Raw genomic sequence first — 57,671 nt, forward strand, 5'->3', positions numbered from 1 at the left:
TCCCATTCCGAACCCGGTAGTTAAGCCCTTCTGCGCCGATGGTACTGCACTGGTTACGGTGTGGGAGAGTAGGTCGCCGCCGAACTTTACTTCCCTGAAGGGGCTTGTGATCGCGGGGCACAATTACAGTGCTTCGCTCACAAGCCCCTTTCAGCGTGTCCACAGTAGGAGGATTTGGTGTCCAGGTTCGGGGATCGTCCCGGCGACCGTCAGCGTGGCCAGGGAGACCGACCGCGCCATTCCGACGGTGGCCGTCCATCAGGCGATCGCAAGTTCAGCAACAACCGTGACGACCGCGGCGGCTATCAGCGTGGTGAGGGCTCCGGCGACCGCAACCGCAGCGGCGACCGTCGAGACGACCGAGCCGGCAACCGTTCCAGCGACCGCGGCAACTACCGCGGCCAGGGTTCGAGCTCCGGCGACCGCCGCGACGACCGCGGCGGCTACCAGCGCCGCGAGGGCTCGAGCGACCGCGGCGGTTACCGCAAGAGCGACTCCGGCGACCGTGCCGGCTACCGGTCCGACCGCAGCGGCGACCGCCCCGGCTACCGCAAGGACGACTCGAACGACCGCGGCGGCTACCGCTCAGGCGACCGCAACCAGGGTTCCAGCGGGCGCTCGGGCGACCGCAGCAGCTTCCGCAAGGACGACTCGGGCGATCGCGGTGGCTACCGTGGCGACCGCTCGAGCGACCGTGGCGGTTACCGCAAGGACGACTCCGGCGACCGTGGCGGTTTCCGTGGTGAGCGCTCGGGCGACCGCGGCGGCTACCGCTCCGGCAGCGACCGCAGCAGCTTCCGCAAGGACGACTCGGGCGACCGTGGTGGCTACCGCGGCGACCGCTCCAGCGACCGTGGTGGTTACCGCAAGAGCGACTCGGGTGACCGTGGCGGTTTCCGCAGTGAGCGCTCGGGTGACCGTGGTGGCTTCCGCAAGGACGACTCGGGTGAGCGCGGTGGGTACCGCGGCGACCGCGGTGGTTTCCGCAAGGACGATTCCGGTGACCGTGGTGGCTTCCGCTCCGGCGGCGACCGTGGCGGCTACCGCAAGGACGACTCCGGCGACCGTGGCGGCTACCGCAAGGACGACTCCGGCGACCGCGGTGGGTACCGCTCCGGCGGCGACCGTGGCGGCTACCGCAAGAGCGACTCGGGTGACCGCGGTGGTAACCGGGGCGAGGGTTCTGGCGAGCGCGGTGGCTACCGCGGCCAGGGTTCCAGTGACCGTGGTGGGTTCCGCAGCGAGCGTTCGGGTGACCGTGGCGGTTACCGCAAGGACGACTCGGGCGATCGCGGCGGCTACCGTGGCGACCGCTCCAGCGACCGTGGCGGCTACCGCAAGAGCGACTCCGGGGACCGTGGCGGTTACCGGGGCGAGGGTTCTGGCGAGCGCGGCGGCTACCGCGGCCAGGGCTCGGGTGATCGCGGCGGCTACCGCAAGAGCGACTCCGGGGACCGTGGCGGCTACCGCGGCGAGCGTTCTGGCGACCGGGGTGGTTACCGTCGCGACGACCGCGACAACTCCCGCACCGACGAGCGTTCCGGTGCGCCGCGCGACGACCGTCGTGACGAGCGCAGCCGTGAGCGTGCGGCGCGCTTCCAGGAGCGCATCGCCGAGCAGGAGACCTCCGACCAGACCGGCACCTCTGAGGTGACCTCGGGCTCCGCCGAACGTCCCGGCTACAGGCTGGGCGACGGCGCCGCGGCCACCCGTGCCGCTGCGAGCCGCGAGGCCGGCGACGCCGAGTCCGCGGATGCCGCTGACGGCGACTCGGGCGACGCCCAGGCCGCCGACGAGCGCGACGATGTCGAGAGCAACGCAGACCGCGCGGCCGCAGTCGACGCCGAAGCCGGCGACGAGAGCGTCGCGCGCGCCGACGACGCCGACAGCAACGACGAACGCGCCTCCGCTGACGACTCTGCCGACGATCGCGAGGGCAGCGACGACGCTGACCGCGACAGCGATGAGGCTCGGGCTGCCAGCGACGACAGCGCAGACCGTGGTGACCGCGACTCGCGTGACGACCGCGACGACCGGGACGCGCGTGACGACCGTGGCGATCGGGATGACCGCGACGACGCCCCCGCGCCCCGCGGCGGCCGGCCCGAGCTGCCGGAGGAGGCCGACCTCTCCCTGCTCGACCCGGAGATCAAGGCCGAGCTCCGCAGCCTGCCCAAGGGCCTCGCGGAGATCGTCGGCCGGCACCTGGCCGCGGCCGGGCTGCTGATCGACGAGGAGCCCGAGCTGGCCCTGGAGCACGCCCGGTACGCGCGCAGCAAGGCGGCGCGGGTCGGCGTGGTGCGGGAAGCGGCTGGGCTGACCGCCTACTTCGCGGACGAGTGGGCCGAGGCTCTCAGCGAGCTGCGGGCCGCGCGCCGGATGATGCCCGGACCGGGCCACCTGGCGATCATGGCCGACTGCGAGCGGGCCCTCGGCCGGCCGGAGCGGGCCATCGACCTGGCCAAGGACCCGGCGGCGAAGGACCTGTCCCAGGAGGACGAGATCGAGCTGCGGATCGTCGCGGCCGGTGCTCGCCGGGACATGGGGCAGCTGGACGCGGCCGTCGTCGCGTTGCAGGGGCCGGACCTCGATCCGGGGCAGCGCAATCCCTACTCGGCGCGGCTCTTCTACGCTTACGCCGACAACCTGGCCGCGGCCGGTCGCATCGAGGAAGCCGTCAAGTGGTTCCTCAACGCCGCCGAGGCTGACGACGAAGGGGAGACGGACGCCGCCGAGCGCGCGTTCGAGCTGACCCAGGAGGAGACCGCGCAGCAGTGAGCGAGACGTTGGTCGACCGGTACGACGCGTTGCTGATCGATCTCGACGGCACCGTCTACCGCGGATCTCAAGCCGTGCCGGGTGCTGCCGAGGCGATCGCCGAGGCAAGAGCAAAAGGCGCCGGGATCCGGTATGTCACCAACAACGCCTCTCGCTCACCGCAGGCGGTTGCGGATCACCTCGTCGAGCTCGGGTTCGAGACGAGCGTCGACGAGGTGAGCACCTCCGCTCAGGCAGGTGCGGCCATGCTCGCCGAGCGGCTGCCCAAGCGCTCCACCGTGCTCGTGCTCGGCACCAAGGCCCTCGAGGCCGAGGTGTTCAAGCGCGGCTTGATCCCGACCGACACCGCCGACGGCGCGGTGGCGGTGCTGCAGGGCCTCAGCATGGACCTCGGCTGGCGCGAGCTGGCCGAGGCCGCCGTGGCCATTCGCAACGGCGCGCTGTGGGTGGCGTGCAACGTCGACGCCACCCTGCCCACCGAACGCGGCCTGCTGCCCGGCAACGGCAGTCTCGTCGCGGCGCTCAGGACCGCAACGGGGCAGGAGCCGCTCGTCGCCGGCAAGCCCGCCACGCCGTTGCTCGAACAGGCGGCCAAGGAACTCGGAGCGAACCGTCCGCTGGTGATCGGCGACCGGCTCGACACGGACATTCTGGGCGCCGTGAACGCCGGCATGGACTCGCTGCTCGTGCTCACGGGTGTATCCACGGAAGCCGAGGCCCAAGCGCTTCCGGAAGAGCAAAGGCCCACGTATGTCGGCGCGGACCTGTCGGTACTCCATCGGCTACCGTAAGAGCCGTGAGCTACCCCCTGCCCGGACCGCCGCCCAACCCGGCTGACGCCATCGACGGCGCGCTGGCGAGGCTCGACGGGCTCGAGAACGTTCCCCTCGCCGAGCACGTGGCGCGGTTCGACGCCGTGCACGCGACGCTCACCGACGCACTGTCGAGCATCGACAAGGTGTGATGCACAGTGCCTCGCAGGGTGCGGCTCGACGCCGAACTCGTGCGCAGGGGGCTCGCCAAGTCCCGTGAGCACGCCAGCCAACTCGTCGCGGACGGCCGCGTCACGGTGCGCGGCACCGTCGCGACGAAGCCCGCGACCGCGGTGGAGACCTCCGACGCGGTCGTCGTCAAGGACCTCGACAACGACCCGAACTGGGCCAGCAGGGGCGCGCACAAGCTGATCGGCGCGCTCGAGGGCTTCAAGATCGACCCAACCGGCAGGCGGTGCCTCGACGCCGGCGCATCCACTGGCGGTTTCACCGACGTCCTGCTCAGAAACGGCGCGAAGCAGGTGGTCGCGGCCGACGTCGGCAGAGGGTTGCTCGACTGGAAGCTGCAGACCGACGACCGGGTCGTGGTGAAGGACAAGACCAACGTCCGCACCCTCACTCCGGAGGACATCGGCGGGAAAGTTGAACTCGTCGTAGCGGATCTTTCGTTTATCTCGTTGAGGCTTGTGCTTCCCGCACTGGCCGCGTGCCTCGACGAGGAGGGCGACCTGCTGCCGATGGTCAAGCCGCAGTTCGAGGTCGGCAAGGAACGGCTCGGCTCCGGTGGCGTCGTGCGCGACCCGGAACTGCGCGTTGCCGCCGTGCTCGAAGTGACCGAAGCAGCAGCGGAACTGGGTCTGGCTGTGCACGGGGTCGTCGCGAGCCCGTTGCCAGGACCGTCCGGCAACGTCGAGTACTTCCTCTGGCTCCGCAAGGGCGAGTTCGTGCCCGCGGAGGAGATGGTGCGCACCGCCGTCGAAGAAGGGCCCCAATGAGGGAAGTCCTGCTGGTCGTCCACACCGGCCACCAGAGCAACATCGATCTCGCCCGTCAGGTCGCCGGACGTCTCGCGGTCGGTGGCGTCACGACAAGGGTGCTCGACGACGAGGCGCGTGACCTCGGGCCGTCGTGCTGCACCAAGGTCGTGCCCGCCGACGACCACGCGGCCGAGGGCACCGAGCTGGTGCTCGTCCTCGGCGGTGACGGCACGTTGCTGCGCGGCGCCGAGCTCGCCCGGCCGGCGCGCGTTCCGGTGCTGGGCGTCAACCTCGGGCGCGTCGGGTTCCTCGCGGAGGCCGACTCGGACGCGTTGCACGAGGCGGTCGGTCACGTGCTGGAGCGCGACTACTTCGTGGAAGAGCGCATGACGCTCGACCTGGTCGCGAAGGTCAACGGCGACGTCGTCGTGAAGACGTGGGCGCTCAACGAGATCAGCGTCGAGAAGCTGATCCGCGAACGCATTCTCGAAGTGGTCATCGAGGTCGACGGACGGCCCGTGTCGGCGTTCGGCTGCGACGGCGTGCTGTGTGCGACGCCGACGGGCTCGACGGCGTACGCGTTCTCCGCCGGCGGCCCCGTCGTGTGGCCGGACGTGCAGGCGATCCTGGTGGTGCCGAGCAACGCGCACGCGCTGTTCGCCCGCCCGCTGGTCGTGTCGCCGAAGTCGCACGTGGCGTTCGAGATCGAGTCGACCGGGCATCCGGCGGCGCTGTCCGCGGACGGGCGGCGCACGTTCGAGCTGCCGGCGGGCGCGCGGATCGAGATCGTGGAGGGTGCGGTGCCGCTCAAGGTCGTGCGGCTGCGCCAGGCTCCGTTCACGGACCGGCTGGTCGAGAAGTTCGATCTGCCGGTGAAGGGATGGCGGGGACCATCGGCAGGCTGACCGCGCCGCTCGGTGCGTCGGCACTCGCTCGTTACGGTGCCCGCGAAGAAATGTCGGACTCGACAAGTAAGGTTCGCCCTGTGCTGGCCGAGATGCGCATCAATGGCCTTGGCGTGATCGACGAGGCCACCCTTGAACTGGACCCCGGATTCACCGTCGTCACCGGTGAGACGGGCGCGGGCAAGACCATGGTCGTGACCGGGTTGCACCTGCTCGGCGGTGGCCGTGCGGAGGCGTCCCGCGTGCGCACCGGAGCCGACAAAGCGGTGGTTGAAGGCCGCTTCCAGGCTCCGGCGGGCAGCCCTGCCGCGAAGGTGGCGGAGGAGGTCGGCGGCGAGGCGGACGAGGACGGTTCACTGATCGCGATCCGCACCGTCGGCGCCGACGGCCGCTCCCGCGCGCACGTCGGTGGCCGCTCCGTGCCCGTCGGCGTGCTGTCCGAACTGGCGGAGCAGCTGATCGCCGTCCACGGCCAGAACGACCAGCTGCGCCTCATGCGTCCCACGGAGCAGCGCGGCGTGCTGGACCGCTTCGCCGGCGACGACGTGGGCGAGCCGCTGCGCGCGTACCAGGCCGTCCGCGAGGAGTGGCTGCGCGTGTCGGCGGAGCTTCGCGAGCGCACCGAACGCTCGCGCGAGCTGGCGCGGGAAGCCGACCTGCTGCGGCACGGCCTGACCGAGATCGACGCCGTCGACCCCAAGCCGGGCGAGGAAGGCGAGCTGCACGACGAGGCCCGCCGGCTCGCCGACGCGGACCAGCTCCGCGAGGCGGCCCAGGGCGCGCAGTTCGCGGTCAGCGGTTCGCTGGAGGGCGACCCGGACAACCCCGGCGCGCTGGGCCTGATCTCCGAAGCCGCGCGCCGCCTGTCCGCGTCCGAGGACCCGAAGCTGCGCGAGATGGAACCGCGGCTCGTCGAGGCGGCAACGCTGCTGGCCGACGTCGGCGCCGAGATCTCCGGCTACCTCGACCACCTCGAGGCCGACCCCGGCCGGCTGGAGCAGGTGCTGCAGCGCCAGGCCGAGCTGAAGGCGCTGACCCGCAAGTACGCCGCGGACGTCGACGGCGTGATCGCGTGGGCAGCCGACGCACGCGCTCGCCTGGACGGCCTCGACACCTCAGAAGAGGCGCTCACCGGCCTGGCCACGCGCCGCGACGAGCTGGCCGCGGAGCTGGCCTCGTTGGCCGAGCAGGTCACCGCGGCGCGCGTCGAGGCTGCCCTGGAACTCGGCAAGGCCGTCACCGAGGAGCTCGACGGCCTGGCGATGCCGCACGCGTCGGTCGAGCTGGCGGTTCGCCCCCGGCACGCGGAGTCCGGCGACGCGCAGGCGCTCAACGTCGGACGTTCGGTGCTGCACGCGGGCTCGTCAGGCGTGGACGACGTGGAGCTGCGCCTCATCTCGCACCCCGGCGCCCCGGCCCTGCCGGTGCACAAGGGCGCGTCCGGCGGCGAGCTGTCCCGCGTGATGCTCGCGCTGGAAGTCGTCCTGTCGCACTCCGACCCGGTGCCGACCCTCGTGTTCGACGAGGTGGACGCCGGCGTCGGCGGCCGCGCGGCCGTGGAGGTGGGCCGCCGTCTCGCCCGCCTCGCCCGCTCGCACCAGGTCATCGTCGTGACGCACCTGCCGCAGGTGGCGGCGTTCGCCGACCGGCACCTGGTGGTCGACAAGTCCGCCGACGGCACGTTCACGCGCTCCGCCGTGCGTCGGCTGGACGAGACGCAGCGCGTGGTCGAGCTGGCTCGGATGCTCGCGGGCATGGACTCGACCGACACGGGGCGGGCGCACGCCGAGGAGTTGCTCGCGGCGGCCAAGGCGGACAAGTCGTCGGCTCCGGTGGTGCGGCGCCGCAAGAAGAAGGCCTGAGAGGGACTCACTCGCTTTGGGCGAGGTGTGCCCGCGGAAAGCGCTGGCCCACGTCGTTCGTCGTCTCTTCTGGGGAGCGACCCCCAGACCCCCCGCGGGTTCGGGCGCTGGGCGCCCGAACGGGTTCTGGCCGCGCCACGCCTTAGGGATCTTCGGGCGGGTTCGGGGCGCGAGGGTGCCTGAGCGGGTTTGTGGTCGCGGGTGCCTTCGGGACCCTCGCCGGGGTCGCGGACGTGGTGTGGCTGGTGGCTTCTGATCGCGCCGTGTCTTCGGATCTTCGGTGGGATCGGGGCGGCGACGGTGCCTGAACAGGTTGTGGTCGCGTGTGCCTTGACTTCGGCGGGTCGGGGACGTGGTGTTCCTGGGGGTCCTGGTTGCGCCATGCCTTTGGATCTTCGATGGGACCGGGGCGCGACGGTGTCCGAACGGTTTGCGGTCGCGGGTGCCTTCGGCATCCTCGCCGGGGTCGCGGACGTGGTGTGGCTGGCTGGGAGGTGTTGCGTCTTGGCGAGAGCCTGATCTGGAGCCGGCTGGTGGCGGAAGTCGGTGCGCTTCTCCCCGACGTGGTGCAGGCAGTCGGCGCCGAGGTGATCAGGTGCCTTCCCCGCTCCGCCGTCACCCCCGAGGTTCGGCATGATGGGAACGTGACCGAGCCCCGGTCAGCGGACGCACACGGTGGTGCGGTGGAAGGTGGACCGGATCTGTGACCACGCGCCGGGTGTTCGGGGCGGTGCTGGTGCTCGTCGCGGCCGGGCTGGCGGTGGCGGCGACGTTCTTGTCCGCCTATGCCGTCCAGGTTCGGGTGCAGGGGCGGACGTTGCGGTACGAGGCCACGTCGTGGGTCACCGAGCGGGATGATTTCCGGGGTGCGCTCATGCTCGGGCCGATCGAGTTCGGCGAGCCGGCGGTGGGGGCCGCGCTGGTGATGGCGTTGGCGACGGTGCTGGCGTTTCGGATGCCGGCGGCTCGGGTCGGGTCGTTGCTCGGGGCCGGGCTGTTGACCGGGGTGGCCTGGTCGGCGGTTGCGAGTGTGCAGGGGACGGTCCAGAAGGTGCGTGAGCTCGAGTCGCCGGTGCCGTTCGACGTCGAGCAGGGCGACGGGGTGACCTTGCTGATCGTCGCGGCCGGGGTCGGGGTGGTGGCGGCGGTGTTGCACCAGGAGTTGCCGCGCAGAACCGCTGAGGTGCCCGCGGACGGGGTCGTGATCCACCAGATCGAGGGTGACGAGAGCGAGACGCCGCCGTACGGGTTCCCGGTGATCGTGGAGCCGCAGGAACCGAAGAAGGAACCACACGAGGAAAGCGACCCGCAGGAGCAGAAGAGTGATTGATCGGGGGAGGATCGCCGCGCTCTTGCTGATGCTGGGGGCAGGGCTGGCGGTCGTCGGGAGCTTCGAGGAGACCTACCGGACGATCTACCGCGGAATCGGGCCCGAGCGGACGTACACCACGAACATGTGGATCGTCGTCTCGTCGCCGCCGTCGCTCCTGCCGGAGAACGACGCCTACTACGCCGTCGGATGGCCCGTGATCGCGATGGCGGTGTTGATGGTGATGGCGGCAGTGCTCCTGCTGCTGCGCCGGAGCGGCACCGTCGCGAAGACGGTCGCGCTGGCGGCGGCGGGGGCGCTGGCCGGAGTCGTGCTCACGTACTGGGTGCAGGTGCGGCACGAGGAAGAGATGATGACTGACTGGCCGGCGCAGGGCGGGCCGACGGTGCAGTTGGACCTTCTCGTGGGCATGTACCTGTTGCTCGCGGGAGCGGTCATCGGACTGGTAGGTGCCGTACTCGCTCAACGGAAGCAGGAAGAGCAGCCGCAGGAACAAGAAGAAGACGTGGTCGTGCACCAGCTCGACGCAGACGACGACACGCCGCCGTTCGGGATCGCCATCCAGGAGCAGGACCAGGAGGCACGGTGATCGGAAGACCGACGGCGGTCGCGTTGATCGCGGCCGGGGTGGTGCTGACCGCGACGGCGCTGATCCTCCCGTGGTACTCGACCGCGTACGCGCCGAACGTCGAGGTGATCGTCCGGGCGTGGGGCACCGAGGTCGTCAACAAGCCAGGCGACTGGCCCGCCGGTGAGCTCTCGCCCTGGTACGGCCTGCCCATCGCGGCAACGGCCGCACTGCTCGTCGCCGGAATCTGGGTCAGCCGAGCCGCACTGGCCGGCGCCGCGGCACAACTGGGAGCCGTCGGCATCACCACTGCGCTCACCATCTCGGAACGCGGCCACGCCGTCGAGCAGCAGGGCGACTTCGCGATCGGCTTCGGCCTGGTCTTCCTCGCCGCAGGCACCCTCGTCGCTCTCACCGGCGCCGTCGCCGTTCAACGGGAGCCGAAATGAAACTCCTCAGCGCAGCGCTCCTCGTGCTGGCCGCCGCGGCCGCGGTCGTCGCGACGTTCCTGCCGTTCTCGGAGCTGCTGATCCGGCTGGCTCCCGACCAGCCGCAGACCGCCTACGTCACCACGGGCTGGAGCACCCACTTCGGGTCGACGAATGACGAGCACGGCCCGCTCTTCGGCATTCCGGCGGTAGCGGCCGCCGTGGCAACGCTCGTCGGCATCCGGTGGCGGAAAGTCGCATTCGCCGGAGCTGCCGCACTTGCCGGGGTCACCGGAATGCTGTTCGTGTATTTGCTGAACGCGATCAGCTTTCACAAGGCCGGCAACATCACCATCGATCCGGCGCTGGAAGCCGGATTCGGCAACGGCATCTGGGTGCTGATAGCGGCAACAATCCTCGCGTTTGGAGCCGTAGTAGTTCACCCCGACGACTGACCAGCAAGAATTGCCCGGCGTGCCTCACCTGTCGCGTGCGCACCGTGAGTCACTATCGGCGCATGAAGCTTTCCGGGTTGCTGAGCCGCACGAACCACGAACTTCCCGGTGTCACGGGCGTCGCGCGGGTTGATCGGCGCGCTAGTGACCTGGTGCGGCGCGTCAGTCCCGGTGATGTCGCCGTTTTCGACCTCGTCGACCTCGACCGGCGCACGGCGGAAGCGCTCGTCGCGGCCGAGGTGGTCGGTGTCGTGAACGCCTCGCCGTCGATTTCCGGGCGATTTCCCAATCTCGGACCGGAACTGCTGATCGAGGCGGGCATTCCGCTGATCGACAACGTTGGCGTGGCCGCCCTGCGCGAGATCAAGGACGGCGTCAAGATCCGGCTGCACGAGGGTGTCGTGTACGCCGGGGAACGCGAGCTCGCGAAGGGCGTCGAGCAGAACGCCGAGAGCATCGCCGACGCCATGATCGAGGCGAAGGCCGGCATGTCGGCGCAGCTGGAGGCCTTCTCCGCCAACACCATCGAGTTCCTCAGGCGCGAGAGGGCACTCGTGCTCGACGGCGTCGGCGTGCCCGAGGTCTACGTGCCGATGCGCGACCGGCAGGTGCTCGTCGTCGCAGGTGGACCGTCGCACGCGGAACAGCTGCGCAAGCTCCGCAAGTACATCCGCGAGTACCGGCCGGTGCTGATCGGGGTCGACACCGGCGCGGACACGCTGCACGACGCCGGGTACAAGCCGGACGTCATCGTCGGCGACCCCGACGGCATCGGCACCGCGTCACTGCGCGCGGCCACCGAGGTGGTCGTGCCCGCGCAGACCGACGGCCACGCGCCCGGCCTGCAGCGGATCCAGGACCTCGGCATCGGCGCGGTGACGTTCCCCGCGTCGGGCAACGCGGAGGACCTCGCGTTGCTGCTCGCCGAGGCCCACGGGGCGTCCCTGGTCGTCACGGTGGGGCTGCGCGCGACGTTGCGCGAGTTCCTCGACCGCGGGCACTCCGGTTCCAACCCCTCCACGTTCCTCACCCGGTTGAAGCTCGGCAGCAAGCTCGTCGACGGGGAGGCCGTCGCGACCTTGCATCGCAGCCGGGTGTCAATGGGCGTGATCGTTCTGCTGGTGGCCGCCGCGATCGTCGCCATGGTGGCGGCGCTTTCGGTGTCCGGCGTCGGTCACGTCTACGTCGACATCGTCGTCGACGCGTGGCAATCCGTCGTCAACTGGTTCAAGGGGTTCTTCTCGTGATCTCGCTGCGCTACCACATAGTTTCGATCACCGCGGTCTTCTTGGCCCTCGCGGTGGGTGTCGTGCTGGGGTCGACCGCGATCAGCGGGCGGCTGTTGTCGGGGTTGAGCGACGAGAAGAACTCGTTGGCACAGCAGGTGAACGACCTGCAGAACGACCGCAACGCGTTGAACGCCAAGCTGACCGAGGCGGACAAGTTCGCCGCGTCCGTCGGCCCGCTCGCGGTCAAGGACCGGCTCACCGACCGGACCGTCGTGCTCGTCACGACCTCGGACGCGCGTCCGTCCGATCGGGACGCGCTGAGCGGCCTGCTCAAGTCCGCCGGCGCCACCGTCACCGGTGAGATCCAGCTGACCGACGCGTTCGCCGACCCGTCCCGCGGCGACCAGCTCCGCGACCTCGTGGCACGGCTGCAGCCCGCCGGTTCGCAGCTGCCCACCGCCGGTGACCCCGGCACCCGCGCGGGCGGTTTGTTCGGCACGTTGCTGCTGCTCAACCCCGCCAACAACGAACCGCAGGCCTCCGCTGACGAGGCCGCCGCCGCGCTCGCCGGGCTGTCCAACGCGGGCTTCGTCAAGGCGACGTCGGGCGTGAAGCCCGCTCAGCTCGCGATCGTCCTCACCGGCGGCGCCGCGATCGGTGACTCGGCCGCGGACCGGGCCGCGACGATCGCCCGCTTCGCCACGCAGCTCGACCGGTCCGGCGCCGGCGTCGTGCTGGCGGGCGCGAACGGCTCGGCCAACGGCACGGGCGCGATCGGTGTGGTCCGCGCCGACACGAACGCGACGTCGATCCTGTCCACGGTGGACAACTCCGACACCCCGGCCGGTCAGGTCGTCGTGGTGATGGCGCTGCGCGAACAGCTGGAGGGCCGCTCCGGCCGTTACGGCGTGGCGGGCAACGCCGAGGCATCCTCGCCGGGCACCGCCGGCTAGCGCTCCCAGGCGCCGGGGAACCGCGTCGTGAGCAGTTCGAACGCTTCCGGCGTGCGGGCGCAGGCCCACAGCCACGCGCGGTCGTCCTCGCGGATGATCACGTCGTCGGAGACGAACCACCGGCTGAGAGGATTGTTCAGCGGCAGGAGAGTGAAGTGCTCTTCGAGCAGGGGGACGTCCGCATCGGACCTCTCCCTGTCCGCTGTCTCGCCGCCGTCGCCGAACACCGCCATGGTCAGCACCAGCTCCACACACGCCAGCGAGAAGCGCGACATCCACGGCTTCCACGGGTACTGGTACTTGTCCTGTGAGTCGGTCCTGACCAGCACTTCCGGGTCGTCACCGGCGAGCGGTACTCCCCAGGCCTCGACCCACTGGTCGCTGCGGAAGACGAGGATCTCGCGGTCCAGCCGCAGCTCGGCCGGCGCGAGCAGGCGGTCGTGGTTGCTCGTCACCTCCGGCCGTTTGCCGAACAACGCCAGCGCCTCTTTCAACGCCTCCGGGAGGCCGACTCCGAGCCGGTCCTCGGCTTCGGCGAGCTCCCGGCGGCTCCAGCCGTCCTGAGGCCCGATCGGCTCCGTCCACGTGGCCGCGAAACTCTCGATGAATCGCCACGCCGCGGAACGGTCGTGCACGGCTCTTGCAGCGCTCCCTGCCACGTCGAAGGTCACGTGACAACGATTCCTGATCTCGGCCTGTGCCGTGGGATGTTCGGGGAAACCCCTCACTGCGCCGATCGGGTGATGTGATCTGCCGGGTCGTGGTGCGCTGAGTGACCGGCGGCGTGTTAGCGTTATGGCCCGTGGATAGGGGGATTTACCCCCACGATTTTCACGGGAGCCCCGTTGGTGCAGCAGGCACGTACGACCAAGCACGTCTTCGTCACGGGAGGCGTCGCGTCTTCCCTGGGCAAGGGGCTCACCGCCTCCAGCCTCGGCCAGTTGCTCACCTCGCGCGGCCTGCGGGTAACGATGCAGAAGCTCGACCCGTACCTGAACGTCGACCCCGGCACGATGAACCCGTTCCAGCACGGCGAGGTCTTCGTGACCGACGACGGCGCGGAGACGGACCTCGACATCGGCCACTACGAGCGGTTCCTCGCGCGGGACCTGAGCGGCGACGCGAACGTCACCACCGGCCAGGTGTACTCCGAGGTCATCGCCAAGGAGCGGCGCGGCGAGTACCTGGGCGACACGGTGCAGGTCATCCCGCACATCACCGACGAGATCAAGCGCCGCATCCGCGCGATGGCCGAGCCGGACACCGACGGCGTCACGCCGGACGTGGTCATCACCGAGGTCGGCGGCACGGTCGGTGACATCGAGTCGCTGCCGTTCCTCGAGGCGTGCCGCCAGGTCCGTCACGACGTCGGCCGCGACAACGTCTTCTTCCTGCACGTCAGCCTGGTCCCGTACCTGGCGCCGTCCGGTGAGCTGAAGACCAAGCCGACGCAGCACTCCGTCGCGGCGCTGCGCAACATCGGTATCCAGCCCGACGCGATCGTGTGCCGCGCGGACCGGGAGATCCCGGACGCGCTCAAGCGCAAGATCGGCCTGATGTGCGACGTCGACACCGACGCCGTCGTCGCGGCCGTGGACGCGCCGTCGATCTACGACATCCCGAAGGTCCTGCACGCCGAGGGCCTCGACGCGTACGTCGTGCGCCGCCTCGACCTGCCGTTCCGCGACGTCGACTGGACCGTGTGGGGCGACCTGCTGGAGCGCGTGCACAACCCCGTCGAGACGGTGAAGATCGCGCTCGTCGGCAAGTACGTCGACCTGCCGGACGCCTACCTGTCGGTCACCGAGGCGCTGCGTGCGGGCGGTTTCGCGCACCACGCCAAGGTCGAGATCAAGTGGGTGCCGTCGGACGAGTGCCAGACGGCCGAGGGTGCGGCGCGGGCGCTGTCCGGCATGGACGCGGTGCTGATCCCCGGCGGGTTCGGCGTGCGCGGCATCGAGGGCAAGATCGGCGCGCTGAAGTACACCCGCACGCGCGGTGTGCCGACGCTCGGCCTGTGCCTCGGCCTGCAGTGCATGGTGATCGAGGCGGCGCGCAACCTCGCGGGCATCGAGGACGCGAACTCCAGCGAGTTCGAGGAGACCGGTTCGCCGGTCATCTCCACGATGGCCGACCAGGAGGACGTCGTCGCCGGCCAGCGCGACATGGGCGGCACGATGCGGCTCGGCGCGTACATCGCGAAGCTCACGCCGGGCTCGGTGGTCGCGAACGCCTACGGTGCGACCGAGGTGTCCGAGCGGCACCGGCACCGTTACGAGGTCAACAACGCCTACCGCGGCAAGCTCACCGACGCCGGCCTGGTGTTCTCCGGCGTGTCGCCGGACGGCCGCCTGGTCGAGTTCGTCGAGCTGCCGGCCGACGTGCACCCGTTCTACGCGGCCACGCAGGCGCACCCGGAGCTCAAGTCCCGTCCCACGAAGCCGCACCCGCTGTTCGCGGCGTTCGTGAAGGCCGCGATCGACTACCGGGTCGCCGACCGCCTGCCGCTCACCGCTGGAGCGTCGAAGTGACTTCTCCCCGGCACGACTTCCGGACGGTTTCCAGCGAGGACGTGCACGTCGGGAAGATCCTGGCGCTGCGCGTCGACGACGTCGAGATGCCCGGCGGCGGCACGGCCAAGCGCGAGGTCGTCGAGCACACCGGCGCGGTCGCGGTCGTGGCGGTGGACGCCGAAGGTCAGGTCACGCTGATCCACCAGTATCGGCACCCGCTGGGGCGGCACCTGTGGGAGCTGCCCGCGGGCCTGCTCGACCACGACGGCGAGGCGCCGGTCGTGGGGGCGCGCCGGGAGCTGGCCGAGGAGGTCGGGCTCGCCGCAGAGCAGTGGCACGTGCTGGTCGACGTCGCCGCGTCGCCGGGCTTCACCGACGAGGTCGTGCGGGTGTTCCTGGCGCGTGGGCTGTCCGAAGTGGACCGCGACGTGCAGGGCGAGGAGGAGGCGGACCTGGAGGTCCACCGCTTCCCGGTCGAAGAAGCCGTGCAGATGGTGCTGGCGGGCGACATCGTCAACGCGTCCTCCGTCGCCGGGCTGCTCGCGGCCCGCGAGGTGCTGGACGGCCGGGTCGAGCCTCGTCCGGCCGACGCGCCGTTCCGCGACAAACCGACGCGGTTCGTCGCGCGCAAGAAGTAAGTTGGGCTGATGCAGACGTTGAAGGGTGCCTTCGCACGAGTGAAGGCACCCTTTGCCGTTTTCGCGCTGGGTGGCGCGGGCGCGGTGGTGCTGCTGTTCGTCGACCCCAACAAGCCCGGCAACCTGCTGCCCAAGTGCCCGTTCAACTGGCTGACCGGGCTCAACTGCCCTGGATGCGGTGCCACGCGAATGGTGCACGCGTTGCTGCACGGGGATGTCGTCGGCGCGTTCCACTACAACGCGGTGTTGCTCGCGTTGGGCGTGCCGCTGGCCGTGTGGCTGTTCGCGCGGTGGACTCGCGACAAGTGGACTGGCGAACGGCGATCCGTGCCGAAGTCGATCGGTGTCGCCGTTCTCGTGGTTGGCGCTGTGTGGGGCGTGGCCCGGAACCTGGCCGGGATCTAAGCTCGCCGCATGGCCGGTCTGCAGCACACCGTTGTCATCGCTGCCCCTCCCGAGCGCGTCTGGGCCGTTCTGGTCGACGTGGAACGCTGGCCGGAGCGGATCCCGACGGTCGACTCCGTGGAGCGGCTCGACGACGGACCGCTGGCCGTCGGCTCGCGCACCCGGTTGCGGCAGCCGCGGTTCTCCCCAGCGGTGTGGACGGTCACCGAGCTGACCGACGGGGCGTCGTTCACCTGGGAGTCGAAGACGTCCGGCGTCACCGTCGTCGCCTCGCACAACGTCGAGCAGCACCCGGACGGAAGCCGGCTCACGCTCGCACTCACCGTGTCCGGTCTGCTGGCCGGAGTCGGGTGGCTGATGACCAAGTCGCTGACCACGCGGTACGTCGAGACGGAGGCCGCCTCGATCAAGGCGGCCGCCGAGAGTTCCTAGTGCCGCACTAGTCGCGGAGCTTGCGACCCTGCGCGTCCGTGCCGCCGTTGACCAGGATGATGATCCCGTCGATCAACGACCAGATGCCGCAGCCGCCGCAGGTGAGCAGCTGGGCGACGGCGATGCCGACGTGGCCGGTGTAGAAGCGGCCGATGCCGAGGTTGCCGAGGAACAGCTGCAGCACGCCCGCGGCGATCTTCGACTTGTCCGACAGCGGCAGCCCGGTGATCGGGTCGTAGCCGTACGGGGCGGCCGGGTTCGGGTAGCCCATGCCGGGCGGCGGACCGGCGAACTGCGGCTGCGGACCGGTGGGCGGCGGGTAGTACGGCTGCGTGGGCTGGGGCGCGAAGCCCGGTGGCGGCGGGGGCACGGCGGTGAACGGCACCGATGGCGGCGCGAGGAACGGCGGGTGCGGCTGCGGCAGGTCGCGGAACAGCTCGGCCAGCTCGTAGTAGGACTGCGCGGCGGACGCGCGGTTCACCCGGTTCTGGTACTCGCCGATGTCGAGCCGCGCCAACGCGAAGTGGTCGTTGAGCGCGGTGATCGCCTCTTCGCGCTGCTGGTTGCCGATGCGCTGCTGCTCCGGCCCGAATGGTTCTGACACGGCTCAGCACGTTATCCGATGCAGCAGATCGATATCGGGAATACGCTGCGACGATGCTGGTCGGTGTCCCAAAGGAGATCAAGAACCACGAGTACCGCGTCGCGATCACGCCGGCCGGTGTGGTGGAGCTGGTGAGCCGCGGGCACTCGGTGGTGATCGAGCACGACGCCGGAGCGGGCTCTTCTTTCCCGGACCACGAGTACGTCGCGGCCGGCGCGCGGATCGCGGCGACGGCCGACGAGGTGTGGGCGACCTCGGATCTCGTGCTGAAGGTCAAGGAGCCGATCGAGCCCGAGTACCACCGGATGCGGCGGGACCAGGTGCTCTTCACGTACCTGCACCTCGCGGCGAGCGCGGAGTGCACCAAGGCGATCGCTGACGCCGGCATCACCGCCATCGCCTACGAGACGGTGCAGCTGCCGGACGGGTCGTTGCCGTTGCTGGCGCCGATGAGCGAGATCGCCGGGCGGATGGCGGCTCAGGTCGGCGCGCACTGCCTGGAACGGGCGCAGGGCGGGCGGGGTGTGCTGCTGGGTGGCGCTCCCGGAGTCGCGGCGGGCAAGGTCGCGGTGATCGGTGCCGGCGTGGCGGGCATGAACGCGGCGACGATGGCGATCGGCATGCAGGCCGAGGTGGTCGTGCTGGACACCAACGTCAACCGGTTGCGGCAGATCGACTTCACCTACCGCGGGCACCTGCAGACGATCGCGTCGAACGTCTACGAGGTCGAGAAGGCGTGCTGCTGGGCGGATCTGGTGATCGGCGCCGTGCTCGTGCCGGGGGCGAAGGCGCCGAAGCTCGTCAGCAACGAACTGGTGTCCCGAATGCGTCCTGGCAGTGTGCTCGTGGACATCGCGGTGGATCAGGGCGGCTGTTTTGAGGACACCCGGCCGACGACGCACGACTCACCTACCTATCGTGTGCACGACTCCGTGTTCTACTGCGTCGCGAACATGCCGGGCGCGGTGCCCAACACGTCGACGTACGCGCTGACGAACGTGACGCTGCCGTATGTGCTTGCGTTGGCGGACAAGGGTTTTGACCGGGCTGTGGCGGAGGATCCCGCGCTGGCGAAGGGCGTCAACGCGCGTGACGGCGAGATCGTGTTGGAAGGGCTGGCGTGATTGCAGATCTGGTGGCGAGCTATCTCGACCACCTCGCCGTGGAACGCGGCACCGCTCGCAACACGCTCGACTCCTACACCCGCGACCTGCGCAGGTACACCGAGCACCTGGAGTCCGTCGGCATCACGGACCTGAGCGCGGTGACCGAGATCCACGTGAGCGAGTTCCTGGCGGCCTTGCGGGAGAGCGGGCTCGCGGCGTCGTCTGCCGCACGGACGTTGGTCGCCGTGCGCGGGTTGCACCGCTTCGCGCATCGTGAAGGCGTTGTGCCGCATGACGCCGCACGGGCCGTGCATCCGCCGTCGCCGCCGAAGAGGTTGCCAAAAGCATTACCCGTCAATGATGTTCTGACGCTGCTCGACAACGTGGCGAACCTCAGGGACAAGGCGCTGCTGGAGCTGTTGTACTCGACCGGCGCCCGGATTTCCGAGGTGGTCGGGCTGGACGTGGACGACGTCGACGCGGCCGAACGCACGGTGCTGCTCGACGGAAAAGGCGGAAAACAGCGGCTGGTTCCGGTCGGGCGACCGGCCTTGGCCGCGGTGGACGCGTACCTGGTTCGAGCGCGCCCTGCGTTGGCAGCCAAGGGACGTGGCACGCCGGCGTTGTTCTTGAACGCACGCGGCGGGCGGCTCTCCCGGCAGAGCGCGTGGACCGTGTTGAAGACCGCCGCGGAGGAGGCTGGGATCACCGCCGCGGTGTCGCCGCACACGTTGCGACATTCGTTCGCCACCCATCTGTTGGAAGGGGGTGCGGACGTTCGGGTGGTGCAAGAACTTCTCGGGCACGCATCGGTTACGACCACTCAGGTGTACACACTGGTAACCGTTACGACTTTGAGGGAGGTCTACGCAACTGCACACCCTCGGGCCACTGGAACATGAGGCTTCCACGGGTACGGTGGGCAGGTGCCGAACTTGGACGAGCCGTCCCCACAGGCCATCGATCTCGCCGCTGTGCTGCACGCGCTGAGCGACCCGACCCGGCTCGCGGTCGTGCGCCAGATCCAGTCGAGCGGTGAGCGGTTGTGCGGGGCCTTCGAGGTTGACGTCGCGAAGTCGACCCTCTCCCAGCACCTGCGCGTGCTGCGCGAAGCTGGCATCACCCGAACACGCTGCCGGGGCAACCAGCGCTGGGTGTCGCTGCGTCGTGATGACCTGGATCTTCTCTTCCCGGGCCTGCTCGACGTGGTGCTTTCCGCTGCTGAGCGGCGCACACGAGCGGATGTTCCTGCCTAACAAAGTCTTGACAAACACCGGCGAGGCGCGTTGCCGCTCGCACGGGTGCGGCCTAGGCTGCGCCCCGAGAGACGACTACGACCAGTGAGGGAACGCCAGCCATGTCGACACCGGAGCACGCTTTCGCGCCCCGTGCCGATCTGAACCTGGCCCCGCACGCCGCGCCGGTGGACGACGTTGCTCAGGAACAGGTCGACGGCATCGGCCCGACCGGTCGCCCGCGCCGCCACATCCCGGATCCGCCGCCGCTGCTGCACCACGGCCCGGCGAAGATCCTCGCTGTGTGCAACCAGAAGGGCGGCGTCGGCAAGACGACGTCGACCATCAACCTGGGCGCGGCGCTGGCCGAGTACGGCAGACGGGTGCTGCTCGTCGACTTCGACCCGCAGGGCGCGCTGTCCGTGGGCCTCGGCGTGCACCCGCACCAGCTGGAAACCACGATCTACAACGTCATCATGGAAGGCGACACCGCCGTCCGCGACGTCATCCGCAAGACCATGGTCGACGACATGGACCTGCTGCCGAGCAACATCGACCTCTCCGCGGCCGAGATCCAGCTCGTGTCGGAGGTGGGCCGCGAACACACTTTGGTGCGGACCCTTCGTCCCGTAATCGACCACTACGACTACGTGCTGGTCGACTGCCAGCCCTCGCTCGGCCTGCTCACGGTGAACGCCCTCGCGGCCGCGGACGGAGTGCTGATCCCGCTCGAGTGCGAGTTCTTCTCGCTGCGCGGGGTGGCGCTGCTCATCGACACCATCGAGAAGGTCAAGGAACGGTTGAACCCCAAGCTCAACATCACCGGCATCCTCGCCACGATGTACGACCCGCGCACGCTGCACTCACGCGAGGTCATGGCCCGCGTCGTGGAGGCGTTCGGCGACATCGTGTTCGACTCGGTCATCAACCGCACGGTCCGCTTCCCGGAGACGACCGTCGCGGGCGAGCCGATCACGCGGTGGGCCCCGCGGTCCTCCGGCGCCAACGCGTACCGCGCGCTGGCTCGCGAGGTGATCGCCCGGTGAACCGTCGCCCTTCACTGCCGGGGGCGGCCGAGCTGTTCCGGCTGACCGCTGCACCCTCGGAAGTCTCGGAAGTCTCGGAATCGGTCGAGCCGCCTGCTCAGCGTCGTGGTTCCGGTCGCACCAAGCACACCACGAAGATCACGGTGTACGTGTCCGACGAGGAGCTGCTCGCCCTGGAGCAGGCGCGGCTCGCGTTGCGCGGCTCCCACGGCCTGGGCGTCGACCGCGGGCGCGTGGTGCGCGAGGCGATCGCCATCGTGCTGGACGACCTCGAGACGCACGGTGACGCGTCGCTGCTGGTACGCAGGTTGCGCGAGCAGTGACAGAGGAAGTTCCCGCTTCGGATGCTCCGGTTGACGACGGCAAGTTCAAGGTCAGGCTCACGAACTTCGAGGGCCCGTTCGACCTGCTGCTGCAGCTGATCTCCCAGCACACTTTGGACGTCACCGAGGTGGCGTTGCACCAGGTCACCGACGACTTCATCGGGCACATCCGCGCCATGGGGGACTCGTGGGACCTCGACGAGACCACCGAGTTCCTGGTCATCGCGGCCACGTTGCTGGACCTGAAGGCGGCCCGGCTGCTGCCTCAGGGTGACGTCGAGGACGAGGACGACCTGGCGCTGCTGGAGGCCCGTGACCTGCTGTTCGCGCGACTGCTGCAGTACCGGGCGTACAAGCAGGTGGCGGCGCTGTTCGCCGAGTTGGAGCAGGGTGCCTACCGGCGGTATCCGCGGTCGGTGTCGCTGGAGCCGCGGTTCGAAGGGCTGCTGCCCGAGGTGATGCTCGGCGTGACGCCTGATCGGTTTGCCCTGATCGCGGCGGCGGCGTTCCGGCCGAAGCAGAAGCGGACGTTGTCGGTCGCGCACATCCACCAGCACAAGGTGTCGATCCGCGAGACGGCGGACCTGCTGCGGTCCTTGCTGATCGAGCGCGGGACGGCGTCGTTCGCGGAGATCGTCGCCGAGTGCACCGAGACCATGGAGGTCGTTGCCCGGTTCCTGGCGCTGCTGGAGCTGTACCGGGAGAAGTCGCTGGCCTTCGAGCAGGAGGATCCGCTCGGGCCGCTGCAGGTGACGTGGGTTGGTGGGACGTTGGAGGAAGCGCAGGCGCAGGTGCACGCCGGCGATGAGGACGAGGATTACGGCGGATGAGCGAGCCAGTGGTGGGGCCGGACGCGGCTGAGGTGCGGAACCCGGGACCGGCGTTCGACGGGGACGGGGACACCGCCGCCGTGCCGGAGGCTGCCGAGCCCGCTGAAGTCGACTCGGCCGGCGCGGGGGTCCCCCCGGTTTCCAGTCTATCGAGTGACACCGACGAAAACGGCACGTCAGAGGCCGAGGCTGTGGACAACTTCGAGGCTGAGCAGGACGCTGACGCTGAGCGTGAGCCGGGTGCGGACCCCGCCGTCGAGCGCGAGCCCGAGCCGGGTGCCGAGCGCGAGCCGGAAGCCGAGCCCGCCGTCGACACCGAGCCGGAGCCGGAAGCCGACCCCGACGCCGCCACCCTCGAAGCCCAGCTCCTCGCCGCCGCCCCCGAAGAAGCGATCGAGGACTCAGGCCTCCCCGACCTGACCGACGACGCCGTGTTCGAGGCCGCGCTGGAGTCCGTGCTCCTCGTGGTGGACAGCCCGATCGCGGAAGACCAGCTCAGCAGTGCCCTTGAGCAGCCGGTTAAGCGAATCAAGGAGGCACTACGTAGACTCTCCACCCGGTACACCGAGTCCGGCAGTGGCATCGACCTGCGCAGGGCGGGAGACGGCTGGCGGTTCTACACGCGCGACCGGTACGCCCCGTTCGTGGAGAAGCTGCTGCTCGACGGCCAGCGCGCGAAACTCACCCGCGCGGCCCTGGAGACGCTCGCGGTGATCGCCTACCGGCAGCCCGTCACGAGGGCCCGGATCGCGGCGGTGCGCGGCGTCAACGTCGACGGTGTGATCCGGACCCTGGTCGCACGGGGGCTCATCGAGGAGACGGGCACGGACAGCGACACGGGTGGGATCCTGTACCGCACGACCGAACTGTTCCTGGAGCGGTTGGGGCTGTCGTCGCTGCACGACCTGCCGCCAATCGCGCCGCTGCTGCCCGAAGTGGATGCGATCGACGATGTCTGAGAACGAGGGCGTGCGCCTGCAGAAGGTGCTCGCGCAGGCGGGGATCGCCTCCCGCCGTGCTTCGGAGGAGCTGATCGACCAGGGCCGCGTCCAGGTCGACGGCAAGATCGTGCGCGAACAGGGGCGGCGGATCGACCCCGAGACCGCTGTCGTCCACGTGGACGGCGTGCGGGTGCAGATCCGCGAGGACGTCGTGACGATCGCGCTGAACAAGCCGTTCGGCATGCTGTCCACGATGGAGGACGACCTGGGTCGGCCGTGTGTCGGCGACCTGGTGCGCAACCGCAAGGAGCGCCTGTTCCACGTCGGCCGCCTCGACGCGGAGACCGAGGGGCTGCTGCTGCTCACCAACGACGGCGAGCTCGCCCACCGGCTGATGCACCCCAGCTACAACGTCATGAAGACCTACCTCGCCGAGGTGCCAGGCCCGGTCGAGAAGGGTCTCGGCAAGAAGCTCAAGGCGGGCATCGAGCTGGAGGACGGCCCGATCAAGGTCGACTCCTTCAAGCTCATCAGCGCGGTCCCCGGCAAGGCCCTGGTCGAGGTGATCCTGCACGAGGGACGCAAGCACATCGTGCGGCGGCTGCTCGAGCACGTGGGTTACCCGGTGCAGTCGTTGGTGCGCGTCGCGGTCGGTGACGTGTCGCTCGGCAACCAGCGGCCCGGCTCGATGCGCGTCCTCAACCGCCAGGAAGTCGGCGGTCTTTACAAGCTGGTCGGTCTCTGAGTTTCTGAGTAACGTGCCCCTCCGGCCCCCGAGTCCGGAGGGGCACTCTCTCTGGCGATCCCCCGATCACCACCTGCAACGCAAACGCTACGGCGCACACGTTGTAAGGGGTCGGCCATGCAGTTTGAACAACACGACGTGGACAATCGGTCACAGGGGGAGACCGACATGCCACGCACCGAACGTCCGCTGGAAAGCGAAGACACCGAGCTCGGCCGGTTCGCCGGGGATCTCCGCAGGCTGCGGGACAAGGCGGGCAAACCGTCGTATCGAGAGCTCGCTTCACGCGCGCATTACTCGGCGGCCACGCTGTCCGACGCCGCCGGCGGCAAGAAGCTGCCGACGCTCGCCGTGACCCTGGCCTACGTCAAGGCCTGTGACGGTGACGAGCAGGAGTGGGAACAGCGGTGGCGCGCCATCGCCGCGCCGCCCGAGCCCACAGCAGACGCGCCCTACGTGGGGCTCAAGGCGTTCCAGCGAGAGGACGCCGACCGGTTCTTCGGCCGCGAGAAGCTCACCGCGAAGCTCGTCGACCTGGTGCTGAGCCGCCCGCTCGTCGGCGTGTTCGGCGCGTCCGGTTCCGGCAAGTCGTCCTTGCTGCGGGCGGGCCTGCTCCCGCGTCTGGACAACGCCCTGATCTTCACGCCCGGCGTGCACCCGGTCGACGAGTGCGCCGTCCGGCTCGCCCAGGCGACCGGCCACTCGGCGGTGGTCCTGCGCTCCGAGCTCACCGACCCGGCAGGGCTCGGCCTGATCGCCCGGCAGCACGACCTCGTGCTGGTGATCGACCAGTTCGAGGAGGTCTTCACCCTGTGCGGGCCCGAGCAACGCGACTGGTTCGTCCGGGCCCTCGCAGCCGCGCCGAAGGTCGTCCTCGGTGTCCGCGCCGACTTCTACGGTCACGTCGGCCGTCATCCGGAGCTCGTCGAGGCGCTGGAAGGCGCGCAGCTCCTCGTCGGGCCCATGACCACCGACGAGCTCCGTCGCGCGATCGTCGAACCCGCCCAGCACGTCGGTGCCACCGTCGAGTCCGCCCTGGTCACCCGCCTCGTCGCCGACGTCGCGGGCCAGGCGGCAGCACTTCCGCTCGTGCAGCACGCGCTCGTCGAGACCTGGCACCGCCGTCGCGGCATGACGCTGTCGCTCGTCGGCTACGAGGAGGCGGGCGGCGTCGAGCACGCCATCGCCCGCACTGCGGAGGCCGTCTACTCCCAGCTCACCGAGGAGCAGCAGCAGATCGCGCGCCGGACGTTCCTGCGCCTCATCGCGCTCGGTGAGGGGACCGAGGACACCAAGCGCCGTGCCGCCCGTGCGGACCTCGACGCCGAGGTGCTCGAACGGCTGGCCGCCGCCCGCCTCGTCACTCTCACCGAACAGCACGCGGAGCTGACCCACGAGGCGTTGATCCGCTCCTGGCCGCGCCTGCGCGACTGGATCGCCGAGGACCGCAACGCCCTGCGCGTGCACCACCAGCTCACCGAGGCCGCGGCAGAGTGGGACGGCGACCGCGACCTCCTCTACAAGGGCGCGCGGCTCGCCCAGGCCGGGGAGCTCGACCCTGAGTCGCTCACCGAACCCGAACGCGCCTTCCTCACCGCCAGCCAGGCGGACGGACGTCGCCGCGTCCGTCGCACTCGAGTGGTGGTGGCGGTCCTCTCGGTGCTGGTCCTGCTGTTGGCGGGCACTGTCGTGTTCGCCGGCCAGCAGGCCCGCGAGGTGTCCCGGCAACGAGATGTCGCCGTCGCGGCGAGCGCGGCCGCCGAGGCGCGGCGGATGGCGTTGCTGCCGACGGACTCGGGCCAGGCCGTGCGCCTGGCGCTGGCCGCGTACCAGGTGGCGCCCACCGAAGCGAACCGCGACGCGCTGCTCTCCGTCGACGCGACGGGACGGCGCGAGCGGCTGGACGTTTCCTCGGGGCCGGGAACTCGCTTCACCAAGCTCGACGGGGGCCGCCTCTTCGCGACCTTCGACGGCTTCAACCTCGAATCGCCGCTGTGGGATCTCCGCGACCACGGCACGGGCCGGTTCCAGGGGGTCATGTCGATACGTCCGGTCCTCGTCAGCGACGACGACCGCCGCGCGATCGCAGCTACGGTCCAGGGTCCCGAACTGGTGGACATCACCAACCCGCTCAGCCCGCGCACCCTCGCCGCGGTTCCGGCCAACGCCAACTTCGAGGTCGCTCTCACGTCGAACAGCGCGCTGGACACGTTCGCGGGCCTCGTCACGACCGGCAAGGCCATCAACGACTTCAAGGCCAAGGTCTGGCGGTACTTCGGCACCGGCGAGCTGCGTGAGATCACCGTCCCCGGCGACCGGTCACCCATGGCTCTGCGGATGTCACCGGACGGTCGCGTTCTCGCCGTGTTGCGGTCGGATCCCGGATCTGTCGAGCTCTGGCGGCTCGACGGTGACGAGATCCACCGGGTGCACGAGTCCGTGACGCAGGTGTCCTGGCGGCCCGCCCGGTTCAGCGCGGACGGCAGGTTCCTCCTGCTGGTCAACTCAGCGGAGGGTCAGGTGCAGGTGTGGGACGTCGCCGACCCCGCGAAACCGGTGGCGCGGGCCGAGATTCCCACCCTGCCCCGCGCCGAGCCCATGGTCGAGTTCGGCCCTGACGGCCACCAGGTGCTGCTCGGCACGGACCGGGCCGTGCACGTCTGGGACTTCGCACAGCAGGGCAAGCCCGTGCGGGTCGCCTCGTTCGAGAACTTCCCGGACAACGTCACCGCGATCGACCATTGGTCGCCGCCGTACGGGTTCGTCGCGCTGACGGAGGGGAACATCTGGTTGCTGCGCACGGACGTCGGCGAGGTGGTCAGGAACCTGTGCCTGGGCGGCGCAGAGCTGTCCGACGGGGACTGGGCGAAGTACTTCCCCGATGTCGCGCGGGTGCCCGTGTGCTGACATCGGGCGCCGACGGGAGGCCGAGGTAGTCGGCGTGCAGCTCCAGCAGTCGCGGATCGTCGTGGAGCCTGCCTCGGTACCAGCCGTCGCCGACACACGCCTCGACGTAGAACCTCGTTCCTTCTGGGACGAGGTTCAGCGGTTCGCCGGGCCACGTCACCAGGACACCGCGGGTGGTCTCGCAGACCATCCGGGCCGACGCGACTGAGTCGATCAACATAACTGCCGAATCTAGGCTCGGGTTCGTTGTGCGCGGCCGTTGTTCTCAGGTTGACAACAAGCTGTTTACAGAGGACCGGAGAAGGCTGAGCCGTGGGTGGCGCTTGGGTGGGGCCACCCACGGACACTCCGGCGCTGGTTCGGGGCGAAAGCACCGGGCTCGTCCCCATGGACAGACGTTAAGACGAACGGGTTGTTCACGGTCAGGTGTTGGCCGCTGAACAAAGTTCTCTGAACAATGACGGGATGCCGAGACGGGAACGCCCTCTCGACCAGGGCGAGAGCGGTCTCCTGCAGTTCGCCGCGGACCTGCGCCGGCTGCGGGAGCGGGCGGGCAGTCCTACCTACCGGGAGCTGAGCCGGCGGGCGCACTACTCGGCGGCCGCGTTGTCGGAGGCGGCGGGCGGGCGGAAGCTGCCCAGCCTCGCGGTGACGAAGGCGTACGTGAAGGCGTGCGACGCCGACCCGGAGGAGTGGACGCGGCGCTGGCGCGAGGTCGCCGAGTCCGAGCCGCACGGGGGCAACGACAGTCCGTACGTGGGGCTGGCGATGTTCCAGCCGGACGACGCGCCGAAGTTCTTCGGGCGCGAGCGGTTGACGGCGGAGCTGCTCACCACGAAGAACCGCTTCACCGGCGTGTTCGGACCGTCCGGAGTGGGCAAGTCGTCGCTGCTGCGGGCCGGTCTGATCGCTCGGACGCGGGAACCCGTGCTGCTGTTCACTCCCGGCGCGGATCCCGTGGAGGAGTGCGCGATCGCGCTTGCCCGGCTGACTGGTGAAGACGCCGTCGAGCTGGCCGACGAGCTGCGCGATCCGGCGACGTTGGCGCGCAAGCACCGGCACCTCGTGGTCGTCGACCAGTTCGAGGAGCTGTTCACGTTGTGCCGCAGCGAAGAACTGCGCACGTGGCTCATCACGGCACTCACGCGCTGTACGAAGGTCGTCATCGGCGTGCGGGCCGACTACTACGGTCATTGCGCGCAATATCCGGAGCTCGTCGAGGCGCTGAACGGCGGCCAGGTCATGGTCGGCGCGATGACGCCCGACGAGCTGAGGCTCGCGATCACCGAACCCGCTGCCGTCGCGGGCGCCAAGGTCGAAGCGGCACTGCTGGCTCGCCTGATGGCCGACGCGGTGGGCCAGGCAGCGGTGTTGCCGTTGCTGTCCCACGCGCTTGCGGAGACCTGGCAGCACCGCCGCGGGATGACGTTGACGCTCAACGGCTACGAGGAGGTCGGCGGCCTCGAACACGCCGTCGCCCGCACCGCGCAGGAGGTCTTCGACGGTTTCACCTCGAGGCAGCAGGCACAGGCGCGCAGGATTCTGCTGCGGTTGGTGACCGTCGAGGACACCAAACGTCGCGCCCACATGGACGAGCTCGAAGCCGACGACGAAGTTCTGCAGGCGTTGACAGCCGCCCGGCTCGTCGTCATCGACCGCGACGGCGTCGAGCTGGCGCACGAGGCGTTGATCCGCAGCTGGCCCACGTTCGGCGAGTGGATCGAACAGGACCGCGAGAACATCAAGGCACAGCGCGAACTCACGCACGCCACGCAGACCTGGGAGTCGCTCGACCGCGACCCCGGTGCCCTGTTCCGCGGCCGCCGGCTGACCACCGTGCCGGCCGGACTTTCCCTGAACTCCAAGGAACGCGCGTTCCTGGCCGCAAGTCTTGCCGCCGAAGAAGAGTTCTCCGCGAGCACCCGAAGACGCACGCGCCGCCATCGCCAACTGCTTGCCGCGCTGGTAGCTCTGCTCGTCGTCGCCGCCAGCTCGACCGTCTTCGCCTTGCAGGCCAACAAGACCGCCGCCGAACAACGCACCGCCGCCGCCGTTCTGAAGGCCGTCGGCGAGGCCGCGGTCCTGCGTTCGACGAACCCCGTGCTGGCTCAGCAGGTGGCGCTCGCCGCCTACCAGCTGATGCCGTTGTCCCAGGCGCGCAACGGCTTGCGTCAGGAAGAGGTGCCCACCCAGGTCCTGCGCGCGGCTCAGTCCGAAGTCACCGCACTCGTCGTCGGCCCGACCCAGCAACAGGTCGCCACCGGTCACCGCGACGGCACCGTGGTGCTGACCGACCTCGACGACCTGCCGTCGCCACGCACCTCCCACGAGGCCACCAGGCACTCCGGCGCCGTGACGGCCCTCGCGATGGACTCGACCGGCGGCCTCATCGCCTCAGCCGGTGACGACGGCGCCGTCCACGTCGTCGACATCTCCCTCGGCAAACCCCGCGAGGTGGTCGTCCTCCCGGCCCGCGCCACCGCGATCGCCTGGCAGGGCACCACCCTCGTCACGACCGACAACGACGGCGCCGTGAGCTTCTGGACCGACCTGCGCCGCGAGCGCCCCCGGCTGCTCACCAGCACCCAGCTGGGCCTGGGTCCGTTGGCGGGCATGGCTTTCCGCCCGGACGGCCACGTGCTCGCCGCCGTCACCACCGGCCTCGCCGTGCACCTGGTCGACGTCACCGACCCGCGCGAACCCAAGCTGCTGTCGCTGACCACGGAGTTCGCCGGCACCGCCCAGTTCGCCGGCGCGGGCCTCCTCCTGACCACCGCCAGAACGGCCGTCCACCTCTGGGACACCACCGACCCGCGCGACCCGGTGCTGCGCGCCGAGATCCCGTCCGGCGGCGGCCAGGTGACGTCCGCGTGGCTCGGCACCGACAGCGTGGCGGTGGCCACGGACGACGGCCTGGTGCGGTTGTGGCGGCACGAGGACGGGCCGGAGCCGGTCGAGCAGGCCTTGTTGCGCGGGCATTCGGGGCCGGTCGCGGCCGTTGGGCTCACGCCCAAGGGGGACGAGGTCGTGACGGGTGGTGCGGACCGGGACGTGCGGCTGTGGAACGCCGACCTGCGGGATCCGGCGGTGCGGATCTGCGAGCAGGCTCATCCGCGGATGAGCCGTGAGGACTGGGAGCGGTACTTCGGCGACCTCGACTTCACCCCGCCGTGCCGGGACTGAGCTCGGACACGATCGGCTGGATTCGTGGTGGAACGATCACCAAGCAGGCACCCGGATGGTGAGCGATTAGCGGGGCGTTAGACGGCAGGCGAACCTCTGGTGGACAATCCGGCCGGGAGGCGGCATGCCACGAGGGGAACGACCGCTGGGTCCGGAGGACACCGCGCTGCTGAAGTTCGCCGGTGACCTGCGCAGACTGCGTGACCAGGCAGGCAAACCGAGCTATCGCGAGCTGGCGCGGCGGGCCAACTACTCGCCCACGGCGTTGTCCGACGCGGCGGGCGGGCGGAAGCTGCCGTCGCTCGCGCTGACGCTGGCGTTCGTCCGGGCCTGTGAGGGCGATCCGGCGCCGTGGACCAAGCGGTGGCGTGAGCTCGCAGCCGAGCACGCTCTGCCGTTGCAGCCTAACGCACCGTATCCGGGTAGCGCGCCGTTCGGGGAGCATGACGCCAAACACTTCTTCGGGCGTGAGTTCCTCGTCGAGCAGGTCATCGAGTCGGTCGAGGCCCGGCCGCTGACGGTCCTCGTCGGTCCCTCCGGGTCGGGACGTACGTCGTTGCTCACCGCAGGGCTGCTGCCCGCCCTCGACGACGCCGTGGTGATCACGCCGGGCCCGAACCCCCTCCACGGCCTCGCGGAGACCCTCGCCGAGATCTTCGAGAACACCACCGCCGACCAGCTCGCGGAGGAGTTTCGGCAGGACCCCGACCACCTCAGGCTGCGGATCCGCCAGCACCGGCCCGGCCTCGTCCTGCTCGTCGACGACTTCGAGCAGGTGCTGGACCAGCACGACTTCGTCACCGCCGTGACGCGCTGCCCGCACGTCGTCGTCGCGGTTCGCGCGGATCACAGAGCCCGGCTGCACGAAAGAGGCCTGAGCGGCAACGAGATCGTCATCGAGCCGATGAGTGCGGACCAGCTGCGCCGGGCGATCACCGAGCCGGCCGCCAAGATCGGCGCGACCGTCGAGACCGCGGTGATCGCCGGCCTGGTCGCGGACGCCGCCAACCAGCACGCGCTGCCGTTGGTGCAGCAGGCGCTCACCGAGACGTGGCGGCGCAAGCGCGGCATGACGTTGTCGCAGGCCGGGTTCGAGGAGACCGGTGGCATCGAGCACGTCGTCGCGCGGGCCGCGAACAGCTGTTTCGACGGCTTGAGCGACGCCGACCAGCGCGCGGTGAAGCAGGTCTTCCTGCGGCTCGTTTTGGTGCAGCGCAACGGGATCGTGCAACGCCGGGCCCGCAGGCTCGACGTCGAACCGCGCCTGCTCGACCTGCTCGCCGAGGCCAGGCTCGTCACGCTCACCGAGGACGGCGTGGAGCTCGCCCACGACGCGGTGCTGCGCTGGCCCCGGCTCACCACATGGGTCGACGAGGAACGTGAGAACCTCCGCACGCACCAGCAGCTGGTCACCGCGATCGAGCTGTGGGAGGCGAGCGACCGCGACCCGCTGGCGCTCTACCGGGGCGCGCGGCTGAAGAAGGCCAAGGAGCTCGGCGAGTTCCTGACGGTGCAGGAACGCCGGTTCGTCGACATCAGCACCAAACGCCAGACTCGGCGCTCGACGGCGTTGATCGCGGTGATGGCCGTGCTGGTCGCGCTCGTGCCCGGCACGGTCGTCTACGCGCTGTCCAGCGAACGCAAGATCACCGAGCTGAACGACCGGGAGCTCGGCGGCAAGGCGATCTCCGAGTCCGAGCTGCTGATGGAGCAGCGGCGGCCGTACGCGGACAAGTACGCGCTGGTCGGGTACAAGGTCAGCCCGTCGATCGAGGCCGAGAAGGTGCTGCGGCTGGCCAACGCGGTCACGCGCGGGATCCCGTTCACCGGCACCTCCGCGGACGACGCCGACGTGCTCGTGGCGCCGCGCGGTGAGCTGGCCGCGGTCACCGACGAGGACGGCACGGACCGCATGTGGAGCCTCGACGAGGACAGCACCACGCCCGGCAAGCGGTTCTCGGACCGTCATCGGGTCGTGAAGCTCGCCGAACACCGTGCGGTCACGCGGGACGCCACCGGCCGGCAGCACCTGTGGGCCGTCAACGGCGCCGATGACATCACCTATCTGGCCCCGCTCGAGGACCGGTTCCGGACGGTGGACGTCAGCGCGGACGGTTCGCGGATCATCGGCAGGATCGGTGACGTGATCGAGCCCGACCTGCCGAGGCCGGACGAGACCGAGCGCCTGGTGCTCCTCGACCTCGGCGACCCCAGGAACCCGCGCAAGCTGCCGATGCCGCCGGTGCGCAACGCGAGTGCCGTCGCGCTGAGCCAGGACGGTCGTGAGCTCGCGACCTCGGTCTGGGACGCGGCGCAGGGCAGGTCGACGATCCAGTTCTGGCGCATCGGCGGCACCTTCGAAACCGCCGCGCCGGCGTTGACCAGGGACGTCTACGTCCGCGGCCTCACCTACAGCGGCGACAGCCGCTGGCTCGCCGTCGAGCTCTCCCCGGCAGCCGTCGTCGAGGTGTGGCAGCGCGTGCCCAGCAATGCGCTCGTGCTGCGCGCGACGCTCGACAGCGTCATCCGCACCAAGCCGCACGTCACGTTCTCCGACGACGACCGCGTGACCGTCGTGCGCGAGAACGTTTTCGAGGTGCAGCGGCTCTACACCTCGGGACGTCAGCCGGACCGGCTCGTGTACGTGTCCGGGCACGGCCGCGAGATGGGCGCGGTGTACCGGCCGCAGTACGGCGACTTCCTCGTGCGCAGCGGCGGCAAGGACGCGGAGCTGCTGCCGTTCGACCTCGACAGCTCGCGCATCATCAAGAAGATGTGTGAAAAAGACGGTGCACGGCTCACGGACTCCGAATGGGTGAAGAGCTTCGGCGAAGTGGAGCGCGTCAAGGTCTGCTGAACCGCGCTGAGTTCTGGGAAACAACCTGGAGTTGGGCAAGCACGCATTGTGAACGGGAGATCCACTCTCTAGGGTGACCGAGTGCGTGCGTTCACAAGGGGACTTCTCGGCATCGCCGGGTTTCTCGTGCTGTGGGAGCTCTTAGGACGCTCTCCGCTTCTCCCTGCCGACGCGCTGCCCCCACCGTCCGTCGTGTTCGGTGAGCTCGTCACACAACTGACCTCGCCCGAGTTCATCAGTCATGTCGTGGCAACGGTTCTGGCACTGCTGATCGCCATCGTGATCGCGATCGCCATCGCGGTGCCGAGTGGACTGGTCCTCGGCAGCATCCCGGCGGTGCGCCACGCGACCCGCGCGGTCATCGAGTTCCTGCGCCCGATCCCTTCTGTGGCACTGATTCCGCTCGCGCTGGTCATGCTCGGCTTCGGACCGGAAACCAAGATCACCCTGGCCGTCTACGCGGCACTGTGGCCGATCCTCTTCAACACCATTTACGCGCTGGACGAACTGGACCCCTTGCTCGTCGACACCGCAAGGGTTTTCGGCACCGGACGGCTCGGTGTGCTGTTCCTGGTGGCCTTGCCCAGCGCGTTGCCGTTCGTCCTCACCGGAATCCGGCTCGCGGCGACGACCGCGCTGATCGTGATGGTGAGCGTGGAGCTCATGGCCGGCAGCCAGATCGGCCTCGGCTACTTCATCATGGAGGCCCGCAGCGGGCCAGGCCGGATGGACCAGGTGCTGGTCGGCACCGTGGTCGCGGGCGCGATCGGCGTCCTGCTCAACAACGGCCTCGAACGCGTCCGCCGGCGTTGGGTGGCCTGGTGACCAAGTTCCTGCAGCGGTGGACCGTGTTCGCCGGTCTCGTCGTCATTTGGCAATTGCTGGGCTGGCTCGCGGACGACCCGTTCTTCCCGCCGCCCTCGAAGATCCTCTCGGCGGCGTGGGAGTGGTGGGTGCTCGAACCCGCGAACTTCACCGAGCACATCGTGCCGTCGGTCGCGCGGCTGCTGTCCGGGTGGCTGATCGCCTCGCTGATCGGGGTGTCGCTCGGCCTGCTGCTGGGCCGCTCGGACCGGGCCATGGAGTACGCGGGGCCACTTCTGGTGTTCCTGCGCTCGATCCCGCCGCCCGCGCTGGTGCCGGTGTTCCTGCTGCTGTTCAAGGCGGGCACGTCGATGCAGCTCGCGACGATCGTCTTCGGCGTCGTGTGGCCGGTGCTGCTGAACAGCGTGGACGGTGCGCGTTCCGTCGACGTGACCAAAGTGGACACTTCGGCGGTCTTCCGGATCCCGCGCTGGCAATGGGTTCTCGGCGTGGTCCTGCCCGCAGCCTCGCCCAAGATCTTCGCCGGGCTGCGGGTGTCGTTGTCACTGTCGCTGGTGCTGATGGTCATCTCCGAGCTCGTGGGCACGGACAACGGCATCGGCTCGCAACTCATGCAGGCACAGCGCGAGTTCGACTACACGCGCATGTGGGCCGGCATCGTCCTGTTGGGCGTGCTCGGCTACGGACTCAACACCGCGCTGCTCGCGGTGGAACGCAGGGCGTTGGCGTGGCAACCGAGGAGTCGCGATGAGCAACATGCTTGAGGTGGCCGACCTGGGCCACACCTACGGTGACCACGAGGCCATTGGCGGCCTCACGTTCACCGTGCGCGCCGGCGAGCTGGTGTGCGTGGTGGGCCCGTCGGGGTGTGGCAAGTCGACACTGCTGCGCACGATCTCCGGGCTCGTCGCCCCCTCTCGCGGCGATGTTTCGTTGAACGGCTCGCATCTCGCCGTGGTGTTCCAGGACTACTCGCGCTCGCTGTTCCCGTGGCTCTCGGTGCAGGGCAACGTGGAGTTCCCGCTGCGCTCGTTGCCGCGCGCGGAACGTCGTGCGCGCGCTGCGGAGGCGCTGGAGTGGGTCGGCTTGTCCGGTGCGGCCCGCAAGCGGCCGTGGCAGCTCTCCGGCGGCATGCAGCAGCGCGTGGCGATCGCGCGCGCTCTGGCGTACCGGCCTGCGTTGTTGTTGATGGACGAGCCGTTCGCCTCGGTGGACGCGCAGACCCGGTTCGAGCTGGAGGACCTGTTGCTCCGGGTGCGCCGTGAGCACGACACGACCGTTCTCGTGGTCACGCACGACATCGACGAGTCGGTGTACCTGGGCGACCGGATCCTGGTCCTCTCCGGCTCTCCCGCGCGGCTGGTGGCCGATCTGGAGGTACCGCTGCCCGCCGAGCGCGACCAGGTGACGACGCGGACCGACGAGGGGTTCGTGGCGCTGCGGTCGAAGGTGGCGCGGCTGCTGAACGTCGGCAAGCCGGCGCTGGACGTGGAGAAGTGGGCCGCGGCTGAGCGGGAGTCGCTGAGCGAGACCGTGTCTTCCTGAGACACTTCGCGGCGTGACCGACTGGAACCTGTTCCTCGTCGTCGACGCGGAGCCTGTCGAGGTCTCCAGAGAGAGATCGCCCGACACGCGAGTGGTGCTGATCGGGAGCAGACGCATGCTCGCGTTGCCCGACAACGGGTATCAGCTGCTGCTGGCGTGGGTCGCCGGTCCGCGCCGGGTGGTGCGCACGCCCGCGCCGATGCACGCCGACCAGGACATCATCGACGTCTTCGTCAACTCGTACCTGACGGATGTCGGTGTGCCGCCGCGGCCGCGCGGGTTCGCCTGGTACCTCGATCTGCCGGTCGGGGTCGCGCCGTCGGACGTGTGGGGTGCGGTCGCTGTCGACGTGGAGCACGGGGCGACGGTGGACCTGCACCAGGTGCGCGAGGCGATGGAACGAGGGGTCGCCGCGCTCTACAACACGGCTTGAACACAGATCAGCCCCGGACCGCGAGCGGTCCGGGGCTGATCTGTTTCGCACGGGGACGGGACCGCGGGTTGGCCCGCCAGCCAACGAGAAACCGGCACCGTGCGAGGGAGGGCGTGCAGAACATCTTGCGAAGCCTGGCGACCGAGGGGAGGCGGGTACCCGTGCTCGGGGGCAGAGCCCGAGCACCCGCCATCCGTTCCCCCGGTGAACCGCCAGGAAGAGCAGCGAACGATCAGAGGTGGATGTCGATGTCGTTGTGGTTGCCGACACCGCCGTCCAGCACCTCGAGGCCCGCGACCTTCACGTCGCCGATGACCTGGCCGAGGTCGCTGTGCAGGTTGTCGTGGACGTTGCCGACCTGCGCCACGTCCTGGACCACGTTGTCGGTCACGTTGGTGACGGCGTGCACGTCCGCGACGTCCTTGACCAGCACGTCGGTGTTCTTGACGAGCACGTCGGTGTCGATGACGTTCTTCGTGAGGACGTCGGTGTCGAGGTCCTTGACCAGCACGTCGGTGACACCGTTCACGTTCGCCAGACCGACCGTCTGGCCGACCACGCCCTCGACGGCGGGCTGGGCGATCTCGGTGACGGTGGAGACGGCCTCGGTACCCGTGTGCAGGGTGGAGTCGAGGGTGCCCGACACGTCGCCCAGGCCGGAGAAGTCGGAGACCAGCGCGGTGAGAGCAGAGGGAGCCGTGCCGGCCAGACCTGCCACACCCGCGACGTCAGCGACGCCGGTGACGCCCTCCACGTTGCCCGCGATCTGCAGCAGGCTGTCGACGGCCGGGAGCTCGTGGCCGTTGAGGACGTCGGCGACGTCGACGTTCGGGACGGACGCGGCGTCGAGGACCAGCGGCAGGATGTCCTGCACGTCAGCGGCGGTGATGTCGCTCAGGCCGGCGGCCTCGAGGCAGCCCAGCGGGTCCTGCTGGAACGCCTGGCGGGCGTCCAGGTCGGTCAGCAGGCCGAGCGTGAAGTCGTGCAGGGTGGTCGGCTCGGCGGTCGTCACCGTGGTGCCGCCGGTCTCGACCGTCGTGCCACCGGTCTCCACCGTCGTGTTGCCGGTCTGCGCCGTGGTCGGGGCGGTCTGCACCGTGGTGGGCTCGGTGGTCTGCTGCTGCATGGGACTCAAGCTCCTGTAGCTGAATCGGGGGATGTCGAGATGAACCGTATGGATGAACGACACCCCCCGGCATCGGGAGTTGGCCCCAGATCGTGACGAAACGAGATCCCTAGGGGGTTCGGGTCACTCGTTAGGGGACCCCGGGGACTCACCCTAGAGGGGGATTTGTGCCCTCAGGGGCCGACGTAGTTCTCCGCGAAGGTCGCGCGGTAGGCGGGCGACTCGGCCAGGTGCTCCAGCCGCGCCTGCGCCAACCGTCCGAAGAACGGCGAGCTCACGTCGGTGTGGATCATGTTCACCATCCACTGCGAGAACTCCTGGGCGCGCCAGACGCGGCGCAGGCAGTCCTCGGAGTAGGTCTTGAGGCCGGTCTCGGAGCCGGTCGCGTAGTAGTCGATCAGTGCACGTCCGAACGTCGCGGCGTCGTTCATGGCCAGGTTCATGCCCTTGGCGCCGACCGGAGTGATGATGTGGGCTGCGTCACCCAGCAGGTAGAGCCGCCCGTACGACATGGGCTCCACGACGTGGCTGCGCATGTCCAGCACGCGCTTCTCGATGATCTTTCCTTCGGTCAGCGACCACGTGGAGCCGTGCAGTGCGAACCGCTTGTGCAACGCCTCCCACACTTGTTCGTCGGACCAATCCGAAGCTTTGGTTCCGACGGGCACCTGGAGGTAGAAGCGAGAAATGGTGGGCGACCGCAGCATGTGCCCCGCGAAACCATCCTCGTGTAATGCATAAATGATGGCTTTAGTCGACGGAGGGGCCTCCGCAAGAATGGCGAGCCACTCGATTCCGTGGTGATGGGTGAATTCCGAGAGCACCCCGTCAGGAATGGATGGCCGGCTCACGCCGTGGAACCCGTCGCACCCGGCGACGAAGTCACATGAAACTTCTTCATGAACACCATCTGCGCTGGTCCAGGCCACGGACGGGGTGCAGGACAGCAGATCCCGCAACTCCACGTCGCTGACCGAGAACCGGATGTCACCCCCGGCGTCGAGGAATGCCCCGATCAGGTCCTTCACGACTTCTTGCTGGGGGTACACGTAGTGCTGGCGGCCTCCGTGCAGATCGCTGTACGCCACCTGGAACGCCTGTCCGCTCACGCGGAATTCACACGTTCCGTGACGGTCTGCTTCCATCAGCAAACGATCGGCAAGTCCGAGCGACTCCAGCATGGTTACAGAGCGATGTTCCAGGACTCCCGCCCGTGGCCGAGTTTCCACATGAGCACGACTAGCTTTTTCGAGGACAACGCAGTCGATACCTGACTGCTGGATCAGGTTTGCCAAGGTCAGACCGGCCGGTCCCGCGCCGACAACCGCTACCGCGCGCTTCAACTGGGGTTCTCCTAGCCCTAGACCTGCTGTGCTTAGATGCTCACCGCAGGTAGTGGACTGGAACCTGCACGTGTCGGTCAACTGGGGTCTTTTGGAGCAGCATCACTACTCTGAGTGGTTGACCGTCGCGCTAACCCCGCAACGACGACACCGCTCCGACAGGAGAGTGCTCCCGATGACTCGAAGAGTCCGCCGCATCGCCGTCCGTGGCATCGCCCTTGCCACGCTGCTCGCCACCGTGGCGAGCTGTGGGGCGCTCGGCGGCAAAGAGCAGGCGCCCCCGGCCAACGGCAACGGCCAGGTGGAGAAGGCCAAGATCACCCTGGGGGTCTTGCCGATTCTCGACGTGGCGTCCGTTCACGTGGCGAAGAAGAAGGGTTACTTCGCGGCCGAGGGGCTCGAGGTCGAGCTCAAGACGATCCAGGGTGGTGCTCAGGCGATCCCGGGCCTGATCAACAAAGAGCTGGACATGACGTTCGGCAACTGGGTCTCGTTCTTCGCCGCCCAGTCGAAGGACGCGGCGAAGGCGGTCGACGGGATCAAGCTCATCGCCGACGGCTACCAGGCCAAACCCGACATGTTCCTGATCTTGGCGGCCGGCGACTCCGCCATCAAGAGCCCCAAGGACCTGGCGGGCAAGACCATCGCGATCAACACGTTCAAGAACATCGCGGAGCTGACCGCGAAGGCGACGCTGGAGGCGGCGAACGTCGACCCGAAGTCGGTCACGTTCAAGGAGTTGCCGTTCCCGGACATGCAGACGGCGGTCGCGAACAAGACCGTTGACGCGGCGTTCATGGTCGAGCCGTTCATCACCCGTGCTCAGCGCGCCGCCGGCCAGGTCAAGATCCTCGACGCGGCCTCCGGCCCGACCGACAACATCCCGATCGCGGGCTTTGCGACCAGCGGTGCCTTCGCGAAGGAGAACCCCAAGACGGTGGCCGCGTTCCAGCGCGCGATCGCGAAGGGCCAGGCGGACGCCGCCGACCGTCCCACGGTCGAGCCGCTGCTCGTCGAGTACGCCAAGGTCGACAAGGAAACCGCAGCTCTCGTCCACTTCGGTTCCTTCCCGACCACGCTCGACGCGACGCGCCTGCAGCGGATTCCGCAGCTGATGCAGCGCTACGGGCTGCTCGACAAGGAGTTCGACGTCAAGCCGATGCTGATCCAGCCCTCCGGCAGTTGACGAAACGCGCGGGTGCCTGTGATCGCGCCGTGATCATTGGCACCCGCGCTGTCGTTTCCGCCGGATGAATTATCGGTTAGGGGGCCGTTTAGCCGCCCCAGCGTCAAAAGTTGTTGATTCTCCAACCAGCTGTTTTTGTCGTCCGAACGGCGGTATGAGAACCGTGGGTTTTACACCAAGATCCACCAGGTTTGCAGCTATTAAACGGGGCGGGGAGTGTTGACGGTGCGCGGTCGAGAGGACCAGCGAGGCATCGACCGGTTTCGTCTACGCAACTGGCGGCTGCGGAGCAAGCTCGCGGTGGTGTTGCTGGTTCCGGCCCTGAGCACCGCGACGCTCGCGGGCCTGCGCCTGAACACCCAGCTCGACGACGTGGAGCTGTTCGGCACCGTGCAGCGCGAGCTCGCTGTCAGCCACCAGGCCGCGAAGGTGGAGAACGCGCTGCAGGTGGAGCGCGACTGGGCCGTGCAGTGTGTTGCCGCCGGCAGGCAGAACGCGTGCCCTGAGCACGCCGCCCGCACTGGCGCCACCGACACGGAACTCGGCAAGTACCGGGACGTGGGCTCGACGACGACCGCGTTGAGCGCGTCGCTGCAGGAAGCGTTCGGCAAGTCGCTGCAGTCGCTGGACAACCTGGCCAGTCTGCGGCTCACGATCCTCGGCACGCGGTACCCGGACATGGCCGTGATCGGGGCCTACAACCAGATCATCGCCGAGCTCGGACAGGTGCACCGCGCCGCGATCTCGAGCCTGAGCGAACCGGCGATCGTGCCGCTGGTCGCCGCCGCGCAGGCGCTCTACCTGGCGCAGGAACAGCTCGGCCAGCAGAACTCGATCCTGACGGCGACCGCGCTGCGCAAGAGTTTCGCGCCCGGTGCCGCGGACGAGCTGCGGGCGGCGCAGTCCCGGTTGGACGCGGCGTTCAACGAGTTCAACGACGTGGCCTCGGCCGCGAACCAGCAGAAGTTCCAGGACAAGGTGTCCGGTGCCGCGGTGGACGGCCGCAACCGGCTGGTGAAGCTCGCGCTGGCGCAGGACGCCGAGGGCAAGCCGGTGTCCATCACCGACGCCGAAGTGCTCAAGATCGGCCAGGACACCCAGAACCTCGTGCGCGAGGTCGCCACGGACCTCGAAGGCCAGGCCGACAGCACCACCTCGCGGCTCGCGAGCATCGCGCGCACCGACGCCTGGCGCGACGCCGCACTGGTCGCCGCGTCGCTGCTCGTCGCGTTCGGTCTGATGGCGATGGTCGCGCAGTCGATGCTGCGGCCGCTGCGCACACTGCGCCGCAGCGCCCTCGACGTCGCCCGCAACCAGCTGCCAGAGGCGATTCGCCGCATTCGTTCGCACCGCGAGCCGGAACGCGCCGCGGAAGAGGCGATCGTTCCGGTGCCGATCAACACGACCGAGGAGGTCGGCCAGGTCGCGCGCGCGTTCGACCTGGTGCAGCGCGAAGCCGTCCGCCTCGCCGTCGAGCAGGTGGCCCTGCGCGCGAACGTCAACGACATGTTCATCAACCTGTCGCGGCGCTCGCAGGCGTTGGTGGAACGCCAGATCAGCGTGATCGACCGGCTCGAGCAGGACGAGCAGGACCCCGACCACCTGGCGTCGCTGTTCGAGCTCGACCACCTCGCCACGCAGATGCGCCGCAACAGCGAGAACCTGCTGGTGCTCTCCGGCACGACGGTCAACCGCCGCGTCACCCGCCCCGTCGCGATCGCCGAGGTGCTCGGTGCCGCGGTGTCCGAGGTGGAGAAGTACGCGCGCGTCCAGATCGCCCCGACGCCGGACCTGATGGTGCAGGGCCGCGTGGTCAACGACCTCGCGCACCTCATCGCCGAGCTGCTCGACAACGCGACCGCGTTCTCCAAGCCGACCACCAAGGTCACCGTGCGCACGATCGAGACCCGCAAGGGCGAGGTCGCGATCCGCATCCACGACCGCGGCGTCGGCATGCAGGAGGACGACATCACCGAGGCCAACGCGAAGCTCGCCGAGCCGCCGGAGGTCGACGTCTCCGTCGCTCGCGAGATGGGCCTGTACGTGGTCGGCCAGCTCGCCAAGCGCCACGAGATCCGCGTGACGCTGGCGAACAACGACGACATCGAGGGCGGTGTCACCGCCCAGGTGATCCTGCCGGTCTCGTTGCTGCACAAGGGACCGGCGCCCGCGCTGCCGTTGCCGGCCGCCACCCCGGTCGAGACCACGAACGAGGGTCTCGCCGGTGTGCCGAAGTGGACGCCGGAGCACCCGGTCCTGGTGCCGTCCGCGAACACCGACGAACCCTCCGGACGTCACCGCATCGAGCAGACGTCGGCCGACGGCCTGTTCACCGCGCGCGTGGAGGCGAGCGAGGAGTCCACTGAGGACGGTTACTCCTACGAGCCGCCGATCGAGCGCCCCGCCGAGCCGGCCGACCCGGCGACCGAGATCTTCCCGGTCGTCCGGGACGAGATCGACGTCGAGGAGATCGACGCCGACAGCCTGTCCCGGTGGTTCCAGACCCCGGCCGCCGCGCCGCAGCGGCCGGCCGTTGACTCCACAAAGGACGTTCCGGCAGCGGAGCCGGAACACGACGAGTCCGAACCCACCACGGTGAACGGCCTGCCCAAGCGGCAGCGCTCGCCGGAACCCGCGAAGCCCGAGGCACCAACGGCGGTGCCGCGCGCGGTCGCAGACTTCGCCGAGTCCGACTGGGGATCGGCCGACGAGGGCTGGCGTGCCGCCGGGGCGCTGGAAGCCAGCGTGCCCGCGCAGACGACGGAGAACGGCCTGCCCAAGCGCGTCCCGAAGGCGCGCCTGGTGCCGGGCTCCACTCCCAAGCCGTCGTCGCCCGTTCCCCAACTGGCGGCCGCCGCGACGGGAGGCCGTTCCGCGGAACGACTCCGCCAGCGGTTCGCCACGTACCAGAAGGGTGTCCAGATGGGCCGTGAGTCGCTCTTCGACTCGGCCGTCGGAGGCATCCCCGTGATCGCAGAAAGGGAACACCAGTGACCACCGCGACTGAGGAACTGGACAACTTCAGCTGGCTGGTCGAGGACTTCGTCAGCAGGGTCGCCGGTGTCGCGCACGCGATCGTCGTCTCGGCGGACGGGCTGCTGCTCGCCTCGTCGGACCGCCTCCCGCACGACCGCGCCGAACAGCTGGCGGCTGTGTCCTCCGGCCTGGTTTCGCTGAACCTCGGCGCGGCGCGTTGCTTCGAGGCGGGCGAGGTGAAACAAACCGTGGTCGAGATGGAACGGGGCTACCTCTTCCTGATGTCCATCAGCGACGGGTCCTGCCTCGCCGTGCTCGCCGCGCCCAACTGCGACATCGGGCTCATCGGTTACGCGATGACCCGGCTGGTGGAGCGGGTGGGTCTCCAGCTGACACCGGAGATCCGCGCCCAGCTGCACGTTTCCATGCGAGCCTGAGAATGATTGAGTAGAGAGAAGTTCCCCATGAGCAACGGTGCTCCGGGTCGTCCGGGGTCACCTGGGGTCGACCTGAACGCGACGTCGGCGAAGATCGTCGTCGCGGGCGGGTTCGGCGTCGGTAAAACGACGTTCGTCGGCTCGGTTTCCGAGATCACCCCGCTGACCACCGAAGCCGTCATGACCCAGGCATCGGTCGGCGTCGACGACCTGTCCGCGGTTCCTGACAAGGTCACCACCACGGTGGCCATGGACTTCGGCCGCGTTTCGCTGGACAAGGACCTGATCCTGTACCTGTTCGGCACGCCGGGACAGCACCGGTTCTGGTTCATGTGGGACGACCTGGTCCGCGGCGCCATCGGCGCCGTGGTGCTGGTCGACACCCGCCGCATCGACGAGGCGTTCGCACCCATCGACTTCTTCGAGGACCGCGAGCTGCCCTACGTGATCGCGGTGAACTGCTTCGACGGTCTCATGCACCACCGGGCGGAAGAGGTGCGGGACGCGCTGACGATCCCGTCCTCCGTGCCGATAATCCCGTGCGACGCGCGAAATCGGCAGTCGACGAAACAGATCTTGATCGCACTGGTCGAGCACGCGTTGCGTCAACCGTCATTCGCCTGACGATCGTCCGCACAGCCCTCGACTGCGGCACGCTCCGAAGCATGGAGCGTCGAAACTTTCTACGTGTCGCAGTGGTCGGAACGGCCGCGGCGGCGTTCGGTGGCGCCAACTGGCGCGAAGCCCTCGCCGCCGGGGCCCAGCCGGGTCCCAGCCCCTACGGTCCGCTGCAGCCCGTCAACAGCAGCGGAATCATGCTGCCCCAAGGGTTTTCCAGCCGGGTGATCGCGCGCACCGGCCAACGGGTCGTCGGCACGAGCTACACCTGGCACCCAGCACCGGACGGCGGCGCCTGCTTCGCCGACGGCACCGGGTGGATCTACGTGTCCAACAGCGAGGTGCCGTCGACGGGTGGCGCCGGCGCCGTGCGGTTCGACCAATCGGGCAACATCAAGGGTGCCTACCGGACCCTCAGCAACACCAACGTGAACTGCGCCGGCGGGGCCACGCCGTGGAACACCTGGCTGTCCTGCGAGGAGGTCGACCGCGGCTACGTCTACGAGACCGACCCGTGGGGTGTGAAGGCCGCCGTGCGTCATCCGGCGATGGGCCGCTTCAAGCACGAGGCCTGCGCGGCGGATCCCGTGCGCAAGGTCATCTACCTGACCGAGGACGTCTCGGACGGCTGCCTCTACCGGTTCAAGCCCACCACGTGGGGCGACCTGCGCAGCGGCACCCTGGAGGTCATGACCGGCGGCTCCGGCACGTCCGGAACCGTCGGCTGGGCCAGGGTGCCCGACCCGGACGGCAGCCCGACGGCCACGCGCAACCAGGTGAGCGGTGCCAAGCGGTTCAACGGCGGTGAGGGGTGTTACTACGCCGCCGACACGTGCTGGTTCACCACCAAGGGCGACGGCCGGGTGTGGGCGTACAACGCCACCAACAGCACCATCAGCCTGACCTACGACGATTCGCTGGTGACCGGTGCAACGCCGCCGTTGACCGGCGTCGACAACGTAACTCGCTCTTCTGGCGGCGACCTGTTCGTGGCGGAGGACGGCGGGAACATGGAGATCTGCCTCATCACGCCGGCCGGGATCGTCGCGCCGTTCCTGCGCGTTCCCAACCAGAGCAGCAGTGAGATCACGGGTCCCGCGTTCTCGCCCGACGGTAGTAGGCTGTATTTCTCCTCGCAGCGCGGCACCGCGGGCAACGTGAACGGCGGCATCACCTACGAAGTGACTGGACCGTTCCGGCGCTGATTGACACTTGACTCTTCTTGTGCGCCAAGGCTTTAGCGATACAGTCGGGGTGCAATTACCCTGCATTGCGAGGAGATTCCTGTGTTCCTGCGCAAAACAATTGCTGTGCTCGCCACGACGGCCGCCCTGTCAACCGGCCTGCTCGTTGGTACAGCACAAGCTGCGGTCACCCTCACCTACAACTCGAGCGGCGCCGGCCAGTTCCAGGCGGCTGTCGACAAGGGTGCGGCGGTGTGGAACGCGAGCGTGACGAACGTCAAGCTCCAGAAAACGACCGGTCGCGCCAACATCACCGTCACCTGGGACACCGGCTGGCCCCGCGCCTACGTGTCCAGCCTCGGCCGTGGCCGCTGGGTCATGGGCACCCAGGCGGTGAACGAGGGGCACGACGTGGTTCGCATCTCGTCCCACGAGTTCGGGCACCTGCTCGGTCTGCCCGACCGCAGGACGGGGCTGTGCACCGACCTGATGTCGGGCGCCAGTGCCGGCACGTCCTGCAAGAACCCCAACCCGAACGCCAAGGAGAAGGCGGAGGTCGAGGCGAACTTCCGCCAGCAGGTCACCGTCAAGGCCGAGACGTTCGTGGACGCTGCCTGATGTGATGTCGGTGGGTCTCCCGTGCTATCGCGGGAGGCCCACCACCAGATCGACGCCGAGCGCCTTCAGCTCGTCGGGATCGCCCGGCCCGCCGATCACGTGCGCACCGGCCGACCGCAGCAGCGGCACCAGCAACGACAACCCCTGCCGCGCCAGCCGTTCCGAGGGCGGCCGCGCCAGCCGGACGCCCCACACCGGGCTCCGGTCCACAGTGGACAATCCGCCGAACCCGCCGCCGAACTCGTGCAGCAACACGTGCACGCCCATGTCCTGCAGCACGTCGAGGTTCTCCTCGCCGTCCGGCATCGACCGCACGTCCAGCGCCAGGAACAACGAGGAAGCCGGGAACGCGCAGTCGCGCAGGTTCGACCGCACGTGCGCGGCCAGGTCCGGATCACGTGACTGGTCGCGGGACAATCGGATCAACACCGGCTCACCACGCGAGCAGGCGTCGTGCAAAACCATCTGCCCCACGCGCGAAGCCAGCCCGAGCGCGTCCGCGTAGGCGACGACCTCGTCGTGCCGGGACTCACCCCACCGCAGGGACGCCTCGACGAAGGCCAGCGATCCGGAGACCCACGACACCGGCGCGTACTCGACCGAGATCTCGCCGTTCTCGAAGGCTCCCGGCATGGCCGCGATCCGCGCGTACCGAGCGCGATCCGCGACGTCGGCCTCGTGGTCGTAGATCGCCCACTGTCTCTTGCCGCCGGCTTCTGCCCGCCGCAACGTCGAATGCGCGCGCCGCAGCACCACGTTCGGATCCACGCCGGGGCCGGCGGCGTGCACGAAGCCGATCGACGTCGACACCGCGACGCCCGCGCCTTCCAGGTACACCGGCTCGGACAGTTCCTCGTCGATCGTGCCGGCCAGTGCGGCGACGTCCGGCGAGCCCTGGATCAGCACCACGAACTCGTCGCCACCGACCCTGGCCACGACCGCGTTCGGCAGCACCACCCGCAGGCGCCGGGCCACCTCGACCAGCACGGCGTCACCGGCCACGTAACCCAGGCCGTCGTTGACGATCGCCAGGCTGTCGACGTCCAGGTACCCCAGGGTGCACGGCTCGCCGGACGCCAGCGCCGACTCCAGCTTGTCCGTGAACGAGGCGCGGTTCGGCAGGCCGGTCAGCAGGTCGGTCAACGACTGCCGCCGCAGCCAGTCCTGCAGCATCCGCTGCTCGGTCACGTCCTCGATCAGCGCGACGTGGAACTTCGGCAGCCCGTCCGATCCGCGCAGCACCGACAGCACGACGTTGGCGCACACCGTGTCGCCGTTGTTGCGCGCCAGTTCCCACTCGCGCCGGTCGGTGTCCACAGAGGACGCGATCATGCGCGAGCAAGCGGTGGCCAGTGCCAGCGCGTCGGCTTCGGCGAACAGTTCCTTGGGCATTTCCTCGTGCCCGAGAATCGCGGCCAGCGCCTCGTTCGCCTCCACGACGGTGCCGTTCAGGTCGAAGATCGCGATGCCCACCGCCGTCGACGCGAAGACCTGGGCGAACCTGGCCTCGCTGTCGTGCAGGTCGCGCTGCGCGTCCTCGACGGCCTTCAGCAACGCGTTCTTGACCTTCTCCTGCTCGGCGAACAGCTGGTCGCGCGTCGCCCGCACGTACCCGGCCGCCAGACCGCCGAGCACCTCGGGGGAGAACTCCGGTGCGAGCACTTCCAGCGTGCGCCGCAACGAGTCCGGGCCCGTGAAGCGCTTGCGCACCAGCCACGCACCAACTGCCGGTGCGTCCTGCCCAGCGCGCAGCCGGACGGCGTGTTCCTCGAGGTGCTGCGTGAGCTTTCGCCGGGACATCGGCGAGTACGCGCTCTCGATCAGAACAGCCGCCCAGCGCTGTGCGAGGGGCGAAGTGGCCATCAGGGCTTGCGACCCACCGCGGCGTAGAGGTTCGCCTTCGACGGGTCGGTGCCGACGTCCTCCGGCGTCTCCGGTCGCCACTCCGGCGTGAACACGATGCCGGGCTCGACGATCTCCAGGCCGGTCAGCATGTCCGTCACCTGAGCCTTCGTGCGCGGCGTGATCGGCTCCGCGGTCTTGGCGAAGATCTCCTTACCCGCCGCCATGGCCGCCGGCATGCTGTCCGCGGTGAAGTGCGACAGCGCCAGGTACGAACCGGAGGACAGCGCGCTCGCGTACCGCTGCAGGATTCCCCACGGGTCGTCCTCGTCGGGAATGAACTGCAGGACGCCCACCACCAGCAGCCCGACCGGCTGCGAGAAGTCCAGCAGGTCCCGTGCCTGCGCCACGATCTTCTCGGGCTCGCGCAGGTCGCCGAGCAGTGCCGTCACGTTCGGCTCGTCGGCCAGCATCAGCTCGGCGTGCGTGATCGCGACCGGTTCGAAGTCGACGTACACGACCTTCGACTCGGGTGCGACCTCGTGCGCCACCTCGTGCACGTTGCCGACCGTCGGAATGCCGGAACCGAGGTCCAGGAACTGCCTAATTCCGAGACTGGACAGTTCTAGAACAACGCGGCGCAGATAAGCGCGGTTGCGTCGTGCCATGTCCCGCACGGGCAGCACCTTGATGAGCGCTTCGGCCGTCTCGCGGTCCGCCTCGAAGTTGTGCCCGCCGCCCAGCAGGTAGTCGTAGATCCGGGCGGAACTCGGCACGTCGACGTTGACACCTTCCGGCGCCCAGCTGACTCGATCCACCACAGCGGCACACACCTCTCGCGACGCGAATTCAGAGCGTGATAACCCTACTGGCCGCAGATGTAGGCCGAACGAATGAATTCCACCATCACTCGAATGGTGTTCAGAGGATAAACCAATCGGTGCAACCGTTTGCGAACCGGAACTTCACCGGTCCACGCGGTGCCGTCCCCATCACGAACATCCCCAGTTCGTCGACCGCCGCAGTTTCGTGGTCTCCGGCCGGCGTCACCAGCGTGACCGAACCGGAAGCCGGCATCAGCTGACCGGTGATCCCCGCCGCCGACACCTCGACCTGCAACGACACGTCGTTCGCGTCGAACACCAGTTGCCTGGCCGTCGCGGTCGACCGGGCGCGGGCGAACAGCGTGTCGTCCAGCACCGAGTCGTAGGACGTGATCAGCAGCAGCTCCTCGTCGATGTTCCGCCAGGTGAACGCGGCCTTCGCGGCCTCGACGAACTCCGGCGGAACGTCTTCCGAAGGTGTGCTCAACGCGTCGCGCAAGGCGTCGAGCAGTACTTCGTCACTGTCCCAGTCGTGCCGCACCCAGCACACCTCCTCTCTTGACCGGCGCTCCCAGAAACGCTGAGAGTGCAGGGGTTTTGCGCAACTTCTCCAGGCAACGTATCCGCGTCGGGCCGATGCTGCCGACCGGCATCGCGAGCTCTTCGCTCACGACCTGGTAGCTCGGCGGTGGATCGGTCATCAGCTTCGTCAGCAACCGCTTGCACTGGTCGGTGAGCTCGGCGAACCCGTCCCGCAACGCCTGCCGCCGCTCCACGGCCAGCAGGTCCGCCTCCACGTCCGCGTCCACCTGCTCCGACTCCAGCGCGTCGGACTCGGACAACGGGTCGTAGAGATGTGTCCGCTGCTGCACGCGCAACACGCGCAGACACTCGTTGCGGGTGGTCGTCATGATCCAGCCCGGCAGTGCCTCCGGCTCGCGCAGTCGTCCGATCTGCTCCACGAGCCGAAGCCACAGCGTCTGGTTCACGTCGGCCGCATCCGCGGGGCGCAGCCGGTGCTTGTAGATCACCGACACCACCAGCGGCGTGTACCGGTCCACGATCTCGTTCCACGCCGACTGGTCGCCCTCGGCCGCCGCGCTCACGAGCGCGGCGATCGGGGATCCTGCGGTCACGTCGACTCCTTGCGGTCACAACTTGCGGAGGCCGAGGTTGCTCCCCAGATACAACTATTTGACAAAAACTCCGTAGCCGGGGTGGAACTCCGGGCCGCTCAACAGCTTGTCGCGCGCCTGACCTGCGGTGATGCCGTCCGCGACCATGGTGGCGGCGACCCGGCCGGTGACCAGGGGAGCCGCGAACGAGGTGCCGTACCAGTAAGCCCACAGCGCGAACGGCGTCGCGGCGGCCTCACCCGGCAGCTTCCACTCGCCTTTCAGGTAGGTCGACGCCCGGTTGCCGATCGCGCACGCGTCTACCCAGTGGCCCCAGTTCGAGTACCACGCCGGACCGACGGAGCCGTCCCGCTTCTGTTCCGCGGCGGCGACGGCGGTGACCCGGCACAGCGCGGCGGGCCAGCTCGGCCGCTGCGTGCCCTGGTTGCCGGCGGAAGCCACCACGACGATGTCCGCGGGCAGGGCCTCGATCGTGCGTCGCAACGGTTCGGACGCCACGTCGTCCTCGGTGAAGCAGCCGAGCGACAGGTTGAGGACGTTGATCTTCTTCTGGCCCAGCTCGGTGATCTTGCGGCAGAGCAGCTCCTCGTCGCCGAACCCGTTCGCGTCGAGCGCGACCTCCGGGTCGAACGAGACACCGGGCGCCGCGTTCTGGATGACGCCGGCGACGAACGTGCCGTGCCCGCCCTGCAACGCGAAGACGGCACCGCTGCTGTAGGCGGGGTCGACGTCGTCCGCTTCCTTGGCGTAGCGCTCGGCGAACCAGTCAGAGTGCTCGCTGTCGGCGCCGGAGGAGATGCCGGTGTCGATGATGCCGACCCTGACCTCACGGAGGCGGTCGTCGGACTTGGGCGCCGGGATCGGTTCGGCGGGGTACGGCCGGTCGCCGGGGTTGCCCATCACGAGGCCGCCGTGGCCGACGATCACGTGGTGCGGCTGCACCAGCGGCACCCGCTGGTTCGGCCAGTTTCGCTGGTCGCGCAACAGGCGAACAATGCGCGGAATGTCCTCCGCGTTGTTCGGCAACGTCAGCCGGGCCATTCCGGCGAATCCTTCGCCGGGGCGTGCGACGATGTTGTTTTCGCGCAGCTTTTCGATCACGCGTTGTTGGTCTTCGGCGCTGACGAGCAGCTGGCCGGGTCGATAAAGGAATTCACGCCCGCGTTCGGCGTGGAAGCTGATGTTCTTGTCCTCGGCGATGAGCTGCAGGAAAGCTCTTTGGTAAAGCTCCGCGCTTTCTGGCACTTTCGACACCACGGCCTCACTAAAGCAGCGTTGACGGGCACCCCGACCGAGCTTGATCAAGCTACCACAGCGGATAAAGTGACGCCGTGACCGACTTTTGTGCGGAGGACGCGCTGGAGGCCAGGCAGCGCAACCCGCGCGCGGCCGTCGAGATGGCCCGCGCGGTCCTGCGCACGACGGAAGACCGCTCGGAATGGTCGATCGCCGAGCGGGCGATCGGGCTCGCGTTGCGCGAGATGCACGACTTCGGCGGCGCGGCCCGGCACCTGCGCCGGTCGATCAAGATCGCATCGGACGCGTCGCTGCCGCGGCTCGCCGCACTGGCGCGGATGAGCCTGGCGTGGGTGCTCGCTTACACCGGCAAGCAGAAGCAGGCGCTGACGGCGCTGGACCTCGCGATGCCGGAGCTGACCGGCGCCGACGCGGTGGCCGCGTTGATGCAGCGCGGCGTCGTCTTCCACTACCTCACGCGTTATGACGACGCACAGCGCGACTACACCGCCGCGATTTCCGGAGCACGTCGCGTTGGCGACCAACTCGTCGAGGCGCGCGCTCTGAACAACCGCGGGCTCGTGCGCGCGTACGTGGGGAACATGCGTGAGGCGTCGGCGGACTTCTCGTTGGCGGCCTCGATCCTCGGCGAGCTCGGCCAGGAGCTCGGTGTCGCCGACGTGCACTGGAACGCGGGCATCATGGCCACCCGCGGCGGTGACGTGCCCGCCGCGCTGACGTTGTTCGACAAGGCCGAGGAGGTCCACCGGCGGCTCGACGTGATGCGCCCGGTGCTGCTGGTGAACCGGCTGGAGCTGCTGGTCTCGATCCCGCTGCTGGACGAGGCCCGCGCGGCCGCGGACCGGGCGATCACCGAGCTGAAGGCGTTGCGGAACCCGCTGGGCGTCTCGGAAGCGCTGTACTTCCGCGCCCGCATCGCGTTGCTGGACGACGATCCGGATGCCGCGCACCGGTTCGCGGCCGAGGCACGCCGCCGGTTCCGCCGCGAGCAACGGCTCCTGTGGGCCGCGGGGGCGCGCTACCTGGAGCTGCATGCCGCGGTGCTGCGTGGTGACCGCACCCGGCCGTTGCGGTTGGCGTTGTCGCGGGTCGCCGCCGAGCTGGACGCGATGGACTGGCGGCTGCCCGCGCTGGAGGCCCGGATCGACGCCGGGTTGGTCGCCGCTGATCTCGGGCACCGCACCCGTGCGGTGGCGGAGCTGTCCGTGGCCGCTGCGTCGCGGTTGCGCGGCCCGGCCGGTCTGCGGGTGCGCGGGTGGTACGCGGAGGCGTTGCGGCGCAAGCTTTCCGGCGACGTGCGCGGTACCTCGTCCGCGTTGCGCCGGGGGATTTCGCTGCTGGACGAGTACCGGGTGTCGTTGGGCGCGGCCGAGTTGCGGGCATCGACCGGGGTGCAGGGGCAGGCCCTGGCGTTGGAGGGCCTGCGGCTGGCCGTGGCGTCCGGGAACGCCGGGCGGATCCTGTCGTGGACCGAGAGCTGGCGGGCGGGCGCGTTGCGGATGAAGTCCGTCTCGCCGCCGGACGACCCGAGGCTCGAGGACGCCCTGGCATCGCTGCGGGCGGTCTCCGCCGACGTGGAGTCGGCGTTGCTGGCCGGGAAGCCCGCCGGTGCGTTGCGAGTGCAGCTCGTTCGTGCCGAGCAGCGCGTGCGCGACCTGACCAGGCAGATGTCCGGAGAGGTCGCGGTGTTCAAGCCGCCGTCGGTTTCCTCGTTGGCCGCTGCTTTGGGGGATTCGGCGCTGATCGAGTTCGTCGAGAACGACGGCACACTGCTGGCGGTGGTGCTGGCGGGCGGCCGGGCGACGCTGCACTCGCTGGGTGCGCTGGAAGGTGTCGTGCGCGAGATCCGGTTGCTGCGGTTCGCGTTGCACCGGCTGGTGACGTTGCCGCCGCAGCTGCCGAACCTGGCGGTCGCGCGGTCTTCGGCTGCTCATGCCGCTTCTCTGCTGGCGCAACGGTTGTTGGCGCCGTTGGATGCTCGCGTTGATGGCCGGCCGTTGGTCGTCGTGCCGACCGGAGCGCTGAACGGGCTGCCGTGGGCCGTGCTGGAGCGTCAGGTGACCGTCGCGCCGTCGGCTTCGGTGTGGCTGCGGGCGTGTTCGGTTGCCGACGCCTCTGGTGAGGCGGTGCTGGCCGCCGGGCCGCGCATGGCCGCCGCGCCTGCCGAGATCAAGGCGATCAGCACGCACGTGCCGGGGCGTGTTCTCGTTGACGCGGAAGCAACTGTGAGCGCGGTTGCGTCCGCAATGGACGGTGCGGCGTTGGCGCACATCGCCGCGCACGGCTCGTTCCGCGTCGACAACCCGTTGTTCTCGGCTTTGGAACTGGCTGATGGACCGCTCACCGTCTACGACATCGAACGGTTGCGGACGCCGCCGACTCTGGTGGTGCTGTCGGCGTGCGACAGCGGGCAGTCGGCGGTTCGGCCCGGTGATGAGCTGATGGGGTTCACCGCCGCGCTGTTGGGGCTGGGGACGCGGACGTTGATCGCGCCGGTCGTGCCGGTGCCGACCGACGGGACGGCGCCGGTGATGATCGAGCTGCACCGGAAGCTGGCTGCCGGGATGGCGCCCGCCGAAGCGCTTGCCGCAGTGCAACGGGCCGCTGCGGACAACGCTGATTACGCTGCGGCCGTTGGATTTGTGTGCTTCGGCGCGGGCTGATCACGGCGGCGTACGCGTCAGGTGGTTCGGGGTCCGGTGTAGTCGTTGGCCACCATGACCAGCAGACCGGGATCGCTACCGGCAAATGCCGGCGGGTAGGGTTCGGCGGTCATGCCGAACCGTGCGGCGAGCTCTGTCGCGGCGGGTTCCTCCTCGGTGGCGGGACGGTAGAAGACCGTGGTTCGGGAGAAGCCCGCCGGCTCGATGTTGTCGGACGCGACCACGTTCCAGCCGTCCTTCTTCAGGTCCGCCTCCGCACGCGCGGCCAGCGTCAGGTCCGTCGAGTTGTTCCTGATCGTGATCGGCACCGCCCGCGACGTACGGGGCGGGGGTGTTCCCGAGGGTTGCGGTGCGATGGTGGTCGGCCCGGGTTGAGGGGGCGCTGTCGCTACCCGGGTTGGTTGCGGCCGTCCGTCGGCGGGTGGCAGGCCCGGTGGCCGGTGGGTGGTCAGATCCCCACCAGGAATCTGGCTGAACAGGGTTTCTGATGGCGCTGACCTGGTCGTCGACCCGATCGTCGACCCCGTCGTCGACTCGAGGGGCGTGCGGCTCGCCGCAGGACTCTGCTGCGTCACCGCCACCACGGTGGTGACCACTGCGACGACGGTGAGCAGGCCGGCGACGATCCAGATCGCGGCGTTCGCTCTCCCGCGGATCGTGAGCGGGCCCAGGACGTTTCCGATTTGCACAGCCATTCTGGCAGTGCTGCCGTCAATCGAGTTCGTCACCGACCCCGCCGGCACAGGCTCGACTGACGACGGTTCGGGCTTCACCGGCCGCGCGAGCCGTGCCCGGATCAGCCCGTACACGGACACCCCGAGCCCGATGACGCCGCACAGGGCCCCGACGACACTGCCGATCTTGTCCGCGGCGTCGAGCCCTACCCACAGCACCAGCACGCCGACCGCTGTCACCGTGACACCCACGACGGTCAACAGAGCCCATCTTCGACGCGACATACCAACATCATCGGTTTGCGAATCCGCGCAGTGAAGACCGCTCACCGTGACGGTGTGGCCGAAGATCGAGGGGCGATCACTTCGGCGGCGGCACGTTGTGGAGCTGCAGCGCGCTCTGGCCAGAGCAGCCGTACTCGCCGGGCTGGGTCTGCACGCGGGGCGGGTGCCACGCCGCAACGGTTCCGTCGGCGAGTCGCACACCCGCGAGACACGAACCTCCACCTCCGGCGATGATGCCGATCGCGCCGTCCTTGACGAAGGCGTCGAGGCGTGGCTCGGCCCACGGCAGCTTGGTCGCCTCGTCGACCGGCATCGGCGGCAGCTTCGCCCGCAACGCCGCGAGCACCACGTCCGGCGTTGCAGTGGACGGCAGTTCGGCGAGAATCCTCTTGAAGGCTTCGAGGTAGGTGTCCGGCACGCCCGTCTTCTGCGCGGGCGGTGGGGTGATCGGCTTGGCGTGCTCGGGGCAGCGGATGCGGTCGGGGCCACCCTTCGTGACGCCGTAGTAGGTGAAGTCGGCGCGGTAGCACGCGGTCACCGGATCCTTCTCCCACAGGCGGAAGGACGGCGGATCTTCCGAGGTGCCGGGGTCGAAGACGCGGAACACCAGGCTCGCGCGGACCTTCTCCGGGTCGTTCGTCGGGCTGTCCGTGATCCCGATGACCGCGAAGTACTTCGGGTCGGTGTTGCCCACCAGCGCGGAGCGGGCGTAGGAGTTGCCGTCGGTGCGGACCGGGTAGCTGATGCGGTCCGCGACCTGGCGGGCTTTCTCGTCGGTGGCGCTCGTGCCGTCGGGTCTCGACACGTAGTACATGGCGCCGCCGAGCGCAGTCATCGCCAACAGCAGAAGTGCGATCCCCCAGGACTTCATGCCCTGGGACGCTAGCGCCGCGGTTGCGCTCCCCGCGCGAGTACTTCTACTCAACGCCCATTCCAGAACGAGCTCGTTTCGCTTATGTTGCTCGGCATGACAACGAGGTCGTGGTGGGGCTGGGGCAACGTCGAGGACGCCGTCACCCCGGCAGAGCGCCGTGAGCTGGTCTCCAGGGTCCGGGCGGTGCTGCCGGACGCGGACCTGAGTTTTCACGCCGCGCCGGATCCGTCGTCGCTGGACGTTCCGCCGCCGCGGATCTCGCCTCCCGGTGAGCTCTACTCGACCTCTGTGCTCGATCGGCTCAGTCATGCCCGTGGACAGGCCTACCGCGACGTGACGCGAAATCTTGCCGGTGACGTGGGCCCGTTGCCGGACGCCGTCGCGCGGCCGCGCACGGAGCAGGACGTGGTCGACGTGCTGGACTGGTGTTCTTCAGCCGGCGTGGCGGTGATTCCGTTCGGTGGCGGCACTTCTGTGGTGGGCGGGGTCGAGCCGCGTGATCTCGAGCGGGCGGTGACGCTGGACCTCTCGTTGCTGGACCGGGTGCTGGAGGTCGACCCGGTGAGCCGTGCCGCCCGGATTCAGGCGGGCGTGCTGGGGCCGTCGCTGGAGGCGCAGCTGAAGGCGTCCGGGTTGACGTTGCGGCACTTCCCGCAGTCGTTCGAGTTCTCCTCGCTCGGTGGCTGGCTCGCCACTCGGGCCGGCGGTCACTACGCCACGCTCTACACGCACATCGACGACCTGACCGAGTCGTTGCGGGTGGTGACTCCTTCCGGCGTGCTGGAGTCGCGGCGGTTGCCGGGTTCTGGTGCGGGTCCGTCGCCTGACCGGCTGTTCCTCGGCTCCGAGGGGGCCCTGGGGGTGATCACCGAGGCGTGGATGCGGTTGCAGTCGCCGCCGGCTTTCCGCGCTGGGGCCTCGGTGCGGTTCTCGTCCTGGGAACGTGCGGTCGAGGCGACGCGGTTGATCGCGCAGTCGGGGCTGCATCCCGCGAACTGCCGGCTGCTGGATCCTGCGGAGGCCTTTCTCAACGCCGGTGCGGCTTCTTCGGTGCTGGTGCTGGCTTTCGAGTCGGCTGCGCACCCGGTGGACGCGTTGCTGGCGCAGGCGTTGGAGTTGTGCGGGGACGGCGAGGTCGTCGAAGGGACGGCTGCCCAGTGGCGGAAGTCGTTCCTGCGCATGCCTTACCAGCGCGATGCCATGGCGCAGCACGGGATGATCACCGAGACGTTCGAGACGGCCTGCACCTGGGACCGGTTTGCTGCATTGCACGCAGCGGTGGTGTCAGCGGCTACTGCCGCGTTGCAGGCGGTGTGCGGCATCGGCGTCGTGACGTGCCGCTTCACCCACGTCTACCCGGACGGCCCGGCGCCTTATTACGGCATCTACGCGCCCGGCCGGTGGGGCAGCCTCACCTCGCAGTGGGACGAGATCAAGGCCGCCGTGTCGGAAGCTCTGCTGTCGGCCGGTGGCACCATCACCCACCACCACGCAGTCGGCCGTGATCACATGCCCTGGTACACGCGCCAGCGGCCCGGCCTGTTCGGTCTGGCCCTGTCCGGCGCGAAAGCCGCGCTGGACCCCGCCGGCGTGCTGAACCCCGGCGTCCTCACCACACGATCGACCTGAGGATCAACGCGGCGATGAACACGACGGTGAACGCCAGGTCCAACCCGAACCCGCCGAACCGCAGCGGCGGCAGCACCTTCCGCACCGGCGCCAGCACGGGCTCGGTCGCCGCGTGCGTGACCCTGCGCACCTTCCACACCCAGTCGCCGCGGGCCTCGAGCGTGACGGCCCAGTCCACGATCATCCGGCCGATCATCACGATGATGAACAGCGTCAACAGCCAACCGATCACCCAGCCGACCAAGCCGAACAAGATGGCCTCCCTAATGTCCTGTACGTCCCATGAAGCCACACGAATCTGAGAGGCGCCTGGCAACTCGCTGAGACAGTATTCAGCGTGTGGCTTACGACGAAGGTTTGGCACACCGCCTGGGCGACGCTCTGGGCGCGCTGCCGGACATCTCCACGAAGAAGATGTTCGGCAGCCTGGTGTTCATGTGGCACGGAAACATGCTGGTAGGAGTGCTGGGGCCGGATCTCATCGCGCGCGTGGGACCGGAGGCGCAGGAGGACGCGCTGGCCCAGCCCGGTGCGCGGGTGTTCGACTTCACCGGACGGCCGATGAACGGCTGGGTGGTCGTGGACGGTGCCGTCGTGTCGGAGGACGAGGCGTTGGACGACTGGATCGAGCGGTGCCGCGACTTCGTGGAAGCCCTGCCGCCGAAGTGAGTCTCGTGGATCGCGTCCGCGCGGCGCTGGACGACTGGGGACAGCTGCGCGAGATCGAGATGTTCGGCGGTGTGGTGTTCGAGTGGGACGGCGACCCGCTCGTCGGTGTCGTCGACGGCGAGCTGATCGTGCGCGTGCCGAGTGGCTGGGAAACCGCGGCCGGTGACCTGGACGAGCTGATCCGGCGGGCAGCTGACGTCGTGATCGCCGAGTGCGTGGTGCGCTGGCACGCCCAGCTCCGCGCCGGTGGTGACGACGCGCCCCGGGCCATGCTGGCACTCGCCCACCACGACCCGGAACGCGAGCAGTTGCAACGAATCCTGCTCGACCACATCGGGCACCCGCGGTTGGGGCAGCTCGCCATGACCTGCCTCGGGCACGTCGCCCGGATCGACGGCGAGGTGCTGCCGGAGGTCCTGCCCCGCCTCGAGGAACTGGGCGTCGTCGCGGAGGACGCCCGGGACGAAGTCGAGAGGTGCGTCAACCCGTTCCGGCTGTGGGTTCCCGGCACCCCTTGGGTGATCTTCGCGCCGCCGGGGGACGCGGAGGTGGCTCGGCAGCGGGCCCTCCTCCGGTCCGCCGGCACCGAGGGCGATCGCGTGGTGGTGATCGAGAACGCGGAGGCCCTGCCGTCGTTGCTGCCGTTCGTGCGGAAGCTCTGCGACGAGGGCTACGAGCACTCGGACGCGCCGCATTTCGTGCTGGAGTTCGACGGTGACATCGGCGCGCTCGAGTCGCAGCTGCACGATGACGAGTACTCCGCCAGATTCGACCCGCCGTACCTGATGGTCTGGTGACTCTCCCTCAGAACCGCACCAGGGGACCTCCCGTGAAGAACTCGTAGACGAAGTTGACGAAGAAGAACCCGAAGAACACCACGTTCAACCCCAAGATCACGTAGTGCCACCACCGCGGCCTGGCCGGTCGCGGCAGGCGGGAGTTCAGGTACATCAGCGCGATCGGGAACATCAGCGCGCCCAGGTTCGACATGTTCGCCGAGATCTGCACCAGCTCGACGGGCAGCGCGAGGTGCAGTGCACCGGCGATGATCACCAGCACCAGCAGCATGAACGGGTAGTAGAACCGGCGCGGGTCGTCCTCGATTCGCTTGCGCAGCCGGGGCGAGACGGCGTGCGCGGCGTCGGTGAAGTTGCGCACCAGCGCCTCGAAGATGCCGAGCTGGGTGGAGAACAGCACCAGGACGCCCACCACCAGCATCAGGTAGAACATGCCCTGGCCGTACAGGATCCCGAGCTGCTCGGCGGAGAACGTCGGCACGTTCGCCGCGGTCGGTTGTTGGCCGGACACGGCGACGATGTGCGCCATCAGGACGGTCGGCAGCAGCATGCCGAGCATCGCGCCGACGAAGAACACCGCCCACTGGTCGATGAGCAGCAAGCGGTACCAGCGCTTCCACAGCGAGGCGTTCGCCGGAGTGTCCACAAAGGTCACGCCCACCGGGCGCAGCTCCTGCTTGCCGCCGCGCAGGCCCGCGATGAACCCG

General features: G+C 69.2%; 54 protein-coding genes and 1 rRNA gene (1 of these 55 running past the window's edge). 42 read left to right on the forward strand and 13 right to left on the reverse strand.

All coding sequences use genetic code 11. The annotated features are described in order from the left end of the window. The 13 genes from rrf to DI276_RS41790 form a co-directional block, all read left to right on the forward strand. Positions 1–85: ribosomal RNA gene (gene rrf, locus DI276_RS41730) — 5S ribosomal RNA — on the forward strand; the annotation flags it as partial. 92 nt (positions 86–177) lie between these two features. Beyond that, complete coding sequence (locus DI276_RS52800; protein WP_157985299.1) at positions 178–2,778, forward strand: hypothetical protein; 2,601 nt, start codon at positions 178–180, stop codon at positions 2,776–2,778. Then, entirely contained in the window at positions 2,775–3,569 is a 795-nt protein-coding gene (locus tag DI276_RS41740; RefSeq protein ID WP_112274381.1) for an HAD-IIA family hydrolase, read from the forward strand. The genes DI276_RS52800 and DI276_RS41740 overlap by 4 nt, the downstream gene beginning before the upstream one ends. A gap of 5 nt (positions 3,570–3,574) precedes the next feature. Further along, positions 3,575–3,742: a hypothetical protein gene (locus tag DI276_RS51635; protein WP_198681245.1), complete on the forward strand. Its 168-nt coding sequence runs from the start codon at positions 3,575–3,577 to the stop codon at positions 3,740–3,742. 6 nt (positions 3,743–3,748) lie between these two features. Beyond that, positions 3,749–4,546 (forward strand): TlyA family RNA methyltransferase, encoded by a 798-nt coding sequence (locus DI276_RS41745; protein ID WP_112274383.1) that lies wholly within the window; start codon positions 3,749–3,751, stop codon positions 4,544–4,546. Continuing rightward, positions 4,543–5,433 carry an NAD kinase gene (locus DI276_RS41750; RefSeq protein WP_112274385.1) on the forward strand — a complete coding sequence of 297 codons (891 nt, stop codon included), beginning with the start codon at positions 4,543–4,545 and terminating at the stop codon, positions 5,431–5,433. Before DI276_RS41745 ends, DI276_RS41750 begins: the two co-directional genes overlap by 4 nt. A gap of 92 nt (positions 5,434–5,525) precedes the next feature. Next, positions 5,526–7,295 carry a DNA repair protein RecN gene (gene recN / locus DI276_RS41755; protein WP_112274816.1) on the forward strand — a complete coding sequence of 590 codons (1,770 nt, stop codon included), beginning with the start codon at positions 5,526–5,528 and terminating at the stop codon, positions 7,293–7,295. Between the two features lie 703 nt (positions 7,296–7,998). Continuing rightward, positions 7,999–8,625, forward strand: a complete 627-nt coding sequence (locus DI276_RS41765) for a hypothetical protein (protein WP_112274389.1) — start codon at positions 7,999–8,001, stop codon at positions 8,623–8,625. Then, positions 8,618–9,214, forward strand: a complete 597-nt coding sequence (locus tag DI276_RS41770) for a hypothetical protein (RefSeq protein WP_157985300.1) — start codon at positions 8,618–8,620, stop codon at positions 9,212–9,214. The genes DI276_RS41765 and DI276_RS41770 overlap by 8 nt, the downstream gene beginning before the upstream one ends. Next, entirely contained in the window at positions 9,211–9,642 is a 432-nt protein-coding gene (locus DI276_RS41775) for a hypothetical protein (protein ID WP_112274393.1), read from the forward strand. The genes DI276_RS41770 and DI276_RS41775 overlap by 4 nt, the downstream gene beginning before the upstream one ends. Then, positions 9,639–10,076, forward strand: a complete 438-nt coding sequence (locus tag DI276_RS41780; RefSeq protein WP_112274395.1) for a hypothetical protein — start codon at positions 9,639–9,641, stop codon at positions 10,074–10,076. Before DI276_RS41775 ends, DI276_RS41780 begins: the two co-directional genes overlap by 4 nt. 62 nt (positions 10,077–10,138) lie before the next feature. Continuing rightward, positions 10,139–11,323: a putative cytokinetic ring protein SteA gene (steA, locus tag DI276_RS41785; RefSeq protein ID WP_112274397.1), complete on the forward strand. Its 1,185-nt coding sequence runs from the start codon at positions 10,139–10,141 to the stop codon at positions 11,321–11,323. Then, positions 11,320–12,258 (forward strand): copper transporter, encoded by a 939-nt coding sequence (locus tag DI276_RS41790; RefSeq protein ID WP_112274399.1) that lies wholly within the window; start codon positions 11,320–11,322, stop codon positions 12,256–12,258. The genes steA and DI276_RS41790 overlap by 4 nt, the downstream gene beginning before the upstream one ends. On the opposite strand, the gene DI276_RS41795 is transcribed toward DI276_RS41790, so the two are convergent. Next, positions 12,255–12,929: an SMI1/KNR4 family protein gene (locus DI276_RS41795; RefSeq protein ID WP_157985301.1), complete on the reverse strand. Its 675-nt coding sequence runs from the start codon at positions 12,927–12,929 to the stop codon at positions 12,255–12,257. The two genes, DI276_RS41790 and DI276_RS41795, sit on opposite strands and share 4 nt — an antisense overlap. A gap of 177 nt (positions 12,930–13,106) precedes the next feature. On the opposite strand from DI276_RS41795, the gene DI276_RS41800 reads away from it, so the two are divergent. The 4 genes from DI276_RS41800 to DI276_RS41815 are packed head-to-tail and all read left to right on the forward strand — an operon-like array spanning position 13,107 to position 16,246. Further along, positions 13,107–14,789, forward strand: a complete 1,683-nt coding sequence (locus tag DI276_RS41800; protein WP_408610625.1) for a CTP synthase — start codon at positions 13,107–13,109, stop codon at positions 14,787–14,789. Next, positions 14,786–15,409, forward strand: a complete 624-nt coding sequence (locus tag DI276_RS41805; protein WP_112274405.1) for an NUDIX domain-containing protein — start codon at positions 14,786–14,788, stop codon at positions 15,407–15,409. Before DI276_RS41800 ends, DI276_RS41805 begins: the two co-directional genes overlap by 4 nt. Before the next feature lie 9 nt (positions 15,410–15,418). Continuing rightward, a complete protein-coding gene (locus DI276_RS41810) occupies positions 15,419–15,814 on the forward strand; it encodes a DUF2752 domain-containing protein (RefSeq protein ID WP_112274407.1) in 396 nt (131 codons plus the stop codon). 9 nt (positions 15,815–15,823) lie between these two features. Further along, complete coding sequence (locus tag DI276_RS41815; RefSeq protein WP_112274410.1) at positions 15,824–16,246, forward strand: SRPBCC family protein; 423 nt, start codon at positions 15,824–15,826, stop codon at positions 16,244–16,246. Between the two features lie 7 nt (positions 16,247–16,253). Here DI276_RS41815 and DI276_RS41820 read toward each other — a convergent pair whose 3' ends face one another. After that, positions 16,254–16,850 carry an NINE protein gene (locus DI276_RS41820; protein ID WP_112274412.1) on the reverse strand — a complete coding sequence of 199 codons (597 nt, stop codon included), beginning with the start codon at positions 16,848–16,850 and terminating at the stop codon, positions 16,254–16,256. 53 nt (positions 16,851–16,903) lie between these two features. Here DI276_RS41820 and ald point away from each other — a divergent pair, with 53 nt between their 5' ends. From ald to DI276_RS41895, 15 genes are all read left to right on the forward strand, one after another. Continuing rightward, positions 16,904–17,974, forward strand: a complete 1,071-nt coding sequence (gene ald, locus DI276_RS41825; protein WP_112274414.1) for an alanine dehydrogenase — start codon at positions 16,904–16,906, stop codon at positions 17,972–17,974. A gap of 8 nt (positions 17,975–17,982) precedes the next feature. Beyond that, positions 17,983–18,858, forward strand: a complete 876-nt coding sequence (gene xerD / locus DI276_RS41830; protein WP_198681258.1) for a site-specific tyrosine recombinase XerD — start codon at positions 17,983–17,985, stop codon at positions 18,856–18,858. A 24-nt stretch (positions 18,859–18,882) separates the two neighbouring features. After that, on the forward strand, positions 18,883–19,212 hold the full coding sequence (locus DI276_RS41835; protein ID WP_112274416.1) for an ArsR/SmtB family transcription factor: 330 nt from the start codon (positions 18,883–18,885) through the stop codon (positions 19,210–19,212). 101 nt (positions 19,213–19,313) lie between these two features. Continuing rightward, positions 19,314–20,237: a ParA family protein gene (locus DI276_RS41840; RefSeq protein ID WP_112274418.1), complete on the forward strand. Its 924-nt coding sequence runs from the start codon at positions 19,314–19,316 to the stop codon at positions 20,235–20,237. Then, positions 20,234–20,560 (forward strand): hypothetical protein, encoded by a 327-nt coding sequence (locus DI276_RS41845; protein ID WP_112274420.1) that lies wholly within the window; start codon positions 20,234–20,236, stop codon positions 20,558–20,560. Before DI276_RS41840 ends, DI276_RS41845 begins: the two co-directional genes overlap by 4 nt. Beyond that, positions 20,557–21,390, forward strand: coding sequence for a segregation and condensation protein A (locus DI276_RS41850; protein ID WP_112274422.1), 834 nt, complete (start codon positions 20,557–20,559; stop codon positions 21,388–21,390). Before DI276_RS41845 ends, DI276_RS41850 begins: the two co-directional genes overlap by 4 nt. After that, entirely contained in the window at positions 21,387–22,349 is a 963-nt protein-coding gene (gene scpB, locus DI276_RS41855) for an SMC-Scp complex subunit ScpB (protein ID WP_232837287.1), read from the forward strand. The genes DI276_RS41850 and scpB overlap by 4 nt, the downstream gene beginning before the upstream one ends. Next, positions 22,342–23,076, forward strand: coding sequence for a pseudouridine synthase (locus DI276_RS41860; protein ID WP_112274424.1), 735 nt, complete (start codon positions 22,342–22,344; stop codon positions 23,074–23,076). Before scpB ends, DI276_RS41860 begins: the two co-directional genes overlap by 8 nt. A 168-nt stretch (positions 23,077–23,244) precedes the next feature. Next, positions 23,245–25,983: an nSTAND1 domain-containing NTPase gene (locus tag DI276_RS41865; RefSeq protein ID WP_157985302.1), complete on the forward strand. Its 2,739-nt coding sequence runs from the start codon at positions 23,245–23,247 to the stop codon at positions 25,981–25,983. Between the two features lie 465 nt (positions 25,984–26,448). Then, entirely contained in the window at positions 26,449–29,166 is a 2,718-nt protein-coding gene (locus DI276_RS50540; protein WP_157985303.1) for an nSTAND1 domain-containing NTPase, read from the forward strand. A 124-nt stretch (positions 29,167–29,290) separates the two neighbouring features. Continuing rightward, positions 29,291–32,023 (forward strand): nSTAND1 domain-containing NTPase, encoded by a 2,733-nt coding sequence (locus DI276_RS41875; RefSeq protein ID WP_112274429.1) that lies wholly within the window; start codon positions 29,291–29,293, stop codon positions 32,021–32,023. Positions 32,024–32,104: 81 nt separating this feature from the next. Continuing rightward, positions 32,105–32,848, forward strand: coding sequence for an ABC transporter permease (locus DI276_RS41880; RefSeq protein ID WP_112274431.1), 744 nt, complete (start codon positions 32,105–32,107; stop codon positions 32,846–32,848). After that, positions 32,845–33,612, forward strand: coding sequence for an ABC transporter permease (locus DI276_RS41885; RefSeq protein WP_112274823.1), 768 nt, complete (start codon positions 32,845–32,847; stop codon positions 33,610–33,612). Before DI276_RS41880 ends, DI276_RS41885 begins: the two co-directional genes overlap by 4 nt. Beyond that, positions 33,596–34,393, forward strand: a complete 798-nt coding sequence (locus DI276_RS41890; protein ID WP_112274433.1) for an ABC transporter ATP-binding protein — start codon at positions 33,596–33,598, stop codon at positions 34,391–34,393. The genes DI276_RS41885 and DI276_RS41890 overlap by 17 nt, the downstream gene beginning before the upstream one ends. Before the next feature lie 13 nt (positions 34,394–34,406). After that, positions 34,407–34,826: a DUF5956 family protein gene (locus DI276_RS41895; RefSeq protein WP_112274435.1), complete on the forward strand. Its 420-nt coding sequence runs from the start codon at positions 34,407–34,409 to the stop codon at positions 34,824–34,826. Between the two features lie 232 nt (positions 34,827–35,058). Here DI276_RS41895 and DI276_RS41900 read toward each other — a convergent pair whose 3' ends face one another. Next, the gene (locus tag DI276_RS41900; RefSeq protein ID WP_112274437.1) at positions 35,059–35,952 is read right to left on the reverse strand and encodes an IniB N-terminal domain-containing protein; all 894 of its coding nucleotides are present in this window, start codon (positions 35,950–35,952) and stop codon (positions 35,059–35,061) included. Between the two features lie 173 nt (positions 35,953–36,125). Continuing rightward, positions 36,126–37,295, reverse strand: coding sequence for a 4-hydroxybenzoate 3-monooxygenase (locus DI276_RS41905; protein WP_112274439.1), 1,170 nt, complete (start codon positions 37,293–37,295; stop codon positions 36,126–36,128). Between the two features lie 175 nt (positions 37,296–37,470). Between DI276_RS41905 and DI276_RS41910 the strand changes: the two genes are divergently transcribed. The 6 genes from DI276_RS41910 to DI276_RS41935 all read left to right on the forward strand — a co-directional run bounded on the left by DI276_RS41910 (position 37,471) and on the right by DI276_RS41935 (position 44,314). Then, complete coding sequence (locus DI276_RS41910) at positions 37,471–38,481, forward strand: ABC transporter substrate-binding protein (RefSeq protein ID WP_112274441.1); 1,011 nt, start codon at positions 37,471–37,473, stop codon at positions 38,479–38,481. 225 nt (positions 38,482–38,706) lie between these two features. Then, positions 38,707–41,475, forward strand: a complete 2,769-nt coding sequence (locus tag DI276_RS41915; RefSeq protein ID WP_232837288.1) for a sensor histidine kinase — start codon at positions 38,707–38,709, stop codon at positions 41,473–41,475. Beyond that, positions 41,472–41,894: a roadblock/LC7 domain-containing protein gene (locus DI276_RS41920; RefSeq protein WP_030468876.1), complete on the forward strand. Its 423-nt coding sequence runs from the start codon at positions 41,472–41,474 to the stop codon at positions 41,892–41,894. Before DI276_RS41915 ends, DI276_RS41920 begins: the two co-directional genes overlap by 4 nt. A gap of 27 nt (positions 41,895–41,921) precedes the next feature. Further along, positions 41,922–42,518, forward strand: a complete 597-nt coding sequence (locus DI276_RS41925) for a GTP-binding protein (protein ID WP_112274445.1) — start codon at positions 41,922–41,924, stop codon at positions 42,516–42,518. 41 nt (positions 42,519–42,559) lie between these two features. Beyond that, positions 42,560–43,717 (forward strand): alkaline phosphatase PhoX, encoded by a 1,158-nt coding sequence (locus DI276_RS41930; RefSeq protein WP_112274447.1) that lies wholly within the window; start codon positions 42,560–42,562, stop codon positions 43,715–43,717. Positions 43,718–43,798: 81 nt separating this feature from the next. Continuing rightward, the gene (locus tag DI276_RS41935) at positions 43,799–44,314 is read left to right on the forward strand and encodes a snapalysin family zinc-dependent metalloprotease (protein ID WP_112274449.1); all 516 of its coding nucleotides are present in this window, start codon (positions 43,799–43,801) and stop codon (positions 44,312–44,314) included. A gap of 24 nt (positions 44,315–44,338) precedes the next feature. Here DI276_RS41935 and DI276_RS41940 read toward each other — a convergent pair whose 3' ends face one another. The 5 genes from DI276_RS41940 to DI276_RS41960 all read right to left on the reverse strand — a co-directional run bounded on the left by DI276_RS41940 (position 44,339) and on the right by DI276_RS41960 (position 49,361). Further along, positions 44,339–46,177, reverse strand: a complete 1,839-nt coding sequence (locus DI276_RS41940; RefSeq protein WP_112274451.1) for a diguanylate cyclase domain-containing protein — start codon at positions 46,175–46,177, stop codon at positions 44,339–44,341. Further along, positions 46,177–46,974 (reverse strand): SAM-dependent methyltransferase, encoded by a 798-nt coding sequence (locus DI276_RS41945; RefSeq protein ID WP_332874754.1) that lies wholly within the window; start codon positions 46,972–46,974, stop codon positions 46,177–46,179. The genes DI276_RS41940 and DI276_RS41945 overlap by 1 nt, the downstream gene beginning before the upstream one ends. Before the next feature lie 103 nt (positions 46,975–47,077). Beyond that, positions 47,078–47,521, reverse strand: a complete 444-nt coding sequence (locus DI276_RS41950) for a hypothetical protein (protein WP_112274455.1) — start codon at positions 47,519–47,521, stop codon at positions 47,078–47,080. Further along, positions 47,499–48,116 (reverse strand): RNA polymerase sigma factor, encoded by a 618-nt coding sequence (locus DI276_RS41955; RefSeq protein ID WP_112274457.1) that lies wholly within the window; start codon positions 48,114–48,116, stop codon positions 47,499–47,501. The genes DI276_RS41950 and DI276_RS41955 overlap by 23 nt, the downstream gene beginning before the upstream one ends. Positions 48,117–48,170: 54 nt before the next feature. Next, entirely contained in the window at positions 48,171–49,361 is a 1,191-nt protein-coding gene (locus DI276_RS41960; RefSeq protein WP_232837289.1) for a S8 family peptidase, read from the reverse strand. Positions 49,362–49,447: 86 nt separating this feature from the next. Here DI276_RS41960 and DI276_RS41965 point away from each other — a divergent pair, with 86 nt between their 5' ends. Further along, positions 49,448–52,036: a CHAT domain-containing protein gene (locus DI276_RS41965; protein ID WP_232837290.1), complete on the forward strand. Its 2,589-nt coding sequence runs from the start codon at positions 49,448–49,450 to the stop codon at positions 52,034–52,036. A 17-nt stretch (positions 52,037–52,053) separates the two neighbouring features. Here DI276_RS41965 and DI276_RS41970 read toward each other — a convergent pair whose 3' ends face one another. Both DI276_RS41970 and DI276_RS41975 read right to left on the reverse strand, forming a co-directional pair. After that, complete coding sequence (locus tag DI276_RS41970; RefSeq protein WP_232837306.1) at positions 52,054–52,962, reverse strand: LytR C-terminal domain-containing protein; 909 nt, start codon at positions 52,960–52,962, stop codon at positions 52,054–52,056. Positions 52,963–53,071: 109 nt separating this feature from the next. Further along, complete coding sequence (locus tag DI276_RS41975) at positions 53,072–53,866, reverse strand: hypothetical protein (protein WP_112274461.1); 795 nt, start codon at positions 53,864–53,866, stop codon at positions 53,072–53,074. A gap of 96 nt (positions 53,867–53,962) precedes the next feature. Between DI276_RS41975 and DI276_RS41980 the strand changes: the two genes are divergently transcribed. Further along, positions 53,963–55,498: an FAD-binding oxidoreductase gene (locus tag DI276_RS41980; protein ID WP_112274829.1), complete on the forward strand. Its 1,536-nt coding sequence runs from the start codon at positions 53,963–53,965 to the stop codon at positions 55,496–55,498. Here DI276_RS41980 and DI276_RS41985 read toward each other — a convergent pair. Further along, positions 55,479–55,751: a YggT family protein gene (locus DI276_RS41985; RefSeq protein WP_232837291.1), complete on the reverse strand. Its 273-nt coding sequence runs from the start codon at positions 55,749–55,751 to the stop codon at positions 55,479–55,481. The two genes, DI276_RS41980 and DI276_RS41985, sit on opposite strands and share 20 nt — an antisense overlap. An 86-nt stretch (positions 55,752–55,837) precedes the next feature. On the opposite strand from DI276_RS41985, the gene DI276_RS41990 reads away from it, so the two are divergent. Beyond that, positions 55,838–56,167, forward strand: a complete 330-nt coding sequence (locus DI276_RS41990) for a TfoX/Sxy family protein (RefSeq protein WP_112274463.1) — start codon at positions 55,838–55,840, stop codon at positions 56,165–56,167. A gap of 5 nt (positions 56,168–56,172) precedes the next feature. Further along, entirely contained in the window at positions 56,173–56,964 is a 792-nt protein-coding gene (locus DI276_RS41995; RefSeq protein ID WP_157985305.1) for a hypothetical protein, read from the forward strand. A 7-nt stretch (positions 56,965–56,971) separates the two neighbouring features. On the opposite strand, the gene DI276_RS42000 is transcribed toward DI276_RS41995, so the two are convergent. After that, positions 56,972–57,671: the 3' end of an Nramp family divalent metal transporter gene (locus tag DI276_RS42000; RefSeq protein WP_232837292.1), read on the reverse strand. 746 nt of this gene lie beyond the right edge of the window; 700 of the gene's 1,446 nt are visible here — the last part of the coding sequence; the start codon falls outside the window, past its right edge — the gene reads right to left on this strand; its stop codon occupies positions 56,972–56,974.

It is taken from the genome of Lentzea terrae (assembly GCF_003265345.1).
Lineage (GTDB): Bacteria > Actinomycetota > Actinomycetes > Mycobacteriales > Pseudonocardiaceae > Lentzea > Lentzea terrae.

What these genes read in the sequence shown, in the direction of transcription:
- DI276_RS41750 (WP_112274385.1), top strand. Translation starts at nt 4,543, where the DNA reads ATGAGGGAAGTCCTGCTGGTCGTCCACACCGGCCACCAGAGCAACATC.
- recN (WP_112274816.1), top strand. Translation starts at nt 5,526, where the DNA reads ATGCGCATCAATGGCCTTGGCGTGATCGACGAGGCCACCCTTGAACTG.
- DI276_RS41780 (WP_112274395.1), top strand. Translation starts at nt 9,639, where the DNA reads ATGAAACTCCTCAGCGCAGCGCTCCTCGTGCTGGCCGCCGCGGCCGCG.
- steA (WP_112274397.1), top strand. Translation starts at nt 10,139, where the DNA reads ATGAAGCTTTCCGGGTTGCTGAGCCGCACGAACCACGAACTTCCCGGT.
- DI276_RS41810 (WP_112274407.1), top strand. Translation starts at nt 15,419, where the DNA reads ATGCAGACGTTGAAGGGTGCCTTCGCACGAGTGAAGGCACCCTTTGCC.
- DI276_RS41815 (WP_112274410.1), top strand. Translation starts at nt 15,824, where the DNA reads ATGGCCGGTCTGCAGCACACCGTTGTCATCGCTGCCCCTCCCGAGCGC.
- ald (WP_112274414.1), top strand. Translation starts at nt 16,904, where the DNA reads ATGCTGGTCGGTGTCCCAAAGGAGATCAAGAACCACGAGTACCGCGTC.
- DI276_RS41840 (WP_112274418.1), top strand. Translation starts at nt 19,314, where the DNA reads ATGTCGACACCGGAGCACGCTTTCGCGCCCCGTGCCGATCTGAACCTG.
- scpB (WP_232837287.1), top strand. Translation starts at nt 21,387, where the DNA reads ATGAGCGAGCCAGTGGTGGGGCCGGACGCGGCTGAGGTGCGGAACCCG.
- DI276_RS41860 (WP_112274424.1), top strand. Translation starts at nt 22,342, where the DNA reads ATGTCTGAGAACGAGGGCGTGCGCCTGCAGAAGGTGCTCGCGCAGGCG.
- DI276_RS41865 (WP_157985302.1), top strand. Translation starts at nt 23,245, where the DNA reads ATGCCACGCACCGAACGTCCGCTGGAAAGCGAAGACACCGAGCTCGGC.
- DI276_RS50540 (WP_157985303.1), top strand. Translation starts at nt 26,449, where the DNA reads ATGCCGAGACGGGAACGCCCTCTCGACCAGGGCGAGAGCGGTCTCCTG.
- DI276_RS41875 (WP_112274429.1), top strand. Translation starts at nt 29,291, where the DNA reads ATGCCACGAGGGGAACGACCGCTGGGTCCGGAGGACACCGCGCTGCTG.
- DI276_RS41890 (WP_112274433.1), top strand. Translation starts at nt 33,596, where the DNA reads ATGAGCAACATGCTTGAGGTGGCCGACCTGGGCCACACCTACGGTGAC.
- DI276_RS41900 (WP_112274437.1), bottom strand. Translation starts at nt 35,952, where the DNA reads ATGCAGCAGCAGACCACCGAGCCCACCACGGTGCAGACCGCCCCGACC.
- DI276_RS41910 (WP_112274441.1), top strand. Translation starts at nt 37,471, where the DNA reads ATGACTCGAAGAGTCCGCCGCATCGCCGTCCGTGGCATCGCCCTTGCC.
- DI276_RS41925 (WP_112274445.1), top strand. Translation starts at nt 41,922, where the DNA reads ATGAGCAACGGTGCTCCGGGTCGTCCGGGGTCACCTGGGGTCGACCTG.
- DI276_RS41930 (WP_112274447.1), top strand. Translation starts at nt 42,560, where the DNA reads ATGGAGCGTCGAAACTTTCTACGTGTCGCAGTGGTCGGAACGGCCGCG.
- DI276_RS41940 (WP_112274451.1), bottom strand. Translation starts at nt 46,177, where the DNA reads ATGGCCACTTCGCCCCTCGCACAGCGCTGGGCGGCTGTTCTGATCGAG.
- DI276_RS41975 (WP_112274461.1), bottom strand. Translation starts at nt 53,866, where the DNA reads ATGAAGTCCTGGGGGATCGCACTTCTGCTGTTGGCGATGACTGCGCTC.
- DI276_RS41980 (WP_112274829.1), top strand. Translation starts at nt 53,963, where the DNA reads ATGACAACGAGGTCGTGGTGGGGCTGGGGCAACGTCGAGGACGCCGTC.